Raw genomic sequence first — 57,551 nt, forward strand, 5'->3', positions numbered from 1 at the left:
AGTACCCAGCGCATGAGCACCCAGCGCATGCGTACCCAGTGCATGAGTACGGCCCCGGCTCTCCGCCCGATCCCGGGCACCCTCCGGCCCCTCACGACCGCGGGAACCTGTACTCGGCCAGCCGGGGCCGGTACGAAAGGTGCGTGAGCACGCCCGCGGCCATCAGCAGGGACAGCGCGAGGGCCATCGTCAGCGGGAGCCCGACCAGGGGATCGGCGGTCAGCCGCCGGGCGTCGTGCAGGCAGAGGGCGGCCGTGGTGACGCCCACCGCGGCCGTGATTCCGAGCGCGATCCCGAGCTGCGGACTGAGCCGGCGTCGGAAGTGGCGCACGGTGACATGGCGGGTGACGAGGACACACACGACCATGACGGCCACCGGGCCGACGAGCAGGGACCAGACGTAAGGGGGACGCAGCGACCGCGAGTCCCGCTGGCGGTCGAGCGCCGACTGCTGAAGGTTCCGGAGATCGGTGAGGGACTCCATGAGGCCGCCGGTGCCCGGGATGGGATCGCCCGTCGCGGGATCCCGCTCGCGCGCGCGGGTCAGTGTCTCGCGGGCGGTGTCCAGACCGGCCCGGCCGCTGTGCTCGTAGCCCTCGGCGGCCTCCTCGGCCAGCTGCACGCTGGTGGTCAACTGCCCCTGGACGAACTGGATCTGGCTGAGCCCCTGCTTCCCGGCCGCGTTGCCCTGGGTGGACGCGGTGACGAGGGTGTTCACCCGGGCGGTGGCGTTGGCGAAGTCGGTGCCCGTGCCGATCAGGTCGGCCTGCCCGGTGGCGGAGACCTCGCCGAGCGCCTTGTCCGCCGCCAGGGCGGTGGCGTGGGCCCGGTCGAGGTTCTGTATGGCCTCCTGGGTGCGTCGGGCGGCGGCTATCTGGTGGTCGGCCTGGGCGGAGACCAGCAGATACAGCAGCCCGGTGGCGAGCACCGAGGTGAGCGCGCCCGCCCTGAGCCACCGCAGCACCCGCACGGGGTGCGTCGCTCGCAGGCGCGCGACACGGGCTCGAAGCGTGCCCCGCACGCCCCACACGCCCCACACGGACCGCACAGACCGCCGGGAAGGGCGCGGCGATGACTGCTCCGACGTGTTGTTCCGCCCGGCCCCGGTGTCCACGGCCCTCGCCGAGCCGACCCCCGGAGGTGATCCGTCGAGCCCTGAAGGTGGTTCGTCCCCCACGAGCACCATCCGACCGCGTCCCTGCGTGTCACCCTGCGTACGACCGACCTACATATGACCTGCGTCCGCACCGGCGTGTCCCGCTGCGTAGTGCCTCAGGAGCTTAGCGTGTCGGGTGTGCCGCGGAAACGGGCGCGACCGGTTCGTCCGAGCCGTCGCAACCAGCGGCGTTCCGGAGGGGGCCGCAGCCGGTTCGCGAGGTCCACCAGGGCGACGTACTCCCGCTCGGTGGGGGCGTACGCGCCCAACTGCCGTACCGCTTCGGACAGTGCGAGCCGGTCGCGGGTGCGCAGGAACTCGGCGTACTGGATCTCCGCCCGCAGCCCGGCGGCCGCGGCGTCGTCCAGATCGAGCCCGGCCAGGGTCTCGCGGGCCTGCGTCAGGTCGTCCTCGGTGGGAGGGGCGGCGAGCGTCCGTGAGGTGGCCCGTGCCGGTGGTACGAGAACCGTGCCGAGCAGGCGTACGGCGGCGATCCGGGCCTCGCGCTCGTGGCCGAACTCCTGGGCCAGCCGCTCCATGGCGGCCACCGCGTCCTCGCGGCGGCCCGCCGGCAGGAGCACGCGGGCCAGGCCGAAGCCGGCCGCGCCGAGCGCGGGGGCGGTGGCGAAGACCGTGGCGTAGTGGGCCAGGGCGAGGCCGCGGTCACCGTCGCACTCGGCGCACAGGCCCAGGGCGAGCTGCGGGATCAACTCGCCCGGCACGGTCTGCCGCACCTCGCCGAAGTGGTGGGACGCGAGCCCGGCGTCCTCACGGGCCAGCGCGATCAGACCCGAGTACCACGCGTGCAGCCAGTGCCACGGCTCCAGGCCCGAGCGTTCCAGCGCCCGCGCGGCCAGCGCCACGTCCTTCCTGCGCAGCGCGAGCCGGCTCTCCGCCAGCGCGTTCCCGGCCGACTCGCCGATGTACGGATCGTCGGGATCGGCCAGGGGAGTGGGCAGGGCTACGGCGATCTCCCCGAGCCTCGGCGCGGAGAACGGCTCGGGCAGCGTCAGCAGCCCGTCCTCGTCCGGGACCGCCCGGACCCAGTCGCCGAGCGGCCTGGCCACCCCCAGTCCGCCGTGCAGCGGTTCGGGCATCGAGCCGAACAGGGCCGACGGGCGGGCCACCTGCCGACCGGTCGGCGATGCCGCCACGAGCTGCCGGACCACCCCGCTGAGCTGCTCTCCGAACTGCCGTGCCGAAACGAATCTCCGCTCCGGCTGGGTGACGTCCGTGGCGCGCTGGAGCAGCAGTTCGAGCGAGTGGACGCCGGGGGCCGTCCGGTTCTTCAGATGCGCGCTGCACACCTCCAGCAGCGTGCGCCCGAGCCCGAACAGGTCGAAACCGGCCGTGGGTTCGGCGTGCTCCCTGTCCTCCTGCGGCGGCGCGTACGGCTTCGTGTACGCGACGACCGGGCCGGTGTCCTTGCGCGACCGGACCGAGCCGAAGTCGATGAGCCGCACCCGGTCGAGCGGGCCGGTGGCGCCCTCCTCCCGGAACCGGATGATGTTCAGCGGCTTGACGTCGCAGTGCAGCAGTCCTCGGGCGTGCAGGTAGTCGAGTGCCTGGAGCACGCGGATGCCGTGCGCGAGGAGGGTCTCCAGCGGATCGTCGTCCCGCGCGGCGAGCGGGGCGCCCGGGACGTACTCCAGGACCAGGTGCGGTCCTTCCGGCTCGTAGCCCAGGATGCGGACGATGCTGTCGTGCCGCAGCCCCACCAGGGCGTTCCGCTCGTCCAGGGCGGTCTGCGCGACCGACTGGTTCAGGTGCTTGAGGACCACATGCGTGTCGAGATTGCGGTCACGGGCCAGATAGGCCGCCCCGTACGCCCCCGACCCGAGGACGTGTTCGAGCTCGTAGCGCCCGGCGACGGTCCGGCCCAGAGGCCGGCTGAAGTCGAACGGGGTGCCGCAGTGCGGGCACACTCCCTCGACCCGCCCCGGCTCACCCTCGTGCCCCCGCCCCACCGGCTTCCCGCACGCGGGGTTCGCACAGTGACGGTGCTGCTCGTCCAGCACCCCGGCGGCGGTGTGCAGTGGGAGCTCCGGGAGCTCGGGCACATGCCCCTCCGGTACCAGTTCGAGGCCGTACCAGGGGTTGGGGCGGACCTGTGCCACACCGGCGGTGACGTGGCGCGCTGCACGGTGACCGGCGGTGGCCGGAGCTGCGGTGGGTTTCCGACCCGCGCGGGCGTCCGACTCCCGTTCGCCGTGATGATGCAGCGCCATCCCTCCACAGTATGACAACTGACGTCCCAGGAGCTCGCGTTGCACACGTGCGTCGCGGCGGCGGAGGAACCGCCCGACGGGGACGGGGACTGGGGACGGTCGCAGGGACGGTGATTGCGTTCATAAAGAACATGCCATGTGCAGGCATCGTCACACGTGAGTAACACGAGCGTTCCGAAGCCTCCAACAACGCGATCTACCGTGGAGAACACGGGCCGTACCCGAGAAGGCCCGTGGTGCACAAGCCCGGCCGCCGTCGCCCGAAGGCTCACCCCCGCCTCGTACCGACGACAGGAGCCCCGTGTCGCGTCGTCTCGCTCTGTCCCTGCCGCCCTGGCTGGCGCATGCCCTGCGTGCGCAGCGGGGGCCGGTGCCGTGGAACGCGGTGGTGCGGGGGGTGTTGGCCGCCGGGCCGGTGCTGCTGGTGGCCGTGCTGGCGGGGCGGGAGTCCCTCGGAGTCGTCGCCGCCATCGGTGCCATGCTCGCCGGGATCAACGACCGGCCCGGGAGCCGACGGGTCTCGGTGAAGCGGATCGGGGCGCCGGCGTCGGCCGGGGCGGTCGGACTGCTGGTGGGGACGCAGGCCGGAGACCATGTCGGGCCCGTGCTGCTGACGTTGCTGTTCACGCTGGTCGGGTTGGCGGCCGGTGGGCTGAGTGCCGTGGGGCCGGTGTCCTCCGCGGCGGGGACCCAACTGCTCGTCGCGTCCGCGATCGGGGCCGGGATGCCGCTCCCGGAGGCCGGATGGGAACGGGCGGTCGCCTATCTCGTCGGGGCCGGATGGCTGCTCGGCCTGCGGCTCGTCCTGCCCACCCCCGGTTCGCTCGCCGGGGACTTCCGGTTCGACGGGGAGCGGGAGGCGGTGGCCAGGGTGTACGACGCCGTCGCCGAGTTGCTCGACGCCGTCGGGAGCGACGACGCCACCGCCCGGCGGGTCGCGCTCACCGCCGCGCTGGATCATGCGCAGGACGCCCTCGCCGGACCCCGGCTGCGGCGGTATGCCAGTTCCGCGGCCGAACGACGCCTGCACACCCAGTACGCCGCCGCACTCCCGATCGCCGAGGCCGCGACCGCGCTGGCCTGGACCGGGGACCCGGTGTCCCGGCGCTCCGCCGCGGGACCCCGGCGCCTCGCCGCCGCCGTACGCGACAACACGCACACCGGGCCGCTGCCCGCGCCCTCCCGCTCGGCGCCCGGGCTGCGCGCCCTGGACGACGCCCTGCTGCACGCCGCCGAGGCCTTCGACCGGGGCCGGGGGAGCGATCTGCACACCCGCAGGCACGGCATCGGGGATGTGCTGCGGTCCGTGTTCGGGGCCGGCGGGCGGGAGTACGGTCTGCGGGTCGCCCTGTGCTTCGGGGCCAGCGTCGCCGCCGCCCAGGCGTTGCACCACACCCAGTGGTACGGACAGCACGAGCACTGGTACTGGCTGCCCGCCACCACCGTCTTCCTGGTCAAGCCCGATCTCGGCCCGCTCGTCTCGCGCGTGCTGTGCCGGGCCGCCGGGACGGTGCTGGGGGCGCTGCTCTTCGCGGGGTTCGCCGCCGTGCTGCCCCGGCCCGAAGGGCTCATCGTGCTCGTCGCCGTCAGCGGCGCGCTCATACCGGTCGCCACGCGGCACTTCGCCGCGCAGACCGCCGTCGTCACCGTCCTGGTGCTCGCCCTGGTGATGGTCGGCGGCGAACCGCAGGCCTCCGCCGGACGGATCGCGGAGACGCTGCTGGCCTGCGCGATCGTCCTGATCGTCGGACATCTGCCGATGCCCGGACAGCGGGCCGGGGGAGTACGGGCCAGGCTCGCCGCGGCGGGCGAGGCGGCCCAGGCGTACCTGGCCCACGTCCTGCGCGAGTCCGACGCCCACGCGCTGCACGCCGGTGCCGGTACGGACGTCACCGCCCCCGACCCCGACAGCCGTACCGCCCGCTGGACCCTGCGCCGCGAGGCCTACCGCGCGCTCGCCGAAGCCCGTACCGCCATCGCCCTCGCCGCCGCCGAACTGCCCCCGCTCGCACGCCACTCGGAGGGTGCCGACGAGGTGGCCGCCACCCTCGAACGGCTCGTCGACACCGTCACCGCCTGCGCCGTCCACCTCGACGACACCGGCCGCCTCACGGCCCGGCACACCGAGCGCCTCGCCGAACTCCTCGACGAACTGGACAGGGAGCGCGAGCGCGGCCATCTGCGGATCCCCGAACTGCGCGTCGCCGGGTGAGCGCACCCTGAGGGCGCGGCGGCGACGGGATGCGCGGTTCGGCGCACACGACACGCCGGCCTCGTCGTACGTTGGCGTGATGAGCGACTCTCCCGCCGACCTCGTCATCACCGGATGCACCGCCCTCGTGCACGACGACCAAGAACGGATCGGGTTCGAGGAGAACGCCACGATCGTCGTACGGGACGGAGTCATCGAGTCCGTCACCACGACCCCGGCCACGGTGGAGGCCCGGCAGCGCATCGACGCCCGCGGACAGGTCGCCCTCCCCGGCCTCGTCAACTGCCACACGCACGCGCCCATGGTGGCGCTGCGCGGACTCGCCGAGGACCTGCCCACCGAGGAGTGGTTCAACGACGTCGTCTGGCCGGCCGAGTCCAACCTCACCGGGCGGGACGTGACGTTGGGGGCGCAGCTGGCCTGCGCGGAGATGATCCGCGGCGGTGTCACCTGCTTCGCCGACCACTACTTCTCGATGGACGCCGTCGCCGCCGTGGTCGAGGAGTGCGGGATCCGGGCGCACCTCGGCGAGGCGTACTTCTCCTCACAAGGGCCCCAGGGCCGGGAAGCGTCACTGGAGTTCGCGCTACGACACCGTGGTGGCGCCGGTGGCCGCATCACCACCGCCCTCGCCCCGCACGCCCCCTACACCGTGGACGACGCCGACCTCACCGCCACCGCCGACCTCGCCCGCGAACACGGTCTGCCCGTCCATCTGCACGCCTCCGAGAACCGCGACCAGGCCGAGACCAGCCTCGCCCGGCACGGTGTCACCCCGATCGAGGTCCTCGAACGGACCGGGATCCTCGACACCGACGTCCTCATCGCGCACGGCTCCGGCATCCTCGACCGCGACCTGCCCCTCCTCGCGCGGGCCGCCGGTCTCACCGCCGTGGCCACCGCTCCCCGCGGCTATCTGAAGTTCGCCTGGCCCACCACCACACCGGTCCGCGCCCTGCACGACATCGGCGTCCCCGTCGGGCTCGCCACGGACGGCGCCGCCTCCAACAACTCCCTCGACGTGTGGGAGTCGATGGCGCTCACCGCTCTGATCCAGAAGTCCACGACCGGCGACCCCCGCTGGCTGACCTCCCGCCAGGCCCTGCACCACGCCACCCTCCAGAGCGCCCGCGCGGTGGGCCTCGGCGACCGGATCGGCAGTATCGCGCCCGGGCGGCGCGCCGACCTCGTCCTCGTGGACCTCACCGGGCCGCACACCCAGCCCGTGCACGACCTCGCCGCGACCCTCGTGCACAGCGCCCGCTCCTCCGACGTGCGCACGACGATCGTCGAGGGCCGGATCCTCATGCGCGACCGCGAGCTGTTGACCATCGACGTACCCACAGTGGTGGCGGAACTGGGGGAGCGGCTGCCCGCCCTCGTCGACCGCAGTCATGGGAAGCGGATCCAGGAGTACGACACCTGAGAGGCCGGCGGCACGGCCCTGAGGAGCCCGGAAGAAATCCGTGCGGAAAAAAATCCCGCGGCGGCGATGAGTTCCGCCCCTCCCGTCGGTCACCACCCGGAACGGACCGTTGCACAGGAGGGGTCATGTCGCTTCCGGAGATCGTCTCGCGGGCCCAGTGGCGCGCGGCGCGCGAGGAGTTGCTGCTCAAGGAGAAGGCGGTCACGCGGGCGCGGGACGCCCTCAACGCCGAGCGGCGCGGACTGCCGATGGTCGAGATCGACACGGAGTACGTGTTCGAGGGCGGCGACGGCAAGGCCACGCTGCTCGACCTCTTCGAGGGCCGCGACCAACTCGTCGTATACCACTTCATGTTCGCGCCCGAGTGGGAGGCCGGCTGCCGCAGCTGCTCGGCCTTCCTGGACCAGATCGGGCACCTCGCCCATCTGAAGGCACGGGGGACGACGTTCGCCGCCGTGTCCCGGGCGCCGTACCCGAAGATCCTGCCGTTCAAGGCGCGGATGGGCTGGACGGTGCCCTGGTACTCGTCGTACGCGAGCGACTTCAACCGCGACTTCGAGGTGACCCTGGAGCACGAGGGAGAACGCGTCGAGCGGCCGGGGATCAGCTGTTTCCTGCGCGAGCACGACCGGGTCTTCCACACCTACTCGACCTACGAACGCGGCCTCGACGGACTCGGCTCCACCACCAGCCTGCTGGATCTCACCGCGCTGGGACGGCAGGAGGAGTGGGAGGAACCCAAGGGGCGCGCGTCCACTCTGGGGGCGCCCGCGGGCAGTGAGCGCATCCGATATCACGACGAGTACGAGGACTGACACATTCCGTAGCGAAAGTGACCACTGAGTAACCGAATTCTCACCCTTCGCGCTGAACGAGTGTCAACTACGTCTCAGTCCCGCAACTGAGCGAGGCGTTCGGCCCCTGGAAGGCGTTAACTCCTACAAGTACTCCTACGGATGAGTACAACGCTTTCTGGAGGTGCAGGGTGGTGAACGGGCGAACAGTGCTCGAACGCTTTCCCGCAGGTGGGCCGCGAGGCTCCTGGCCGGCGGAGGAGTTCGCGCACGCGCGGCGTCTTGAGGGACTGCCCGCCGAGGTGGTCATGGATCTCGCGACGGACACGTTCCTGGTGATCGTGCGCAGCGCGGAAGGAGCCGTCGACGCGGTGGCCTGACGGGTCACTCCGCCGATGGCCGGAGGGTCGCGCCTCGCGACCGGGCCGACGGATCAGCCCGCCTTCGGGGCGGGCACGTCGTCCGGCAGACCAGGGCCGCTCGGCACCTTGGTGAACTGCTCCGCCTGGAGCGAGTACAGCTCCGCGTACACCCCGCCGGAGGCCAGCAGCTCGTCCGGTGTGCCGGACTCCACCAGCCGGCCCTGCTCCAGTACGTGCACCAGGTCCGCGTGGCGCACCGACGCCAGCCGGTGCGTGATGAGGATGACCGTCTGGCCGGTGCCGGCCAGGGCGCGGATCTTCTCGAAGACCTCCAGCTCGGCCCGCGCGTCCAGCGCCGCGGTCGGCTCGTCCACGATCAGGATGCGCCCGCGCCGGTACGCGGCCCGGGCGATGCCGAGCCGCTGCCACTGACCGCCCGACAGCTCGTGGCCGCCGCTGAAGTTGCGCGCCAGCAGCGTGTCCAGGCCGCGCGGCAGATCCGCGAGCACCTCCTGGGCCCCGGCCTCCCCGACCGCGTGGTCCACCCGCTCGTCGGTCGCCGGCACCGAGGGGCGCCCCACCGCCACGTTCACACGGGCCGTGAACGGCCACCGCTTGAAGTCCTGGGCCACCATCGCGACCCGCTCCGCCAGCAGCCGCCGGTCCGCGCCCGCCGCGTCCACGCCGTCCCACAGGATCCGGCCCTCGCCGGGCGAGTACAGCCCGGCCAGCAGCTTCACCAGCGTCGTCTTGCCCGAGCCGTTCTCGCCGACCAGCGCGACGATCTTGCCGAGCGGGACGGAGAGCGTCACCCCGTCGAGGGCGGGGCGGGTCGCGTCACCCGGATAGGTGAAGCTGACGTTGTCGAACCGGATCTCGCGCGGATCGTCCGGCAGCGCGGTGCCGCCCACCGGGATGGCCCATGCGGCAGCCTCGGTGTGCAGCCGCTGGAGATCGCCGACGAACAGGGCCTCCTCGTGCAGCGCGTTGACCTCGACGACCAAGGTGTCGAGGCTCTGCGAACCGGTACGGATGGCGATCACGGCCGTACCCGCGACCGACAGCGCCATCGCGCCCCCCAGCAGCAGCCCGCCGAGCGTCGCGTAGGTCGCCGCCGTCGCCAGGCCCGTCCACCCGGCCGCGATCAGACCGGTGCCCGCGGCCAGCCGGGCCAGCCGGGTCTGCTCCGCCTCGGCCGTCTCGGCCATGGCGCGGAAGTGACGCAGCAGGAACGGCCCCACGCCGTGGACACGGACCTCCGGCGCCGCCTCGGGCTCGATCAGCAGGGCGCCCAGCAGCCGGCCCGCGCGCACATGCTGGACCCAGGCGTGGAACGACGCGTACCGGCGACGCGCCATCGTCAGCGCGCTCCACGCGCTCGGCAGGGTCATCGTCACCAGCAGCGGCAGCAGGGCCGGATGCAGCACGGTCAGCACACCGGCCGCCGCGATCAGGGAGATCATCGCGTTCACCACGCGCGTGGCGTACGAGATCATCCGCCGGGCGGAGACGGCGCCGTACTGCGCGGTGTCCAGCAGCTTGTGGAAGGTGTGGTCCTCGATCGCGGCCAGCTCCACCGTCGCCGCCCGCTCCAGGTACCGCTCGGTCGCCACCCGCTCCACCTTGGGTTCGAGGCGTCCGGTGGCGTACGTCGACGCGGCCCGCAGCAGCGCCCCGACCATCATCACGGCGGCCATCACGACCAGCGCGGGTACGGCGCCCCGCAGCCGCTCCTCCAGCGTGCCCCCGCCGATCAGCCGGCCCAGCACGCTGTTGACGGCGAGCAGACTCACCGCCTGGGACAGGCCCCGGCCCACCTCCGCGGCCAGCACGATCCGCGCCGCCGGCCGGTCCGCCTGCCACGCCAGCCGGAAACTCGCCGTCAGCAGCGACGGCAGGCGGGTCACCATCGCCCGGAAGTTCAGCTCCAGGAACGCGTCCTCATGCGAGTTCCACCCCACGTCGTACCGCAGCGGCCCCCCGAAGAGCAGCCGCTCCGACTCGGAGACCCCGGGCTGCTCCGCAGCCTTCCGCTTTCCCACCGCAGTCCTCCCCCGGTCCCTGGACGGAGGCCACTATCGCGGGGGCGGACTCCCTGGGGCAGGGCGCAGAAAGGGGAGGGGGAAGCGCGCGGGCGCACACCTGTGAACTCCGGGTCCAGCAGCGCCCCTTCTAAGGGGCGCGGGGAACGGCGCGACAAGCCACACGCGACCCGCACGCGACAAACAACCCGCAGTAACTCGGCACCCGAAGCGGAGCGCTTACGCGCTGACCGGCCGAGACCACGTCGGCGTCGTCCCCGTGAGCCGGCACACCGCCAGATACAGCGGTATCGGGGGCGTGTACGGCACCGTCCCCTCCGGCCGGTGCAGCAGATCGGGTACCACCGGGGCGTCCGGAACTATCGCCCCGGTGGCGTACTGGGCGGGCGCGGGCCACTCCAGGGCGTAGTCGGAGTCGGCCGGCACGAGCCACCACCAGTGCGCCTCATCGGCGTAGACGCATCCGGGTCGTGGCAGTCGTGACATCACCTGAGGGCCGAGCCGCGCCGGTACCGCCACCGCGTCGCAGCCCAGGGGCACCGTCATGCCGTCGGGCACCGGCAGCCGCAGGGGCCGGGGTGTCCCCGGTGTACGCAGTCCGCGTCGGAGGCGGACCAGCGTGTCCAGGGTGAACACCTGGCCGCCGGAGCCGGCCCTCACACCCACGCACCTCCCGTCCGGTGGTCGCGGGCCTCGGTGTCGGGCGCCGCTCGGTGGTGGGTCTCCGCCGCGTCCTCCTCGCCCGAGCCGCCGGACGGGCCGGGCTTCGGGCGGGCTCCCCAGCCCAGGTCGTTGCGGGGACCGGTGTCGGTGCGGGGCTCGTCGGCCTTGCGCGGCAGATCCGCCCAGACCAGCAGCCCCGGGCCGTGCTCATGGGCACCCCACGAATGACACAGGGCCTCGACGAGGAGCAATCCCCTCCCGTGCTCCTCCTCGGGCCGCTGCGGTGACGGGTGGGGCTCGCCCGGCGCGCACCCCTCGTCACGCACCGCTATGCGCACCAGGTCGTCACCGTCGTGCAGCTCGCAGACCACACGGCGGCTCGCGGTGTGCACGATGGCGTTGGTGACCAGCTCGGTCACCACGAGGGCGGCCGAGTCGCAGGTGTCCTCGCCGACCGACCAATGGGTCAGCCGGGCCCTTGTCAGGCGTCTGGCCTGCGCGGGAGAACCCGGATGGGCGGCCAGCTCGAACCGGAACCGGCGCTCGGTGGCGACCCTGTCGGGCCCCTTCGCCGGGGCGGCACCGAGACCGAGGGGGCGGCCTGCGGCGGCGTCTGTTCCTAAGGGCGCGGACGGAATCACGCTTGCCACTATCGCCCCGACGTGAACACTTGGCAAGTGTCACTCTGAAAAATGCAGAGTGCTGTGTGACGTGGTGAGGTGCCGTGGCACACTGCTCGCAACAGCACGTCGAGCGGCGCCAGTTGGGATCACCGAAGATCCGTACCCATCCGTACAGATCTTCGAATAGGTCTTCGAATGGCGCCGCAGCACTGTCAGCGTGCCGCGAGGCCGGTCCGATCCCCTGTGGCCGCCCGACCAGGGACTTTGTGGAGGTGGAGGGTGAGCGAACCGCGGTCCGCGCCGACAGTCGGCCAGGTCGTGCTCGGCCGGCGCCTCCTGGATCTGCGGGAGCGCGCCGGGCTCCGACGCGAGGAGGCCGCCCGCATCCTGCGCGTCGCACCCGGCACGGTCCGGCGCATGGAGATGGCCGAGGTCGCCCTCAAGATCCCGTACCTCCAGCTGCTGCTGAAGGCCTACGGCATCACCGACCAGGAGGCCGAGGCCTTCGTCCAGCTCGCCGAGGAGGCCAACCGGCCCGGCTGGTGGCAGCGGTTCCACGACGTCCTGCCCGGCTGGTTCTCGATGCACGTCAGCCTGGAGGGCGCCGCCGCCCTGATCCGCCAGTACGAGCCGCACTTCGTGCCCGGACTGCTCCAGACCGAGGACTACGCGCGTGGCGTCCTGCGCTCCGGCGCCATCGGCCAGACCAGCCCCGAGGACATCGAGCGCCATGTCGCCCTGCGCATGGAACGCCAGGGTCTGCTCACCCGTCCGGACGCGCCCCGGCTGTGGGTCGTCATGGACGAGACCGTGCTGCGCCGCCCCGTCGGCGGTCCGGAGGTGATGCGTGCCCAGATCGACAAGCTGCTCGACGCCACGAAGCTGCCCAACGTCACGCTCCAGGTCGCCCCGTTCGCGAACGGGCCGCACCCGGGCACCTACGGGCCCTTCGTGCTCTTCCGATTTGCCGTGTCCGAACTGCCGGACATGGTCTACAGCGAGTACCTGACCGGCGCCGTCTACCTGGACGCGCGCGTGGAGGTGGCGACCCACCTCGAGGTCATGGACCGCATGGCGGCGCAGGCCGCTACTGCACATCGCACGAAGGAGATCCTGAAGGATCTCCGCAAGGAGCTGTGAATGGATCGCATCAAGCCGCGCAACGTCTACAACGGCATGCCCGCGCGGGACTTGGGCAGCGAAGGCTGGCACAAACCGTGGAGCGGCGGCAACGGCGGCAACTGCGTGGAGGCGATGAAGCTTGCCGACGGCCGGATCGCCGTCCGGCAGTCCACCGACCCGGACGGTCCGGCGCTCATCTACACCACGGACGAGATGACCGCGTTCATCGAGGGCGCCAAGGCGGGGGAGGCCGACTTCCTGCTTTCCTGATCTCTGGGCTCGATCGAGCCCAATTGCTGGGTTGTCGCTAATGATTGAGGCTGTCGCCATGACGGAGTGCGCCACCGTGTCGCCGCCGCACTCCGTCGGCGGGCATCACAGCCAGGACCACATCCGCCGCGGGGCGTCCACCAGTCGGCTCACCGCGACCACGGGGAGCGGCGGCTGAGCGGCCTGGTCGGAGCTGAGGTGCAGACCGTAGTAGATCTGCTCGATCGAGGGCGGTCCGACCGCGAGGTTGCGCCGGACGGCCGACGACGAGGTCTGCTCCCCGGTCTGCACGAGATAGGCCGCGGCCATCGTGCCCGTGCGGCCCACGCCGGCACCGCAGTGCACGAACACCGGTCCGGACGAGCGGGCGACCACGTCGAGGAAGCGCCGCACCTGCTCCGGCTTCGGTGTCTGCCCGTCCCGGATGGGCATGCGTACGACATCCAGTCCGGCCCGCTTCGGTCCGGCGAGCTGGGCCGCGCTCAGGTCCTCGGCGCGCAGGTCCACCACCGTGGTGATGCCCATGCTCGCCAGGGCTCGGTAACCGGCGGGGGAGGGGGCGGCGCCCCGCCACAGTCGTCCCTCGGAGTCGACCGGCTGGAAGTGGTGCACACCCTGCACCGTGCGGGTCCCGGCCGGGGCCGGGGTCTCCTCGCGTGCCCAGTACGACACGGCCAGGATGCCGAGGGCGCCGGTGGCCCAGAGGGTGAGGTAGCCGAGGGCCACGAGGAGGACGATCCGCAGCATGCGCCGCGACAGGGGGCGCGGGCGAAGGGCGGCGGGGGGCAGGGAAGCGGTGAGGACAGCCATGGGCGACCCGGGGGATAGGGGACGGAAAGCTTTCGCAGGCTAACCCGGGTGGCGTATGGCTGTCTTGTCCGTGTACGTGCGGCTATGTGATCACCGAGGTGATCGTTCCGCGGGCTCCGGTGCGGCCGCGGACGGGTCAGTCGTCGTCCGCGTCACCGATGCCGACCACCGTGAGGTGGGCGCGTTCCAGAGTGGCGTCCTCCAGGCAGCCGCGCAGCCGCATGAGGTCGTGGTCCGTGAGCGCGGGGCGTACCACCCCGGCGAACAGACCGTCGCCCAGGTCGCCGAGTGCCGCGTGCCGCAAGGGCACTGACGTGGAGTCGCGGCAGCGCTCCCAGACCTGCTGCGCGGCCAGGGACCGCCGCTCGGCCGTGGTGTCCGAGCCCCGCAGGTCGACCTGGACGATCACCGAGGTCGCCCGGCTCTCGTCGCGTTCCTCGTCGCGGGTCTGGGTGAGCTCGGCGAGCCCCACGACCAGCGCGGCGAGCAGGGCGGCCCCGACGACTGTGACCACTGTCACGCGGGTGGCGCGTCCCCGGTCGCGCCGGGCGCCCGGCCCCGGCAGGTCCTCCAGGTCTTCCAGATCGTCCAGGTCCTCCAGATGCTCCCGGTGCTCCAGGTCGTCGGACCTGCCCGGGTCCGGGGCCGCCAGGACGGCCAGCCGCCCGGCGAGCCGCCGCTCGGCCGGCCTGGCCGTGGCCGACGCGACCTTCTGCACCACCCAGGCGAGCCCGGTCAGCACCACACCGGTGACCATCAGGACCGGCACGAAGACGTACGTACGGTCCGCCGGGTCCGCCAGCCAGCGGAACCGGGTCTCCTCGCGGGCCGCGGCCGGCTGCCGCAGCCGGGTCAGCACGTCCTCCTGCCGTGCCTCCGCCTCCCGCTGCCGCCGGTCGGTGTCACGCAGCCGTTCCTCGATCCGGGTCAGCCGCCCGAGCGTCACCAGGCCGAGCAGCAGCACCTCGACGACCAGCAGCAGCACTCCGCAGATCAGGGCCCGCTGCCACTGCCAGCGGTACAGGTAGATGACGAGGTAGGTGCCGGCCCCGGCCGCGGCCAGCCCTCCGAAGACGTACGCGACCTTCCTCATGGCGCGCTCCCCAATGGCGCGCTCCCCAGCGGTGTGTCGCCAGTGGCCGGCCGTGAGTCACCGGTCGTCGGCCGTACGTCGCTGGTCGCCGGTTGGATGGCGCCGGTTGTCGGCCGGGTGTCGCTGGTTGTCGGTCGTGTGGCGTCGGCGGTCGGCCGTACGTCGCCCGTCGGCCGTACGTCGCCCGTCGTTCCGTCGACGGTGAGTCGGGTGCCGGGTGGGAAGCGGTTCAGGGCGTCGGTGGCGCCGACGACCGCGGGGAGTCCGAACTCCCTCGCCAGCACGGCGAGGTGGGACAGCGGGCTGCCCGTCTGGGCGACCAGTGCGGTGAGGCCGGGCAGCAGCGGGGCGAGCGCGGGGTCCAGTGTGCGTACGACGAGCACGGCATCGGCCGGCCGGGGCCCGGCGCCGTCCCAGACGGTCCCGACCGCGCGTCCTCCGGAGACCCCTCGGACGCCGTCGCCGCGGCCGTGGTCCCGCTCGGCGACGACGGCGCCGTCCGCCGCCAGCCGGAACGCGTCCGGCAGCGGCGGAGAGACGGCTCGCGGCACCCGCGCCTCCAGGTCGGCGGGCGGTGCCCCGCCCTCCAGCATCTCGCTGAGCTCCGCCCACCGGAGCAGCCCGACCCGCTCCACGGCGATCCCGGCCCGCCGTGCCGCCTCCCGCACGAGCCGTACCTGGAGCTCCTGCACCCAGCGGATGCGGAGGCGGAGGGCTTCTCGGGGCGGGAGGGAGGCGGGGCTCGCCGTGGGCGGTCCTCCTCCGGCCAGGTCACTGGTCGGGTCTCCTGCGTGCGGGTGCGGGTCTTGCCGGGGTGTCCCGTCCTCGCGGGTCACGGGCCGAGGCTGGGTCACGGGCCGAGGCAGGGCTCCCGGCCGTTCCCGCAGACTCGGTGCCGTCAGAGCCAGGACGACCGGGTTCTCGGCGATCGCGTGGTCGTCGGGAAGGCCCCGGGCGCGGGCCCGGGCGAGGGCGGACAGGGCCAGGCCCGCGGCCGTACGGCCCTTCGGAGGGTCGCGCAGGAGCGCACCGGCGAGGGCCTCCTGCGCGTGCAGGGAGGTCAGGACGCGACGGGTCCAGCGGAGTTCCGTCCGGAGAGTGGGGGAGGGGAGTCCGGCCGGGGCGGGGACATCGGCCAGGTGCCGGTCGACGTCCGCGACGAGGTCCGTCGCCAGGCCGGGCAGCGCCGGGGTGAGCCGGCCCACCCGCCAGGCCGCGCCCAGCCGCCGCGCACCGGGCGCCGGATTGAGCAGCGTCGGCCACCGGTGTCTCGGCCCGACCACGCCGAGCAGCCGCAGGTCGGCGACGGCGCGTCCGCCGACCGTCGTCACCACGGGCACCGACCTCAGCAGCCGGCGCGGCACGCTGCCCACGATGTCGAGCGCGGCAGCCAGCCCCCGGGCCATGGGCGCCACCCACAGGTCCTCCTCCAGCGGAGTCAGCTGCTCCGGCAGGGTCTCCGCGACCGGTCCGGGCCCCAGGAGCCGTGCCCCGCGCTCCGGGCGCGCGGCCATCGCCGTGATCGGACGGCTCTGGAACAGCCACAGCCGCCCGTCCTCGTCGAACCCGAACTCGATGTCCTGCGGCCCGCCGAACACCCGCCGGGCCTGCCGCGCGAGCCGCGCCAGCCGGACCAGTTCGGAACGCGTGAGCGGCGATCCGGCCCCGGCGGGCTCCGTCCGCAGCAGCCGCCCGTGCCCGCCCAGCCAGTACGAGGTCCCGGCCTGCGCGCCGCTGACCAGGCTGTCCGGCCCGCCGCGCACCGCGCTCACCAGCATCCGGTCGGTGCGCCCCTCGACCGGGTCGGCACCGAACATCACGCCGCCGACACGGGCCGTGAGCATCGGCTGCACGAGGACCGCCATCGGCACGGCGGACCCGTCCGGCCCGTACGCCGAGTCGAGCACGGTCCGTACGGCCGTACGGAACTCCCGCCAGCCGCGGACATCGAGCACGGAGTCGAAACGGCCCGCCAGCGAGGACTGCTCGGTGTCCTCCCGCGGCGACGAGGACCGTACGACGAGGGGGAGGACGCCGCCGTCGGAGAGCTCCTGCCAGGCCCGCCGCAGGGCGATCGCGTCGGTGTTCCCGCCGGGCGGGATCACGAAACCGGGGAGCACCGGCAGCCCGGCGCCGGCCGCGCGGGCGAGGTTGGCGGCCTTGGATCCGGTGAGTCCGGGGAGAACGGCGTCGGGATGTCCCAGCGGGACGGCGGCCGGAGCGTGCGCCCGCGCTCGGCCGGGGGCGACCTCGCCCCGGGCTCCTTCCCCCTCGCGTGCGCCTTCTCCGTGGCGTTCGTCGAGCGTCGTCATCGAGCACCCTCCAGGACCGGCCGCCAACAGGGGGGACGCGCGGGGGTGGCCCTGCGCCTGACGGCGGAACGAAGGATGGGACGGGCCGCTGCCGGTCCGGCGGACCGGGTCCGACGACAGCTCGCCTCCTGCTCCGATGATCCCACCGCAGTTCGGATCCTTGTAGCCCGTAAGCCACTTTTCGGACATATAAAGGAAAAATCAGTGCGGTGGTACGAGGGCGGATCGTGGTGCTCGTCCTGGCGAAGCATCCCGTGGTTCCTCCCCAGGCAGGAGAGCCGCGGCGGGCGGCTCGTCCGTGCGGAGGAGCGCGTGGAGGAGCGGGCGGGGGTGGGCACGGGCGGGCGCGGCGGGGGCAGGGGTGGGTGGGTCAGATGTCGGTCGGCGGCAGGATTCCGCAGAGGGCCTCGATCGCCGCGCCGTAGGAGTGCTCCGAAGGGGTCGCGTACCCCACGACCAGGCCGTCGTGCGCCGGCATGTCGGTCGCCGGGTGCCGGAACTCGGCGAGGCCGTCCAGGGCGATGCCCTGCCAGGTGGCGGCCTTGACCGTGGACCGCTCGGTGCCCGGCGGCAGCCCGAGCACCGCGTGCAGACCGGCCGCGACCCCGGTGATCGTCACGTGCGGCGCGTGCGTGGCGAGCGCCGCGACGAGCCGGTCCCGGCGGGCGCGGTACCGCTGCCGCATCCGGCGCACATGACGGTCGTAGGACCCGCGGGACAGGAAGTCGGCCAGGGCGAGCTGGTCCGGGACGCTCGCCCAGGCCTCGCGCTCGCCCTTGGCCGCGAGCACGCCGTCGACGTACCGCTCCGGAAGGACCATCCAGCCCAGCCGCAGCGCGGGGGACAGGCTCTTGCTGACCGAGCCGAGGTGGATCACGCGCTCGGGGTCCAGTCCCTGGAGGGCGCCGACCGGCTTGCGGTCGTAGCGGAACTCCCCGTCGTAGTCGTCCTCCAGGATCACCGCCCCACGCGCGCGTGCCCAGCCGACCACGGCCGCCCGGCGCGCCGGATCCAGCGGCCCGCCGGTCGGGAACTGGTGCGCGGGCGTGAGCAGGACGGCCCGCTCTCGGCCCAACAGGTCCGTCCGCGCGCCGCGTTCGTCCAACGGGAGCGGTACGGTCCGCACCCCGGCGGTGTCGAGGAGCTCCCGGTGGAAGCCCAGCCCGTACGCCTCCACGGCCAGCGGACCGCGCAGCACCCCGCCCCCGCCCTGGCCGAAGAGCAGCCGCAGCGCGTGGGCGAAACCGGAGCAGACGACGATCCGGCCCGGCTCGGTGCGCACGCCCCGCGCGCGGGCCAGGTACTCCGTGAGCGCCTCCCTCAGCTCCACCCGCCCGGCCGGATCGCCGGGCCCGAACACCTCGTTCGGCGCCTGCTGCAGCGCCCGCCGGTAGGACGCCAGCCACTCCGCCCGCGGGAACGCCGACACGTCCGGGCTGCCCTGCCGCAGGTCGTGCCGCGTCCCCCGCGCGCGTGCGGACACCTTACGGCGCGCCTCTACGGCGGGACGCAGCGGCCTCGCCCGCTCCGCGACCCGGGTGCCCGAGCCCTGACGGGCGGTGAGCCAGCCCTCCGCGACGAGTTCCGCGTAGGCGTCGGCCACCGTGTTCCGGGCGACCCCGAGGTCGGCGGCGAGCGAACGGTACGGCGGCAGCCGGGTCCCGGGCGCCAGCCGTCCGTCGCGCACCGCCTCGCGCAGCGCCCGGATCAGCGCGGCCCGCCGGCCACCGGGACCGGACAGCTCCAGATGCAGATCGGCACCGATCCGTTCCGCGGAATTGACCCACGATTCCTCCATGGAAATGCACCCTACTGTGGGTCTTTTCAGGTCGTAGCTTGGTGCACATGACGACGAACACGACAGACGTGACCAGCACTCTTTCCGCCCAGGTCGTGGCCCGGAGGAACCGCCTGGACCTCGCGAAGTCCGCCCCGAAGGTCTTCCGCGCGATCATTGGCTTCGACGCCGCCGCCCGCCAGGGCCTCGACCCGGCCCTCGTCGAGCTGATCCAGATCCGCGCCTCGCACCTCAACCACTGCGCGTACTGCCTGCACATGCACACCAACGACGCCCGCAAGGCCGGCGAGAGCGAGGACCGGCTGCACCTGGTCCCCGTCTGGCGCGAGGCCCGCCACTTCTTCACCGAGCGGGAACAGGCCGCCCTCGCCCTCACGGAAGCCGTGACCCTGGTCGCCGACAACGGCGTCCCCGACGAGGCCTACGCGGGCGCCGCCGCCCACTTCGACGAGGAGGAACTCGCCCACGTCCTCGCCGTGATCCTCACGATCAACACGTGGAACCGGGTGGCCCTGGCCACGGCGAAGGTGGCGGGGACGGACGAGCGCCGCTGAGCGTGCCGCTCCGGTCACCGCCCGCGGACCGGCTACACGGTCATCGGCCGGTCGTACGGACCGATCGGCGCCGGCAGCCGTGAGCTGCCCGTCAGGTGACGGTCGACGGCCGCCGCCACCGCCCGCCCCTCCGCGATCGCCCACACGATGAGCGACTGCCCCCGGGCCGCGTCCCCCGCGGCGAACACCCCGGGGGCGTTCGTGGCGAAGTCGGTGTCCCGGGTGATCGTGCCGCGGGGATCCAGCTCCAGGCCCAGCTGCTCGACGAGCCCGTCCCCCTGGTCAGGCCCGGAGAAGCCGAGCGCGAGCAGGACCAGGTCGGCGGGGAGTGCCCGCCCGCGGTCCGCCACCGGGCGCCGCAGCGCGTCCACCTCGACCAGATGCAGGTGCCGCACATGCCCGTCGGCGTCACCGGTGAGCCGGAGCGTGGACGCCGCGAACAGCCGCGCGTCGGCGTCCGCCGCCGGCGCGGTCGCCAGCTCGCCGGCCTCCTCGTGCGCGGCCGACAGCCGGTAGATCTTCGGATACGTCGGCCAGGGGTCGGTGTCCTCGTCGCGCTCGGTACCGGGCTGGGCGTAGATGTCCAACTGCGTGACGGACGCGGCCCCTTCCCGCACCGCCGTCCCCAGACAGTCGGCCCCCGTGTCCCCGCCCCCGACGATGACGACGTGCTTCCCGGCGGCGGACAGCGGAGAGACCTCCAGGTCGCCCTCGCCCACCCGGTTGGCCAGCGGCAGATACTCCATCGCCTGGTGCACCCCGGCCAACTCCCGCCCCGGAACGTCCAGTTCACGCCAACGCGTGGCCCCCGTGGCGATCACCACGGCGTCGTACCGCGCCCGCAGTTCGGCGGCACCGATGTCCCGCCCGACCGCCGTGGACGTACGGAACTTCGTGCCCTCCGCCCGCATCTGCTCGATACGCCGTTCGAGGTGGTGCTTCTCCATCTTGAACGCGGGGATGCCGTACCGCATCAGCCCGCCGATCCGGTCGTCCTTCTCGTACACGGCGACCGTGTGGCCCGCCCGGGTCAACTGCTGTGCCGCGGCGAGGCCGGTGGGCCCGGAACCGATCACCGCGACCGTTCGCCCGGACAGCCGCTCCGGAGGCCGCGGCGGCGCGAACCCGAGCTCCCACGCCCGGTCGGCGACCGCCACCTCGACGTTCTTGATGGTCACCGCGGGCTGGTTGATGGCCAGCACGCACCCCGATTCGCAGGGCGCCGGACACAACCGGCCGGTGAACTCGGGGAAGTTGTTCGTGGCGTGCAGTCGGTCGGCGGCCGTGCGCCAGTCCTCCCGGGACACCAGGTCGTTCCACTCGGGGATCAGGTTCCCGAGCGGACAGGCCTCGTGGCAGAACGGGATACCGCAGTCCATGCACCGGTCGGCCTGCTTGCTGATGATGGGCAGCAGCGCTCCCGGGACGTACACCTCGTCCCAGTCCCGCACCCGTTCCCCGACCGGCCTGCGCGGCCAGTCCTGGCGAGGCGTGGTCATGAATCCCTTGGGATCGGCCATGGGCGTCTTCCTTGCTCGCGCGTGCGACGCTTACGCGTCCGACGTGGCCGTGCGTCATCGAGCGGCACTCCTTCGGCCACGATACGTCCCCGTGGGTGGGGACGCAGAGCGTCGGACAGCGCTGTGCGACGGGCTTCTCCGGATCTTCCCGGGGCCGTGTCGGAGGGTCGCTCGGGCGAGACGCGGGGCTCCTCAGCGGGGCCCCTCAGGACGGCTCCCTCAGCACGGCTCCCTCAGAAGAGCTCACTCAGGTGAGTGCCAGCACGTACGCCAGCGCGGCGGCGGCCGAGGCGACCGTGCGGACGTGGTTCCACAGCGTCCACTCGCGCACGTACGTCGGCCAGTACGCGGCCGCCTCCGGAGTACCCGGCTCCAGCCGGTCCAGCGCCTCGTTGCGCGGCACGTTCGCCACCATCGTCAGCCCGAACACGCCGAACAGATACAGCCCGCTGCCTATCAGCAGCTCGGCGGTCCCCTCGTCCGGCCACAGCACGAACGTCACCACCGCTATCACCGCGGACAGCACCGCCGACCCGGCGAACACCAGCATGAACGGCGGCCGCAACGCGGTCACGTTGATCGCGTGCATCGCGGCGACCCCCTGTGCGGGCGGCAACGCGGCCAGCCCTCGCATCACGAAGGTCGAGAACCCGCAGAAGACCCCGGCCACCAGACCGGTCCCGAGCACGCCCAGCACCGTCAGTACGAAGTACGGACCATCGATCATGACGACCTCGATTCCCCCATCGGCCGAGCCCATGCCCGGCACCACCGTCACCACCAGTGAAGCCCGCCACGGCGACCGATCCCATGCCCGATCCGCGCGAGGCCATACGCGAGCGTCCAGCCCGGCCGGCCCGCCCGGTCCTCCGCCGGCCTGTCTTCTGCTGCCCGGTCCTCCGCCGGCCCTTCCCCGTCGTCCACTCCCTGGTCCTCCCCGCCCACTCCGGTGCTCACCCGACTTCCGCCTCGGAGACACGCGTCCCTGTCGCGACCTCCGTCTCCGCCTCCGCGAGATCCGCCTCAGCCCCCGCCGATCTCCACCCCGCCAGCACCCCTTCCACGCCCGCCGCGATCCGCCGCCGCGCCTCGTGCCTGGCCACTCCGCTCATCAGCAGGTGGTCGTACGGGGTGTCCACGTGCCGTACGGAGGCCACGACCGCCGCGATCACCGCGCCCTCGGAGAACGCCCGCCCCGCCGCACTCCGCCCCACCCGTCCGCTGCCCCGCACCGAGGCATGCGCGGCGATCGCCCGTGCCCGCTCCGTCGGACACCCGGGGAACAGCCGCCCTATCTCCGCCGCGAACGCCTCCGCGAACCGCACGTCCTCGGCAGCCCGCCGCCGCGCGTCCCGCGTCCGGCGCCGCCGTCTCGCCTCCGCGTCCGCCAGACACCGCGCCTCGGCCCGGGCGAGCCCCGCCTCCTCGACGAGAACGCCCTGTCGCTCGTACCGCCCCCTGCGCCGGTTGAACCGCACGACGACCGCCGACAACGAACTCTCCTCCCGCGAACGGCGCGTGAGCGCGGTGTCGCCGCGCGGCAGGAACACCAGGTGCCCCAGATCGGCGCAGTCGAGGCACCGCGGCGCCCCGTCCTCGACGACGAGCAGCGACAAGGGCCCACCGCGGCACTCCGCACAGTGCCGTCTCCGCAGGGGTTGGATCACGAGAAGTCCGGTACGGAACGCGGAGGTCATGGGGGAGGCCATAGGGGTGTCATTCCCTTTCGCGGGCCCGGGACCACGCCTCGGACCGCGCATCGGGCCACGCCTTGGGCGGTCGAGAGGGCTGCCTCGACACCGCCCGCCGGGCCTGCGGGCGCCGCGCGTTCCGCCCCCGGCCTGACGCATCATGGGCCCTGTGCGACTCGAAGCGATCACCTGGGACCGGCTCGGCGACCTCCTGGCCGAGCGACTGCTCGACCTGAAACCGGCTGACGGCAGCTCGTGGCCACGCATCGCCTTCGACGGCGCCTCCGCCGCCCGCCCCGGCGACCTCGCCGCCCGCGTCTCGGAATCCCTGCGGATACGCGGCCGTTCCTCCCTGGTCGTCGGCACGGAGGGCTTCCTGCGCCCCGCCTCGCTCCGCCTGGAGTACGGCCACCAGGACGTGGACGCCTACTACGACGGCTGGTTCGACACCGGCGCCCTGTGGCGCGAGGTCTTCGGCCCCCTCGAACCCGACGGTGACGGCCGTGTCCTGCCCGACCTGTGGGACCCGGCCACCGACCGCGCCACCCGCAGCCCCTACGTCCAACTCCCGCCCGGCGGCGTGCTGTTGCTGCACGGTCCCCTCCTGTTGCGCCACTGGTTCCCCTTCGACCTGAGCGTCCACGTCCTCCTCTCGCCCGGTGCCCTGCGCCGCCGCACCCCGGAGGCCGAGCGCTGGACCCTGCCCGCCTTCGAGCGCTACACGGACGAGACCGACCCGGCGGCCACGGCCGACGTCCTGGTGCGCGCCGACGACCCGCGCCACCCGGCCTGGAACGGCTCGGGCGACTGAACCGGCTGAACCGGCCGGGCCTGCCCTCGCTGGTGTCCGGCGGTTTCGATCAAACCGCTTTTATATGCGCACGCATGTAACTACGCTGACGTCATGACGACTTCATCGAGCGACCCCCTCCCCTTCAGCGACTCGGTCCGCACCCTTCTCGACGGCAAGAACTTCGCCAGCGTCGCCACCCTCGGTCCCGACGGCGCCCCGCAGAACTCGGTGGTCTGGATCCAGCGCGAGGGCGACACCGTGCTCTTCTCCTCCACCGACGGCCGTCAGAAGGTGCGCAACCTCCGCCGCGACCCCCGCATCAGCCTGTCGGTCTTCGATCTCGCCGACCCCTACACCTCGGTCGAGATCCGCGGCACCGCCGAGGTCCTCCCGGACGAGGGCAAGCGGCTCCCGCACACGCTCTCGCACAAGTACCTCGGCATCGACCCGCCGGGCGAGAAGGACGACGAGGTCCGCGTCGTACCCCGGAAGATCGTGGGCTTCTCCGCCTGAGACGGCGGGTGCGGTCCTCGTGCGGTCGGGTGCGGTCCGGGACGCGCTCCGGGTGCGGGTGTCCGGTGGCGACGCCAGAATGTAGGGCGCCGGGACTAGCGGTGCCCTCCGCGCCGCGCCGGCCGTCCGGCACCAGGAGGTACTCCATGACCACCGCCGGAGACATCATGCACCGTGGCGCCCGCTGGATCCCCGCCCACGAGACCCTGGACCGCGCCGCCCAGCTCATGCGCGAACTGAACGTCGGAGCACTGCCCATCAGCGACGAGAACGAACGGCTCTGCGGCATCCTCACCGACCGCGACATCGTCGTCGGCTGCGTGGCCATGGGCCACGACCCGGCCAGGGTCACCGCGGGCGAGATGGCCCACGGCACCCCGCGCTGGATCGAGGCGAGCGCGGACGTCGGCGAGGTGCTCCACGAGATGCAGGAGCACCAGATCCGCCGGCTCCCCGTCATCGAGAACAAGCGCCTGGTCGGCATGATCAGCGAGGCCGACCTCGCCCGGCACCTGACGGAGGACCAGATCGCGACCTGGGCCGAGAGCGTCTACGCCCGGACCCCCGCCAGTCCCTGACCCGTCAGAGCCAGCCGGTGCGCCTGAACGCCCGGTACAGCGTCAGGCAGGCGACGGATATCACGCCGATGACCATGCCGTAGCCGTACTTCCAGTGCAGCTCCGGCATGTGGTCGAAGTTCATCCCGTAGACGCCGCACACCATCGTCGGCACGGCGATGATCGCCGCCCATGCCGTGATCTTCCGCATGTCCTCGTTCTGCGCGACCGTCACCTGCGCCAGGTGGGCCTGGAGGATCGAGTTGAGCAGTTCGTCGAAGGCGGCGATCTGCTCCTTGGCCCGCAGCAGGTGGTCGGAGACGTCCCGGAAGTAGGCCTGTATCTCCGGGTCGACCACGCGGACCGGCCGTGTGGAGAGCTCTTCGAGCGGGCGGCCGAGCGGGACCACCGCCCGCTTCAGTTCGAGCAGTTCACGCTTGAGCTGGTAGATGCGGCCGGCGTCGACCCGGGCGCCGTCCGCGAACACGGCCATCTCGACCAGGTCGATGTCCGCCTGCACCGAGTCGGTCACGTTCAGGTAGTCGTCCACCACATGGTCCGCGATCGCGTGCAGTACCGCCGCCGGGCCCTTGGCGAGCTGCTCCGGGGCGGACTCCAGCTCCTCGCGCAGCGGCCCCAGGGAGCCGTGCCGGCCGTGGCGCACCGTGATCACGAAGTCCCGGCCGACGAACACCATGATCTCGCCGGTGTTGACCACCTCGCTGGTCGCCGTGAGCTCCTCGTGCTCGACGTAGCAGACCGTCTTGAACACCGCGAACAGCGTCTCGCCGTAGCGCTCCACCTTCGGGCGCTGATGGGCCTCGACCGCGTCCTCGACCGCCAGCGGGTGCAGGTCGAAGAGGTCGGCGATGCCCGCGAACTCCCGCTCCGTCGGCTCGTGCAGACCGAGCCAGACGAAACCCTCGCGGTTCTTGCGCATCCGCTCCACGGTGTCGACGAGATCGCCGCCCGCCGGGGTGCGCACACCCTCCCGGTACGTCACGCAGTTGACCACCGAGGAACCCAACGGAGACCGTGCCGGATGGCTCAGGTCGACGCGCGGACGGCGCCTGGCCAGTCGTGCCACTCTGCGGAGGCCGCCTACCGTGCCGAGGCTCGTGACCTTCCGCAGATTCCCTGCCATGGACATCTGGTCTCCTTGCGTGGATCTCCCCCGTATCGCGTTTCCGCGCCGTGGCGAGCCAGTTTGCCAGCTCGGTGTGTGGAGTGGGTAAGCCTGTGGGAACAGGACGTTCCGCTTTGTTCCCGGCTGTGGACGACGGTTTCGTCGCAGGTGCCGCGTCGCCTCCAGGCGACAAGCCGGGCAACTGGAATGATCGCGGCATGAAGCGAACCGACGGATACCTCCTCGACAACCGGCAGACCGAGGCGGGGGAACGTTTCGACGCCTTCGCCGCACTCTTCGACCCCACGACCTTCCGGCATCTCGAGGGCTTCGGCATCGGACCGGGCTGGCGCTGCTGGGAGGTGGGCGCGGGCGGCACCTCCGTCGTCTCCTGGCTGGCCAAGAAGGTCGGCCCGACCGGACGGGTCGTGGCGACCGACATCGACACCTCACGCGTCGCCGCCGCGGCCCGGCCGCCGGTCCAGGTGCGCGTCCACGACGTCGGGGCCGACGAGCCGCCGGGGGAGGGCTTCGACCTGGTGCACGCCCGGCTGGTCCTGGTCCATGTGCCCGACCGGGACCGGGCGTTGAGGTCGATGGTCCAGGCCCTGCGCCCTGGTGGGCGGCTCCTCGTCGAGGACGCCGACCCCGCCCTCCAGCCCCTGCTCTGCCCCGACGAGCACGGCCCCGAGCAGCAACTCGCGAACCGGCTGCGGCAGGGATTCCGCCAGTTGCTCGCCGACCGCGGTGCCGACCTCGCCTACGGACGCAGGCTGCCCCGCCTGCTCCGCGAGGCCGGCCTGCGCCAGGTCGAGGCAGACGCGTACTTCCCGGTCACCTCGCCCGCCTGCGCCGCCCTGGAGGCCGCCACCGTCCGCCAGATCCGCGACCAACTCGTCTCCGCGGGGCACGCCACGGACCAGGACATCGACCGCCACCTCGCGAACATCGCCTCCGGCGGCATGGACCTGGCCACCGCCCCGATGATCTCGGCGTGGGGGCGCAAGGCGTAGAACACGGGAGTGCGGGAGCGGTGAAAATCGGGGCGCGCGCCGGTGACCGCGCCCGCGCCAGTGCCCGTGCCGGTGACCGCGCCCGTCAGCCCCGCGCAGGCGGGCGACCTCCCACCCGCTCCACCGCCGAAGCGCCCGCCCGGCATCCCTCCGTCGCCGCCTCCTCGGGCCCGGCGCCCGTGAGCAGGGCGGCGAGGAAGGCGCCCGTGAAGGCGTCGCCGGCCCCGGTGGTGTCCCTGGGCGTCGCCGGTACCGCCGGCACGCGAGCGACCACGGTGCCGGAACGGGCCACCAGCGCACCCGCCACGCCCTGCTTGGCGACCACCAGCGGGACGTGGTGGCTCAGCTTGGCCGCCGCGTCCGCCGCGTCGGGCAGACCGGTGAGCAGACACGCCTCGTCGCGGCTGGGCAGCAGCAGGTCCACGCCCTCGACGAGCGCCAGGAAACGGTCCACCCCCAGCTCCACGAGGAAACCGGCCGACGCCGGATCCAGGCTCACCGGCACTCTGTGCGCCCGTGCCGCCGCCAGGGCCACCGACACCAGCTCACGGCTCGGCTCGGAGAACAGCAGATACCCCGACAGGTGCAGCCGGGCGACCCCGTCGAGCAGCGCGTCCGACCAGTCGTCCGGCGAGAGCCGTGCCGAGGCACCACCGTCGGTGAGGAACGTCCGCTCGGCCGCCGCGTCCGCGTCGACCAGGCAGATCACCGTCCCGGTCGGCGCTTCCTCGTCGACGGTGAGCCGGGGCCGTACACCATGGGCGAGCAGTTCCCGCTCGTGCCAGACGGCCGCGTCCGTGCCCACCCGGCCGAGCAGCCGTACCTCCACCCGGTCGTCCCGCGCGGCCCAGCACGCCACGTTGGCGCCCGCGCCGCCCGGCACCGTCCGGATCGTGGAGGCCGTGTCCGTGCCCGCGGCGAGCGGCCCCCGGTGCCGGGCCACGACGTCCGTGACGACGTCCCCGACGACCAGCAGCGCCCCCTCGGGACGGCCGTGTCCCGGCCGACCGTCCGCCACACCGGCCGTCTCGCGCCGGGACCGCTCCACTGTCACGCCCGGGCCCAGGCCGCCGCGATCCGCCCCGCCAGCCGTACGTTGCCCCGCACCGCCGCCAGATTGGCGCTCAGCGAGGCCCCGTCGGTGTGCCGCACCAGGTAGCTCAGCAGGAACGGCGTGACTCCCTGGCCCGTGACGCCCGCCTCCTCGCACGCGTCCAGCGCGTCGGCGAGCACGCGCGCGTGCAGCTCCGGATCCAACTGCTCGGCCTCGGGCACGGGATTGGCGACGATCAGCGACGACCCCGGACCGTCGAGCGCGTCCTGCGCCCTCATCACATCGGCCACCTGTTGCGGGGAGTCCAGCGTCCACTCCACGGGATGTCCCGAGTCGGAGAGATAGAAGCCGGGGAACCGGTCGGTGCCGTACCCGGCGACCGCCACGCCCAGCGTCTCCAGCCGTTGCAGGGTCGCGGGCACGTCCAGGATGGACTTCACGCCCGCGCACACCACGGTGATCCGCGTGCGCGCCAGCAGCCCGAGGTCGGCCGACTCGTCCTGCGTCACCGTCCACTCCCGATGCACCCCGCCGAGACCGCCGGTCGCGAACACCCGCACGCCCGCCAGGGCCGCCAGCTGCGCGGTCGCGGACACCGTGGTCGCCCCGCTCGCCCCGGTCGCCAGCGCGAGCGGCAGGTCCCGGTGGCCCAGCTTGCGGATGCCGTCCTCGTTGGCGACCCGCTCCAACTGCTCCTTGTCCAGGCCGACATGGGGACGCCCGTCCAGCACGGCGATCGTCGCGGGGACGGCCCCTTCCTGCCGTACGACGTCCTCCAGCTCCAGTGCCACCTGGAGATTGCGCGGGCGCGGCAGCCCGTGCGCGATGATCGTGGACTCCAGAGCCACCACGGGTCGACGCGCGTCGATCGCGTCGCGCACTTCCTCGGACAACACCAGCACCACGTGCCTGCCTCCTGTCGGTCGGTCTTCCCTCATCTCTGGCGGGCGGCACCCCTCGTCAAACACTTGCGCGCTGTGGGGGACACCACCAGCCTGGGCCACATGACGGACAACACGACACGTCTCGACCATGTCGTCCTCTGGGTGCGCGACCCACTGGCGTCGGCCGACTTCTACGAGAAGGCGGTCGGCATGGAACCCGTGAGGATCACCGACTTCGCCGCGGGAGTGGTGCCCTTCCCCTCCGTACGGCTCAACGACGAGACCATCCTCGACCTCATGCCGCTCACCATGGTGGAGCGCATGAAGATGGTCCCTGGCGCCGCCGAGAGCGCGGGCCACCCGGTCAACCACGTCTGCCTGGCCCTGCCCGGCGACGCCTTCGAGGCGCTGCGCGCCCGCCTGGAGGAGCGCTCGGTCCCCGTCTCGGAGATCTCCCACGACTCCTTCGGCGCCCGGGGCATGGCCCGGCGCAGCTTCTACTTCCGCGACCCCGACGGCAACGTCTTCGAGGCGCGGCACTACGACTGAGCGGGCGAGGGGGCCGCGTCGGCGCGGCCCCCTCACGAGAACGACGTCAGACCGGCCGTACCCCCTTCAGCGCCCCGTGCGGATCGAGCACGTACTTGCGGCTCGCGCCCTGGTCGAACTCGGCGTAGCCGCGCGGCGCGTCGTCCAGCCCGATGACGGTCGCGTTGACCGCCTTGGCGATCTGCACCCGGCCGTGCAGGATCGCCATCATCAGGTTGCGGTTGTACTTCATCACCGGGCACTGCCCGGTCGTGAAGCGGTGGCTCTTGGCCCAGCCGAGACCGAGCCGCACCTTCAGCGTGCCGCTCCTGGCGTCCTCGTCGACCCCGCCCGGGTCGTCCGTGACGTACAGGCCGGGGATGCCCAGGGCACCACCCGCGCGCGTGAGGCCCATCAGCGAGTTCAGGACGGTGGCGGGCGCCTCCGGGGCGTCCCTGCCGTGCGCCCGGGCCTCGAAGCCGACCGCGTCGACCGCGGCGTCCACCTCGGGCTCACCGAGGATCTGCGCGATCTGCTCCTCCACGCCGCCCTGCGACACATCGACGGTCTCGCAGCCGAAGCTCCGTGCCTGGGCGAGGCGTTCGGCGTTCAGGTCGCCGACGATGACCACGGCGGCGCCCAGCAGTTGCGCCGAGGCGGCCGCCGCGAGACCGACCGGGCCCGCACCGGCGACGTACACCGTCGACCCGACGCCCGCCCCCGAGCTGACCACCCCGTGGAAACCGGTCGGGAAGATGTCCGACAGCATGGTCAGATCGAGCAGCTTCTCGCGGGCCTCGTCCCGGTCCGGGAACCTCAGCAGGTTGAAGTCGGCGTACGGGACCATGGCGTACTCGGCCTGACCGCCGACCCAGCCGCCCATGTCGACATAGCCGTAGGCGGCCCCGGGGCGGGACGGATTGACGTTCAGACAGATGCCGGTCTTGCGCTCCTTGCAGTTGCGGCACCGTCCGCAGGCGATGTTGAACGGTACGGAGACGATGTCGCCGACCTCGACGAACTCGACGTCCGGACCCCGTTCGACGACCTCTCCGGTGATCTCGTGGCCGAGGACCAGCCCCTCCGGCGCGGTGGTCCGCCCGCGCACCATGTGCTGGTCGCTTCCGCAGATGTTGCTGGCGAGCACCTTGAGGATCACTCCGTGCCGGCACTTCCTGCCGACGTTCTCGGGAGCGACACCCGGCCCGTCCTGGAGTTCGAGCGTGGGGCGATCGATGGTCCTGACCTCCACCGCGCCCGGCTTGAGATACGCGACTCCTCTGTTCTCACTCATGCGTGATCGCCGTCCCTTCGGATCCGGGTCTGCCGGATGCCCTTCGGATGCGAGCGGCTGTGCGCATGGCGGAGTCTGCTACCGGCCCGCCCTTCCGACCAGCCGTCGCGCGCGGGCCGTGTCCACGGCCGTCGGCGGGACCCGGTGGTTCGGCCGGGTGGCGGGAATCCCGGGATCGGACCGTCAGCGGGAGTGGCGGTCTCGGACCAGCAGCGGGACTCGCGGGCTCGCACGGTCAGAGGGACTCGTGGAATCGGGCCGGAGGGCCGGAAATCACGGCCCGCAGGCTCAGAACAGTGGCTCGGGCAGCACGCCCTCCAGGGCCAGCAGCTTTCGCTTGGTCTCCAGCCCGCCGCCGAAGCCGCCGATGCCGCCGTCGCGCTCGACGACCCGGTGGCAGGGCACCACGACCGGCAGCGGGTTGGCGCCCATCGCCGTGCCCACGGCCTGGGCCGCGCCCGGCTGGCCGACCCGCCCGGCCAGATCGCCGTATCCCACGACCGAGCCGTACGGCACGCCGGACGCCAGCTCGCGCAGCACCTGGCGGTTGAAGCCGGAGATCAGCGACCAGTCCAGGGACAGCTCGAAGTCGTGCCGCTCACCGGCGAAGTACGCCTCCACCTGCCGTATCGCCTCGGCCAGCAGCGGGGAGTCGGGGGCCTCCACGGGTTCGCCGCCCAGGCGGGAGGCGAGCCGGTCGAGCGCCTTGTCGCGGACCGGGTCCGTGGCGTGGAACACGACATTGACCAGGCCCTCGCGGGTCGCGGCCAGCAGCAGCGGACCGATGCCGGTGGCGACGACGGTCCACACGACCTGCTGCTCGTACTGCCCTTCGCTGTTCATGCGCCCCACCGTACGACCCACCACTGACAACGCCCGGGGAGCCGGTGGAAGCGGGCCGCCACCGCTCTCCCCGGGCGGGCGGGGCTCACGACGACGACAGCGCGTCCCGCACCACGTCGGGCGCGTTGGTGATGATGCCGTCCACGCCGTACCCGGCGACCAGCCGGGCGGTGGACGCGGTGTTGACGGTCCAGGCGAAGACCTCCAGCGGCCTGCCGTGCGGTCCGGTGAAGGCCTGCACGGCGGCGACGTACCCGGTGGAGATCGTGCTGTACGAGGGGTTGATCTGGTCGGCGAAGGTGGCGTACTCGGCCAGCGCGGACACGGGCGGCCTGCCCAGGAAACCGGTCCTGACCCCGGGCTTGAGCTCGTGCACCCTCCGTACGCCGGCCGCGCTGAAGCTCTGCACGATCAGCCGGTCCACCACGTGGTCCTGATCGAGCCAGCCCTCGTTGCTGAGGACCTTCAGGGTCTGTCCCTCGATGCCCGGATACAGATCCGGGTTCTTGATCTCCAGGAGCAGCTTCTGGTGGTGGAGCTCGACACGGCGCACATACTGATCGAGCGTCGGCACGCGCGCGCCCGCGTACGTGGCGCCGAACCAGCTCCCCGCGTCGAGGCGCGCGATCTCGGCGGTCGTGAAGTCCTTCACCTTCCAGGGCGCCCGCCCGGGAAAGACCTGCTCGACGTCGGTGGTGCGCCGGAGACTGTCGTCGTGCAGGACGACGAGTTCGCCGTCCTTGGTGCGCTGGACGTCGTTCTCGACCCAGTCGATGCCCAGCTCGGCGGCCTTGTCCACGGCGGCGAGCGTGTTCTCCGGGGCGTACGCGGAGGCGCCGCGGTGGGCGATGACCGTGGGGCGGTCGGTGGCCGCGTCGGTCCGGGCGTCGAAGGAGGGAGGCAGGAAGGCGGTGGTCCCCAGGAGCGCGGTGGTCGTGGCGGCAACTGCGCGCGCGTGCATGCGTACTCCTCGCGTCGAGCATCACGGTCAGGTCAACTGTGACAGCAGAGGGTGACTACGAGAGGGGTGCAGAATGACCACAAGTTGAATGGACTCGCCCCAAGTCCGCTCACTGGTGCCGCACAACTGGGGCAACGGCGTGTTTCTTTGCCGGAAAATCGTTCGACCATTCCGGTGGGGGTCATACTCTCTGCCTCAGCCCTGACCGCTCGGGCGGTCCTGGGAAGGGGTGCACATCAGGAAATTCCGGGGCGTAAGAAGGCGGAAGGGCAGCCGCGCATGCAAGGCACGGTCGACGGATTCAGCTACGGACTCGTCACACCGCTGGTGGCCTACCTCATGGCGTGCCTCGGCGGTGCCCTGGGTCTGCGCTGCACGACCCGGTCCATGCTCGTGAGCCACTCCTGGCGCCCCGGCTGGCTCGCTCTCGGCTCGGCCGCCATCGGCTCCGGCATCTGGACCATGCACTTCGTCGCGATGATGGGCTTCAAGGTCCAGCAGGCGCCGATCCACTACGACAGACCGATCACCTTCGCGAGCCTGGGCGTCGCCATCGTCATGGTCGGCATCGGGATCTTCATCGTCGGCTACAAGGGGGCCAGGGGAACGGCCCTGATGACCGGGGGTGCCATCACCGGCCTGGGCATCGCCTCCATGCACTATCTGGGCATGGCCGGAATGCGGTTCAACGGCAAGCTGGAGTACAACACCGTCACCGTCGGCTTCTCCGTCGTCATAGCCGTCGCCGCCGCCACCGCCGCGCTGTGGGCCGCCGGGCAGGTCCGGGGATTCCTGTGGAGCGTGGGCGCGAGCCTCATCATGGGGCTCGCCGTCACCGGGATGCACTACACGGGCATGGCCGCCCTCAGCGTCCACCTCCACGGCACCGCGGCCCCCACCACGGGTGACTCCGCCGCGTCCCTGCTGGCGCCCATGATGATCGGCCCGCTGGCCTTCCTGCTCCTGGCGGGTGTCGTGGTGATGTTCGACCCGCTGATGGTCATGGGGAAGCCGGTCTGGACGCCCGCGGAGAACAAGCCGGGCGTCCCCGCGCGCGAACTCCTCACCCACCCCCCGGGCCGCCGCCCCGTACTGCGCAGCCGCCGCCACTCCACCCACCAGCGTTCCCGCACCCCTCAGAACCGCTGAGCCGGGACCCGCCCCTCACCCGGCTCCCACAGCCCCTCCGGGACCCCGCGGAACCGCCGATCCCACCGCGTTGTCAGTGGTGGGTCGTACCGTGGATTCCATGCGGCCAGTTTCCAAGATCGAACGCACGGTGGCGCCCTTCGAGGTCGTCAGCTCCTACCAGCCCAGCGGTGACCAGCCGGCGGCCATCGCCGAGCTGGCCAAGCGCGTCGAGGCAGGTGAGAAGGACGTCGTCCTGCTCGGCGCGACCGGCACCGGCAAGTCCGCCACCACGGCGTGGATGATCGAGAAGCTCCAGCGCCCCACCCTGGTGATGGCGCCGAACAAGACCCTGGCCGCCCAGCTGGCGAACGAGTTCCGCGAACTCCTGCCGAACAACGCGGTCGAGTACTTCGTCTCGTACTACGACTACTACCAGCCCGAGGCGTACGTCCCGCAGTCGGACACCTACATCGAGAAGGACTCCTCCATCAACGAGGAGGTCGAGCGCCTGCGCCACTCCGCGACCAACTCGCTGCTCACCCGCCGTGACGTCGTCGTGGTCGCCTCCGTCTCCTGCATCTACGGCCTCGGTACTCCCCAGGAGTACGTGGACCGCATGGTTCCCCTCAAGGTCGGCGACGAGATCGACCGCGACCAGCTGCTGCGCCGCTTCGTGGACATCCAGTACACGCGCAACGACCTGGCCTTCACCCGCGGCACCTTCCGGGTCCGCGGCGACACCATCGAGATCTTCCCGGTCTACGAGGAACTGGCCGTCCGCATCGAGATGTTCGGCGACGAGATCGAGGCCCTGTCCACCCTCCACCCGCTCACCGGCGAGATCATCAGCGACGACGAGCACCTGTACGTCTTCCCGGCCTCCCACTACGTCGCCGGCCCCGAGCGCATGGAGCGGGCCGTCAACGACATCGAGAAGGAACTGACGGAGCGCCTGGCCGAGCTGGAGAAACAGGGCAAGCTCCTGGAGGCCCAGCGCCTGAGGATGCGCACCACGTACGACCTCGAGATGCTCCGCCAGATCGGCTCCTGCTCCGGCGTCGAGAACTACTCGATGCACTTCGACGGCCGCCTGCCCGGCTCGCCGCCGAACACCCTGCTGGACTACTTCCCGGACGACTTCCTGCTCGTCATCGACGAGTCGCACGTGACCGTGCCGCAGATCGGCGCCATGTACGAGGGCGACGCCTCCCGCAAGCGCACCCTCGTCGACCACGGCTTCCGCCTCCCCTCCGCGCTGGACAACCGCCCCCTGAAGTGGGAGGAGTTCACCGAGCGCATCGGTCAGACCGTCTATCTGTCGGCGACCCCCGGCAAGTACGAGCTCTCCCGCGGGGACGGCGTGGTCGAGCAGATCATCCGCCCGACCGGCCTGGTCGACCCCGAGGTCGTCGTCAAGCCCACCGAGGGCCAGATCGACGACCTGGTGCACGAGATCCGCACGCGCACCGAGAAGGACGAACGCGTCCTGGTCACCACCCTCACCAAGAAGATGGCCGAGGACCTCACCGACTACTTCCTGGAACTCGGCATTCAGGTCCGCTACCTGCACAGCGACGTCGACACGCTGCGTCGCGTCGAGCTGCTGCGCGAACTGCGCTCCGGCGAGTTCGACGTCCTGGTCGGCATCAACCTCCTGCGCGAGGGCCTCGACCTGCCCGAGGTGTCCCTGGTGGCGATCCTCGACGCCGACAAGGAGGGGTTCCTGCGTTCGGGCACCTCCCTGATCCAGACCATCGGCCGCGCGGCGCGCAATGTCTCCGGCCAGGTCCACATGTACGCCGACAAGATCACCCCGGCGATGGAGAAGGCCATCGAGGAGACCAACCGCCGCCGGGAGAAGCAGATCGCCTACAACACGGAGCGGGGCCTCGACCCCCAGCCGCTCCGCAAGAAGATCAACGACATCGTGGCGCAGATCGCCCGGGAGGACGTCGACACGGAGCAGCTGCTGGGCTCCGGCTACCGCAAGTCCAAGGACGGCAAGGGAGCCAAGGCCCCGGTGCCCGCCCTCGGTGGCAAGGCGGCCAAGGGCGGCAAGGCGGCGAAGGGCAAGGAGAGCGTCCCCACGGACCGTCCCGCCGCCGAACTCGCCGGACAGATCGAGGAGATGACGGAACGCATGCGCGCGGCGGCCGCCGACCTCCAGTTCGAGATCGCGGCCCGACTGCGCGACGAGGTCTCCGAGATGAAGAAGGAACTGCGTCAGATGAAGGAGGCGGGCCTGGCCTGACCCGCCCCTGCCCGACGGCCCGGCCCACGGCACCGGGCCGCCGGGCACGCGCTGTGTTGCAAACCCGACACAAAGTACGGGCGGGGGTGCGTCACTGTCAGTGGTCCTGCGTAGGGTTCTGGACAACCGCGGGTGCCGCGGCAACAGGGGACAGCGAGAGGGGATCGCCGCGTGAGCGTCAACATGACCAAGGGTCAGGCCATCAGTCTCCAGAAGGGGGACGGAGGCAGTCTGACCGCGGTGCGTATGGGTCTCGGCTGGCAGGCCGCCCCCCGGCGCGGCCTTTTCGGCTCACGCACCCGGGAGATCGACCTCGACGCCTCGGCCGTCCTGTTCGCGGACAAGCAGCCGGTAGACGTGGTCTTCTTCCGTCACCTGGTGAGCGACGACGGCTCGGTGCGCCACACCGGTGACAACCTCGTCGGCGGTGTCGGCCAGGGCGGCGACGACGAGGCGATCCTCGTCGACCTCGCGCGCGTACCGGTCCACATCGACCAGATCGTCTTCACCGTGAACTCCTTCACGGGCCAGACCTTCCAGGAGGTGCAGGACGCCTTCTGCCGTCTGGTCGACGAGACCAACGGCCAGGAGCTCGCCCGCTACACGCTGGCGGGCGGCGGCGCCTACACGGCCCAGATCATGGCCAAGGTGCACCGCACCGGCCCGGGCTGGACGATGACCGCCCTCGGCTCCCAGGCCAACGGCCGCACCTTCCAGGACCTGATGCCGGCGATCCTTCCGCACCTGTAGGGCGGCCCGCGCAGCACACGACACATCGACACGGGGGACGAAGGCGATGACGGCCGAGCTGGTGCGGGGGCAGAACCACCCGCTCTCCCAAGCCCGTCTGGAGATCCGGGTCTCGGCCGGCACGCCCGTCGTGGCGGGGGCCACGATCGGCGACGAGCGCGGCAGGGTGCAGGGGGTCGAGTGGGTCGTCCATCCGGGCGCGCCCACCCTTCCCGGGCTCGAGGTCTCCCGGCAGGCGGCCGCCGACCACCGCCTCGCCGTCGATCTCGACGCCATGCCCGAGACCGTGCACCGGATCAGCGTGCTGCTCGCCCTGCCCGCCCCGGGCACCGGGGGCCCCGTGCGCTTCGGTGCCCTCGCCGCCCCGTTCGTCGCGGTCACCGGCCTCGACGGCACCGAGGTCGCCAGTTACACGATCACCGGCCTGGACGCCGAGTCGGCCGTGGTCGCGCTGGAGCTGTACCGCCGGCAGGGCGCCTGGAAGGTGCGTGCCGTCGGCCAGGGGTACGCGGGCGGTCTCGCCGAACTCCTCACCGACCAGGGCCTGCCCCAAGCCCACCAGCTCGCGAGCGGCATCAACGAAGCGGTGGCCCGGGGCCTGGCCCGCTCGATCTCCGCGCCCCCGCCCCGCACTCCCGACACCGACCGCTCCCGGCAGACGGCCACCCCGGCGCCCGGCCCCGACCAGGGCGGCCCGACGCCCCAGAGCTCTCCACCCTCGTGGCCGACGTCCCCCTACGGCCCCGGAACCCCGGACACCCCGCCCCAGCCGACCTCGCCCTACGGCCCCCAGGACGCCCCGGCGACCGGTGCACCGCAGCAGTCCGCTTCCCCTTACGGGACCCAGAACGGCCCGGCCTCACAGCAGCCCGCCTCCCCCTACGACGCACAAGGCCCCCAGGGCGCCGCGGCACCGCAGCCCGGACAGCCCGGACACCCCCACGGCCCCGTGGCCCCATCCGCCGCCCCCCGGCCCGCCGGGACCGGCACGGGCGGCCCGGTCGACTACACCCACCCGCGACGGCGGCAAGCGGCCCCACCCCCGCCCCCGCCGGCCGCGCCTCCCGGCCCGCCCGGGCAGCCCCCGCGACCAGTCGCGGGTGACGCCACCGGCTGGTCCATGGACGAGCGGCTCTACAACCAGGTGTGGGGCATGTTCGAGGACCTGGCCCGCACCACGGCTGCGTACCGCAGCGCCGTCGACTTCGCCGACTCGCGCATGGAGAAGGAACTCGACCAGGTGCTGTCCGACCCGCGCAGCCGGATCGGAGGACAGGGCGACGCGGCGCGCGAGGCGGCCCGCACCAAGCGCGCACAGCTCGTCGACCAGGCCAGGGCGGCCCTCGACCGGGACCTCGTCCAGCTCACCGCCGAGGCCGAGGTCGTCGAGCCCGCGCTCCCGCCGGCCTACGCCCGCTGGGACGCCCCCGTGTGGCACGGCTACCGGGTGCCGACGGAGATGCCCATGGCCCTGCGCCTCGGCGATCTCCAGCTGCCCGAGGCCGCCTCGCTGCGCATACCGATGCTGGTCCGGCTGCCGCTGGAGCGCGGCCTGTGGATCGACAGCGGGCACGTCGGCGCGGCCGACGGCTCCTTCTCCGACGCCCACGACCTGCGGAGCCCGGCGATGGAGACCGCGGTGGCACACGCGGCCCGGCTGCTGGCGGTGCATCCACCGGGCGAGTTCACCGTGCATGTCGTCGACCCCGCCGGCTCGGGGGCACAGACGCTGGTCCCACTGGTGCAGACCGGTGCCCTCGCGGGCCCTCCCGCACTCGGAGCGGCGGGTGTGACGGACGTTCTGCGTCGGCTCACGGAGCGCGTCGACCTCGTACAGATGGCGGTGCGGGCGGGAGCGACCGACTCGCTCCCGCCCGGTCTCGACACCGCCCAGCAGCTGCTGATCGTCAACGACTTCCCGCACGGCTTCGACGACCGTGCCGTCACCCAGCTGCGCTACCTCGCGGACGAGGGCCCCGGCGTCGGCGTCCACCTGATGATGGTCGCGGACCGCGAGGAGGCCTCCGCCTACGGTCCGTTGCTGGACCCGCTGTGGCGGTCCCTGATGCGGCTCACTCCGGTGCCCGACGACCACCTCGCCGACCCCTGGGTCGGGCACGCCTGGACGTACGAGCCGCCTCTCGTGCCGCCCGGCAGCCAGGTGCTCCACCAGGTGCTCGCCCAGGTCGTGGCGGCCCGTCGGTCCTGGAACAGGTGACCTGTCCCGCTCATTCGTCAAGCATGCGTAAAGTCACTCTGACCTGCTTATTTGGCTTTTACTTTACCAATTGCTTTACCTTTCCTTGGTGATTGGGGTACCGTTGTTCGTACGGAGGGGAGTACTCCCTGTCGATGCGGCGTACCCGTCAATACGGATCAGACCTGATGATCCCGGGGCGTCGGCCCACCCTGGGTGGAAGAGACCTCCGGCAGCGCAACGACGCTGGTTACTTGCCGTTACGTACTGCCGGAGGCAGCAGTGGACGTTTCCCCCACCCTGTGGGTCCTCACGATCGTGGGCCTCGCCGCCCTGATCGCGGTCGACTTCTTCATCGGCCGCAAGCCGCATGACGTGTCCATCAAGGAAGCGGGCATCTGGACAGTCGTCTGGATCGCCCTGGCCGGCCTCTTCGGGCTCGGCCTGCTCATCTTCGGCGGAGGTCAGGCGGGTGGCGAGTTCTTCGCCGGCTTCATCACCGAGAAGTCCCTGAGCGTGGACAACCTCTTCGTCTTCGTCCTGATCATGGCGAAGTTCGCGGTGCCGTCCCAGTATCAGCAGCGCGTGCTGCTGATCGGTGTCCTCATAGCCCTGGTGTTGCGGGCGATCTTCATCGCCGCCGGTGCCGCCATCCTCGCCAGCTTCGCCTGGGTCTTCTACCTCTTCGGCGCCTTCCTGATCTGGACCGCCTGGAAGCTCATCCAGGAGGCTCGCGCCGACCAGGAGGACGAGGAGTTCGAGGAGAACAAGCTCCTCAAGGCCGCCGAGCGCCGCTTCGGTGTGGCCGACCGCTACCACGGCACCAAGCTCTGGATCGAGGAGAACGGCAAGCGGATCATGACCCCGATGCTGGTCGTGATGCTCGCGATCGGCACCACGGACGTCCTGTTCGCGCTGGACTCCATCCCCGCGATCTTCGGTCTGACCCAGGACCCGTACATCGTGTTCACGGCCAACGCGTTCGCCCTGATGGGTCTGCGACAGCTGTACTTCCTCATCGGCGGACTGCTGAAGAGGCTCGTCCACCTCAGTTACGGCCTGTCGGTCATCCTCGGCTTCATCGGCGTCAAGCTCGTCCTGCACGCGCTGCACGAGTCCGGCGTCCATGTCCCGGAGATCAGCATCCCGGTCTCCCTCGGCGTGATCTGCTCGGTCCTGATCGTCACCACGATCACCAGCCTGCGGGCCTCCAAGAAGCAGGCGGCGGCCGAGGCGGCGCAGACCAAGAGCGAAGGCGCTCCGAAGGACAGCATCGAGGCCTGACCACGTCGGACGTAGCAAGAACCATCCCCGGGAGCGGTGCGCGGCGAATTGCCGACCACCGCTCCCGGTGCTTCGTTGGGAACCGAGCGCTCCCACCCCGGGGGACGCCGGGCCGGGTGGAGGCACCGTGGACACACCGATGAGGTTCGTGCAGATCATCGACTTCGAGACCGAGCGCTTCGACGAGATGCGAGCGCTCTCCGAGGACGCGGAGAAGCGGTTCGCCGACCGCGAGGGCGGCCCCACCCGCCGCATCGTCCTGAAGGACCGCAACAGGCCCGGCCACTATCTCGTCGTCATCGAGTTCGACTCGTACGAGGAGGCGATGGCGAACAGCGACGATCCCGAGACCGGCAGGTTCGCGGAACAGATGGCCGCCCTCTGCTCCCGGCCGCCGACCTTCACCGACTGCGACGCGCTGGACACGACCGACTTCCGATGACCCTGACGGGCCCCGCACGACCGGTGTCAGGACCGGAGTGCGGGGCCCGACCCCGTCTGCGACGATCGCAGCATGATCGCTCGGGTCGGGTCGTTCGCGACGCGGTGGACCTCCGCCGCGCCCCTGCTCGCGGTCGTGATGCTGGTCCTCACCTGGGGCCGGGACCTGCCCGCGGCGGTGGTCGCGCTGGTCACCGTGGTCCTCGCGGGTGCCGTCCTGGCCGCCGTGCACCATGCCGAGGTGATCGCCCACCGGGTCGGCGAACCGTTCGGCTCCCTCGTCCTGGCCGTGGCCGTCACCGTCATCGAGGTCGCCCTGATCGTCACCCTCATGGCGGACGGCGGCGACAAGGGCGCCACCCTGGCCCGGGACACCGTCTTCGCGGCGGTGATGATCACCTGCAACGGCATCGTCGGGATCAGCCTCCTGGTCGCCTCCCTGCGCCACGGGACGGCGGTCTTCAACCCCGAGGGCACCGGCGCGGCCCTCGCGACCGTCGCCACCCTGGCCACGCTCAGCCTGGTGCTGCCGACGTTCACCACGAGCAGGCCGGGGCCCGAGTTCTCCGGCGTCCAGCTGACCTTCGCCGCCATCTCCTCGCTGGTCCTGTACGGCCTGTTCGTGGCGACCCAGACCGTACGGCACCGCGACTACTTCCTCCCGATCACCCGCCAGGGCGAGGTGATCACCGCCGACGACCACGCCGACGCGCCGACCGCCCGCACCGCCCTGATCAGCCTCGGACTGCTGGGCCTCGCCCTGATCGGCGTGGTCGGCCTGGCCAAGGGGGTGTCGCCGACCATCGAGTCCGGTGTGGAGGCCGCCGGACTGCCGCACGCCGTCGTCGGCGTGATCATCGCCCTGCTGGTGCTGCTGCCCGAGACCATCGCGGCCCTGCGCTCCGCCCGCCGCGACCGGGTGCAGACCAGCCTCAACCTCGCGCTCGGCTCGGCGATGGCCAGTATCGGCCTGACCATCCCCGCGGTCGCCCTGGCGTCGATCTGGCTCTCCGGGCCGCTCGTCCTCGGCCTCGGCGCCACGCACATGGTGCTGCTGGCGCTGACCGTGGTGGTGAGCTCCCTGACGGTGGTGCCCGGCCGGGCCACGCCGCTCCAGGGAGGCGTACACCTGGTGCTGTTCGCGGCCTATCTGGAGCTGGCGATCAATCCATGACCGGCTCCGCCACCGCTTTCGCCGGCACCGGCCGGGTCTCCGGCAACAGCGCGAAGCACCCGAGGCTGAGCAGCGCGATCCCCGTCAGATACGCGCCCACACCCCACGGCACCCGCCCGCTGTGCTCGACGAGCGCGGTCGCCACGATGGGGGTGAGCGCGCCGCCCAGCACCCCACCGAGGTTGTAACCGACCGCGGCGCCCGTACAGCGGACCCGTGGCTCGTACAGCTCCGGCAGATAGGCGGCGATCACGGCGAACATGGTGATGAAGGCCAGCATCGCGCCCAGGAAGCCCACGAACATCAGCAGCGGCTCTCCCGTCGACAGCAGCGCCACCATCGGGAACATCCACACGGCGGCGGTCGCGCACCCGGCCAGACACAGCGGCCGCCGCCCGTAGCGGTCGCCCAGCAGCGCCGCCACCGGCGTCAGCGATCCCTTCACCAGCACCGCGGCCATGATGCAGGTCAGCATGACGGTACGGCTCACCCCGAGCCGCTCCGTCGCATAGGAGAGGGACCAGGTCGTCACCGCGTAGAAGATCGCGTACCCGACGGAGAGCGCCCCGGCGGTCAGCAGGACGAGCCGCCAGTGGTCGCGGACCACCTCCGCGAGCGGCACACGCGCGTGGTCGTCGATGGCGAGGAAGCTGGGGCTCTCGGCGAGCGAGGACCGCAACCACAGCCCCACCAGGGCCAGCACACCGGCGGCCCAGAACGGCACCCGCCAGCCCCAGGAGGCGAACTGCGCCTCGGACAGCGTCGCGGCGAGCGCCAGCGTCACCCCGTTGGCGAGCAGGAAGCCCACGGCGGGCCCCACCTGCGGGAAGCTCGACCACAGGCCGCGCCGGTCGGCGGGCGCGTGCTCCGCGGTCAGCAGCACCGCCCCGCCCCACTCCCCGCCGAGCCCCAACCCCTGGAGGAAACGCAGCACCAGCAGCAGCACGGGGGCCGCCACCCCGATCGAGTCGTACGTCGGGACACAGCCGACCGCGACCGTGGCGGCACCCGTCAGCAGCAGCGAGGCCACCAGGACCGGCCGGCGCCCGTGCCGGTCCCCGATGTGCCCGAACAGCACCGAGCCCAACGGCCGCGCCACGAAGCCGACCCCGAACGTGCCGAAGGCGGCCAGCGTCCCGGCCAGCGGCGAGAACGTCGGGAAGAACAGCGGCCCGAGGACCAGCGCCGCGGCGGTCCCGTAGACGAAGAAGTCGTAGAACTCGATGGCCGTCCCGGCGAGCGAGGCCGCCGCGAGCCGCGGCATGGAGGGCGTCCTTACGGTGCGTACGTCGTGCATGCCGCGTCAACTACCCACGGTGATCGCGGGTTACGGGGGCGCGCGGGGGTGGAGCGCGGGTCAGTAGGTGACGGTGATGCGCCGGGCGGGCCCGTCGACGCGCACGATCCCGCCGTAGGGGATGACCAGTTGTGGATCGGTGTGTCCGAAGTCCACGTCGAAGACGATCGTGGTGTTCGGGGCATACACACGCATGGCGCTCAGGACGGCCTCGCGTTGGTCGGCGGCGTAACGGACGGCTGCCTCGGGGCTGTTGGGGTGCTCGAAGGACCAGGTCTTCGGGCGGCCCATCAGAAGGGCGGAGAAGCGCTGGAGCAGGCCGCGTTCGCCCATGTTCCGCATGGTGCGGAAGACCTCCGTGGCGCTGGGCAGGTCCTCCGAGGTCTCCAGGAGCAGCACGCCGCCGTCGTACTCCGTGAGGTCGTGCGCGATCTCGCGGTCGGCCATCAGCAGCCATCCGAGGATCTCCAGGCAGCCGCCCCAACTGCGGCCCTCGACCACGCGGTCGGCGTTCAGCCAGGTCCAGCCGGTGCCGGGGCGGGTCTCGGGTTCCGCGTCGAAGGTCGCGGGGTCCGCCCAGTCGCGGTCGACGTCCCGCCACCGCTCGGCGGGTGCCAGCTCGTACGGGCCCGGGGTGAACAGCGCCGCCCTCAGGGAGTCGGCGGTCTGCGGGTGCATGGCGACCGGCCGGCCCAGCTCGACCATCACGCTCGCGCCGTGGTAGGCGACGATTCCGGTGGCGCGCAGGAAGGCGAGCAGGTTCGTGTTGTCGCTCATCCCGAAGAAGGGCTTCGGGTTCGCCCTGAGCACCTCACGGTCGAGGAACGGCAGCACGGTGATCTGGTCGTCGCCTCCGACGGACGCCATGACCGCCTTGATGCCGGGGTCGGCGAAGGCGGCGTGGAGGTCGTCGGCGCGTTCCTGGGGCGTCGACCCCATCGTGCGGGTCGCCGGATACTCGACCGGTTCCAGCCCGAACTCCTTGCGCAGCCGCTCCAGGCCCAGTTCGAAGGGGCGCGGGAAGAGCCCGGGGAGCCCGGCGCCGGGCGAGACGACGGCTATGCGGTCGCCGGGCGAGGGCTTCGAAGGGTAGACGGGGAGTGTCATTCCGCGAGGGTAGGGGCCCTCCCGGCGTCCGCGCACCGTGATAAACCGGGTCCGAGCGGCGGTCCCCCGACGGATCGCCCCACCCCGACGGACCGGAGGAACCGTGCCCCGCACCCTGGCCAACGCCCCGATCATGATCCTCAACGGCCCCAACCTGAACCTGCTCGGTCAGCGGCAGCCGGAGATCTACGGCAAGGACACGCTGGCCGACGTCGAGGCCCTGTGCGCCAAGGCGGCGTCCGCGCACGGCGGCACGGTGGACTTCCGCCAGTCCAACCACGAGGGCGAGCTGGTCGACTGGATCCACGAGGCGCGGCTGAACCACTGCGGGATCGTCATCAACCCCGGCGCCTACTCGCACACCTCGGTGGCGATCCTGGATGCGCTCAACACCTGTGACGGCCTACCGGTGTTGGAGGTCCACATCTCCAACATCCACCAGCGCGAGACGTTCCGGCACCACTCCTACGTCTCGCTGCGTGCCGACGGGGTCATCGCCGGGTGCGGAGTGCAGGGGTACGTGTTCGGCGTGGAGCGGGTCGTGGCGCTGGTGGGCGCGGCCCAGGCCGACGTGTAAGGACCGACGGCCTGGAGAGGTGCCCCTTACAGGCGCCCCGCCTCCACGATCCGCCGCAGGAAACGCCGCGTGCGCTCCTGCCGCGGATCGCCGAAGAGCTCTTCGGCGGTGCCGCGCTCCAGCACCACCCCCGAGTCCAGAAAGCACACCTGGTCGGCGACGTCGCGCGCGAACCCCATCTCGTGCGTGGCCAGCACCATGGTCATGCCCTCGTCCTTGAGATCGCGGACGACGGTGAGGACCTCGCCCACCAGCTCCGGGTCGAGCGCGGCGGTGATCTCGTCGAGCAGCAGCAGCCGGGGACGTACGGCCAGGGCACGCACGATCGCCACCCGCTGTTGCTGGCCGCCGCTGAGCCGGTCCGGGTACTCGCCCGCCTTCCCGGCCAGCCCGAGCCGCTCCAGAAGCTCTCTCGCCCGCTCCTCGGCCTCGGTGCGGGAGACCCCGTGGACCCGGCGCGGGGCGAGGGTGATGTTCTCCAGCACCGTCATGTGCGGGAAGAGGTTGTACGCCTGGAAGACCACGCCGATACGACGCCGTACCGCGTCCTGGTCGGCGCGCGGGTCGGTGATCTCCTCGTCGTCCAGCCAGATCGCGCCGTCGTCGATGTCCTCCAGGAGGTTCGCGCAGCGCAGCAGGGTGGACTTGCCGGAGCCGGAGGCACCGATCAGCGCGGTCACCGTGTGCGGGGCGACCTCCAGGTCGACGTCCCGCAGCACGACCGTCTCGCCGAAGGTCTTGCGGACGGACTCCATGCGCAGCACGGGCGTGTCGCTCACAGCGCTCCTCCCTGGGCCCGCCGGCGGTCCATGCGGGCCGTCACCCAGTCCGTGAACCGGGTCATCGGAATGGTCAGCGCCACGAACACCAGGCCCGCGACGATGTACGGCGTGTAGTTGAGACTGCGGCCCACGATGATGTCCGCGGCCCGCACGGCGTCGACGGCACCGCCGATCGACACCAGCCCGGTGTCCTTCTGGAGCGACACCAGGTCGTTCAGCAGCGGCGGCACCTGGCGGCGCACCGCCTGCGGCAGCACCACGAACCGCAGGGCCTGCCGGTTCGTCAGCCCGAGCGAGCGGGCCGCGGCGCGCTGCGAGGGGTGGACGGACTCGATCCCGGCCCGGAACACCTCGGCGACGTACGCCGAGTACGTCAGCGTCAGCGCCGTCCCGCCCAGTACCACCGGGTCGACGGTGACGCCCTGGAGGCGCAGCGCCGGCACACCAAGGACGACGATCATCAGGTTGATGATCAGCGGCAGGCCGCGGAAGAAGTCCGTGTAGGCGGCGGCCAGCACCCGCAGCGGGAAGAACACCGGACCGCGCAGGGTCCGGGCGATCGCGATGAGCATCCCGAGGACGAGGACGGCGGCCCCGCAGATCAGCAGCAGCCGGACGTTGAGCCACAGCCCTTCGAGGACCTTGGGGAGCGCCTCGCGCGCGTACTCCCCGTCGAAGAACGTCTCCTTGGTGCGCGGCCAGCCCGGCGCGTTGACGACGATCAGGTAGAGCACGGCACCCGTGACCAGCGTCGAGACCGCGGCGATCGCCGTCGCGCGGCGGGAACGGGCGCGCTTGTAGGCCTCCCGGTCGATCCGCCGCCGCGAGGGGACGTATCCGTCCTCCCCGCCGCCGTCCCCGCCCGTCAGGGCGCCGTCGTCGTCCGCGCCGTCCTGGCCGGACCGCTCCTTCGCGACCCTCACTTGAGCACCGGGGCGTCGACGGCGTCGGACAGCCACTGCTGCTCCAGCTTCGCCAGGACGCCGTTCTCGCGCAGCGTGTCCACGGCCTTCGTGACGCACGAGGTGAGCGCGCTGCCCTTGTCGAGGACGAGCCCGAACTGCTCCGGCGTACCGCCCTGGTTCTCGAACTGGCCCACGATCGTCGCGTCCGTCACCTCGGCCGCGGTGATGTAGAACGCGGTCGGCAGGTCCACGACGACGGCGTCCACCTGGCCGTTCTTCAGCGCCGACTTGGCCTGGTCGTTCTTGGCGTAGACGGCGGCGTCCCGCGTCGGCTTCACCACGTCCTCGATGTAGTCGAGGCTCGTCGTACCGACCTGGGCGCCCAGCTTGAGGCCCTTCAGATCGGCGATGCTCGTCGCCTTCGCGGCCTTGGTGCCCTTGAGCGCGATGACGGCCTGGCGCACGTCGTAGTAGCCGGAGGAGAAGTCCACGGCCTTCTTGCGCTCGTCGCTGATCGACACCTGGTTGATGTCGAAGTCGAACGTCTTCTCACCGGGTGCGAACGCCTTGTTGAAGGGCACGCTCTGCCAGACGACGGCACTCTTGTCGTATCCGAGCTCCTGCGCGACGGCGTACGCGACCGCCGACTCGAAGCCCTTGCCGTTCGCCGGCTTGTCGTCCTTGAACCACGGCTCGTAGGCGGGCTCGTCGGTGGCGATGGTCAGCTTGCCGGAGGTCCTGGTCGCCAACGTGCCCTTGGCGCAGGCGGCGGCCGATCCCGAGGGCGCGTCGGACGCCTTCTCCTCGGGCTGCGGGGCACAGCCGACGGCGGTGGCGAGCAGGGCTATGGTCGTGGCGGCGACGGCGCGGCGCAGCGCGCGCGGGGCAGGATGCATGGCGGGAGATTGACAGCCGGTCGTCCTGTTTGTCGAGGTCACAACAGGATTTGTCCGCATAGTGGGAACGCGTGTTGCGCCACCGTGAACAAGGCCCGTGAGCGGGGCTTCTGGGACAACGGGGCTTCTGGGACATCGCCGGGGCCGCCGGTCGAGGGCGGGGATCGAAAGACCGGCGGCCCGTACCGCGCAGGAGCCGTCTTCCTGTGCGGGGCTGCTCCCAGTTGACTGCGCAACCATGTGCGCCGGGAGCGTGCGTGTGACACCGGCGTGTGCGAACGGTTCACACGGGGCGCGTGCGCTCACCACCCGCGCGCGTGCCACTCCGGCAGGTGCGGTCGCTCGGCGCCCAGGGACGTGTCGTTGCCGTGGCCCGGGTAGACCCACGTCTCGTCCGGGAGCGCGTCGAAGATCTTCGTCTCGACGTCGTGGATCAGGCTGGCGAACGCCTTCGGATCCTTGCGGGTGTTGCCGACGCCGCCCGGGAACAGGCAGTCCCCGGTGAAGACATGGGGGTGGCCGTGCGGGTCGTCGTAGACGAGGGCGATCGAGCCCGGCGTGTGGCCGACCAGGTGGCGCGCGGTGAGCTCCACGCGCCCCACGCGGATGGTGTCGCCGTCGTCCATCAGGACGTCGGTCGGCACCGGGATTCCGTCGGCGTCGTCCCGTCCGGCGTACGTCCGCGCGCCCGTGGCCGCGACCACCGCGGCGAGTGCCTGCCAGTGGTCGCCGTGCTGGTGCGTGGTGACGACGGAGGCGATGCCGTCGTGACCGATCATGCCGATCAGGGTGTCCGCGTCGTTGGCCGCGTCGATCAGCAACTGCTCGTCCGTGGCCCGGCAGCGCAGCAGATAGGCGTTGTTGTCCATCGGGCCGACCGCGATCTTGGTGATCATCAGGTCCTTGAGCTCGTGGACGTCTGCCGGGCCGCCCACCGTGACCTGTCCGCTGTACGTCATGGCGGCCAGCCTATAGCCGGGGAGCGGCCCGACAACCGGGCGCGTCCTACAGCGGCGGAAGGGCCGGCAGCGGGCCGCCGGCCACGGTCAGTGCGGCGCCGTCGCGGCGGCCGCACAGCCAGCCGAGCAGGTCGGACGCCGGGCCCGTCACGGTGACCTCGGGCGCGCTCGGCTCGCGGCGGCCCGTGCTCCACGCGCGCGTGCCGTCCGTCAGATGCGCCGGCGGCACGTCGGGGTGCCCGGTGAACCGCTCCACGAGGAACGCGATCTCCCGCTCCGTGAACTCGGCCGGCAGGTCCTCCAGCTCGTACCCGATCCCCAGGTCCACGTGGTGCAGCTCCACCTCGACCCAGCGCCGGAACGGCACCCGGGCCGCCGCGTCGGTGACGCCGTTGCGCAGCTCCACCGTGCGCGACCAGTCGGCGGGCACGGCGCCCGTCTCCTGGAAGCGCGCGGCGCTGTCGCGCAGGTCGGCGAGCTGGATGTCGAGGGGGCGCGGGGCGTCCCGCTCGATGTCGGCGTCCCGGGTCTCGGCCGAGGCGTACATGGGGCGGCCTTCGAGGACGTTCACGAGGGCGTCCGCGTTGCGGGCGAGGTGGGCCAGGACGTGGCCGCGGGTCCAGCCGGGCAACCGTGACGGCTCGGCCACCGACGCGTTGTCCAGCTTGGCGACTGCGGTGAGCAGCCGCTCGGTCGCGTCACGTACAGACGCCAGGTCATGCGCGTGATCAATCATGGTGCTGACATTAGCCCCGCCACTCCTTTGGGTGAAGGTGGTGAAGCAGTGCCGTAAATCGAATGTGCGTGCTATAGGGTCGGCGGTGGCGTCGGGCATGCTGGATGGCCGGGAATTGTTATGCCTCCGGGAATCCGACCGGCGTTGTCAGTGGCTCCCCCTAGTCTGAGAAAGCACGGGGGCCTCGCCCCTGTCACTTCTCTCAAGAAAGGTGCGGACCGGCGTGGCCGACCGTCTCATCGTCCGTGGCGCGCGCGAGCACAACCTGAAGAACGTCTCGCTCGACCTGCCCCGCGACTCGCTCATCGTCTTCACGGGCCTGTCCGGTTCGGGCAAGTCCTCCCTGGCCTTCGACACCATCTTCGCCGAGGGCCAGCGGCGCTACGTGGAGTCGCTCTCCTCGTACGCCCGCCAGTTCCTCGGCCAGATGGACAAGCCGGACGTCGACTTCATCGAGGGCCTGTCGCCCGCGGTCTCCATCGACCAGAAGTCGACCTCGCGCAACCCGCGCTCGACGGTCGGCACCATCACCGAGGTCTACGACTACCTCCGGCTCCTCTTCGCCCGCATCGGCAAGCCGCACTGCCCCGAGTGCGGCCGCCCGATCTCGCGCCAGTCGCCGCAGGCCATTGTCGACAGGGTCCTGGAGCTGCCGGAGGGGAGCCGCTTCCAGGTGCTGTCGCCGCTGGTGCGCGAGCGCAAGGGGGAGTTCGTCGACCTCTTCGCCGATCTCCAGACCAAGGGGTACAGCCGTGCGCGCGTGGACGGCGAGACCGTCCAGCTCTCCAACCCGCCCACGCTGAAGAAGCAGGAGAAGCACACCATCGAGGTGGTCGTCGACCGTCTCACGGTGAAGGACTCCGCCAAGCGCCGGCTCACCGACTCCGTGGAGACCGCCCTCGGCCTCTCCGGCGGCATGGTCGTGCTCGACTTCGTCGACCTCCCCGAGGACGACCCCGAGCGCGAGCGCATGTTCTCCGAGCACCTGTACTGCACCTACGACGACCTGTCCTTCGAGGAGCTGGAGCCCCGCTCCTTCTCCTTCAACTCGCCCTTCGGCGCCTGCCCCGACTGCAGCGGCATCGGCACGCGCATGGAGGTCGACCCGGAACTGATCGTCCCGGACGAGGACAAGTCCCTCGATGAGGGTGCCATCCACCCCTGGTCGCACGGCCACACCAAGGACTACTTCGCCCGCCTCATCAACGCCCTCGCGGACGCGTTGGGATTCCGGACGGACATCCCCTTCGCGGGGCTGCCGCAGCGCGCCAGGAAGGCTCTGCTCCACGGCCACAAGACGCAGATCGAGGTCCGCTACCGCAACCGGTACGGCCGCGAGCGCGTGTACACCACGCCCTTCGAAGGTGCCGTCCCCTTCGTCAAGCGCCGGCACAGCGAGGCCGAGAGCGACGCCAGCCGTGAGCGCTTCGAGGGCTACATGCGCGAGGTGCCCTGCCCCACCTGTGAAGGCACCCGGCTGAAGCCGATCGTCCTCGCGGTCACGGTCATGGGGAAGTCGATCGCCGAGGTCTCCGCGATGTCCATCAGCGACTGCGCGGACTTCCTGGGCGAGATGAAGCTGACCGCCCGCGACAAGAAGATCGCCGAGCGTGTACTGAAGGAGGTCAACGAACGGCTGAAGTTCCTCGTCGACGTCGGCCTGGACTACCTCTCGCTCAACCGCGCGGCGGGCACACTCTCCGGCGGCGAGGCCCAGCGCATCCGCCTGGCCACCCAGATCGGTTCCGGCCTCGTGGGCGTGCTCTACGTCCTGGACGAGCCGTCCATCGGCCTGCACCAGCGCGACAACCACCGGCTCATCGAGACGCTGGTCCGGCTGCGCGACATGGGCAACACGCTCATCGTCGTCGAGCACGACGAGGACACCATCAAAGTCGCCGACTGGGTGGTCGACATCGGACCCGGTGCGGGCGAGCACGGCGGCAAGGTCGTGCACAGCGGTCACCTGAAGGAGCTGCTCGCCAACCCCGAGTCGCAGACCGGGCAGTACCTCTCGGGCAAGAAGTCGATCCCGGTGCCCGACATCCGCCGCCCGCACGACCCGTCCCGGCAGCTCACGGTGCACGGCGCCCGCGAGAACAACCTCCAGGACATCGACGTCTCCTTCCCGCTGGGTGTCTTCACCGCGGTCACGGGCGTGTCCGGCTCCGGCAAGTCGACGCTGGTCAACGACATCCTGTACACCCACCTGGCCCGCGAGCTCAACGGCGCCCGGAGCGTTCCGGGGCGGCACACGCGCGTGGACGGCGACGACCTGGTCGACAAGGTCGTCCATGTCGACCAGTCGCCCATCGGCCGCACCCCGCGGTCCAACCCGGCCACGTACACCGGTGTCTTCGACCACGTCCGCAAGCTGTTCGCCGAGACCACCGAGGCGAAGGTCCGCGGCTACATGCCGGGCCGCTTCTCCTTCAACGTCAAGGGCGGCCGCTGCGAGAACTGCGCGGGCGACGGCACCATCAAGATCGAGATGAACTTCCTCCCGGACGTGTACGTCCCGTGCGAGGTCTGCCACGGCGCCCGCTACAACCGGGAGACCCTGGAGGTCCACTACAAGGGCAAGTCCATCGCCGACGTCCTGAACATGCCGATCGAGGAGGCGACGGACTTCTTCGAGGCCGTCCCCGCCATCGCCCGGCACCTCAACACGCTGAAGGACGTCGGTCTCGGCTACGTCCGTCTCGGCCAGTCCGCGACCACCCTGTCCGGCGGCGAGGCCCAGCGCGTGAAGCTCGCCAGCGAACTCCAGAAGCGGTCGACCGGACGCACGGTCTACGTCCTGGACGAGCCGACCACCGGTCTGCACTTCGAGGACATCAGCAAGCTGCTCAGGGTCCTGTCGGGCCTGGTCGACAAGGGCAACACGGTCATCGTCATCGAGCACAACCTCGACGTGATCAAGACCGCCGACTGGGTCGTCGACATGGGTCCCGAGGGTGGCGCGGGCGGCGGCCTCGTCGTCGCGGAGGGCACGCCGGAGGAGGTCGCCGGGGTTCCGGCCAGCCACACCGGCAAGTTCCTGCGGGAGGTCCTCGGCGCCGACCGGATCAGCGACGCCTCCTCGGTGAAGGCCCCGCGCAAGGCTGCGGCCAAGAAGACGGTCGCGGCCAAGTCGCCGGCGAGGAAGACGGCGACGGCCAAGACCGCCGCCGCCAAGAAGGCCACGCCCGCGAAGAAGGCGACCCGGGCCCGCAAGGCCTGAGGCCGGCCACGCGACAGCGACCGCAACGGGCGGTGCCCTCAGGGCACCGCCCGTTCTCCGGCTCCGCGTCCTCTACTCCACGGCCTCTACAGTCCACCCAGTTCAGAGGCGTACGGCGGTTCCGCGCCCGCCCGCGAGCAGGTGATCGCCGCCGCGCGCGCCGCGAACCGCAGCAGCTGACTCCAGCCGTCGGCGCCCAGCCCGGCGAGCGCCTCCGGCGACAGGGCGTCCCGGGCGGACAGGCCGTGCAGCAGGGCCGCGTTCACGGTGTCGCCCGCGCCGATCGTGTCCACGACGTCTACCTTCTCGCCCGGCACCACGTGCACGGCACCGTCCCGGGTGAACGCGGTCAGTCCGTCACCGCCCTGCGTGATCACGACGGCCGAGGGGCCCGCGGCCAGCCACTCGCGCGGAGTGCCGCCCAGCCACAGCGCGTCCTCCTCGGAGAGCTTGAGCAGCGACACCGACGGCAGCCAGCTCTTGAACCGCGCCCGGTAGGCGTCCGCGTCGGGGATCAGGCCGGCCCGGATGTTCGGATCCAGCGCGGTGAACACCCCCTGCGCGGCCGCCGTCCGCATCAGCTCCTCGTAGGCGCTCGCCCCCGGCTCCAGGACGAGCGAGCAGGTGCCGAAGGACACCGCCCGGGTGCCGTCGGGCAGCCCCGAGGGCGCCGCGAACAGCCGGTCGGCGGTGCCGTCGACGTAGAAGGAGTAGGCGGCCGACCCGTCGGCGTCGATCGTGGCGACCGCGAGCGTGGTCGGCTCGGTGCCGCGCTGTACGGCCGACACGTCCACACCGGACGCGCGCAGCCTGTCGAGCAGGGCCTCGCCGAAGGCGTCGTAGGAGGTGCGGGAGCAGAAGGCCGTGGGGGAGCCGAGGCGGCCGAGGGCGACGGCCGTGTTGTAGGGGCCGCCGCCGAGCGCCGGCTTCAGGTCCGCGAGGGCACCGGTGCCCTGCGGTACCAGGTCGATCAGTGCCTCACCGGCGACGACGATCACGAGAGGGTTCCTTTCCTCGAATTCCCCTGCTGTTTCACGGAGGGGCCGGCCGTGCAGCCGCACGAGCCGCGGTGGACGAAGGCGCAGGCCAGCCGTATGGTCCGGACGGGCCGGTCCGGAGCGGCGAGACGCTCCAGGAGCACCCGGACCGCCTGGGCCCCGATGTCCTTGCTGGGCTGGGCGATCGCGGTGAGCCGGGGGGTGAACAGGTCCGCCCAGGCGAAGTCGTCGAAGCAGCACAGCGCGATGTCGTCCGGAACGGACAGGCCGTGCTCGCGCAGCGCGCGCAGGGCGCCGAGGGTCATCGCGTTGTTGGCGGTGACCAGTGCGGTCGGCGGCACCACCAGGGACAGCAGGGCCGAGGTGGCGCGTCGGCCGCCCTCCGACTCGGAGTCGCCGTGCACCACCAGCCGTTCGTCGTACGGGAGACCGGCGGCGGCGAGACCGTGCCGGTAGCCGGTGATCCGCTCCCTGGTGGTGCTCAGCCCCGGTCGGCCCGCGACCAGGCCGATGCGCCGGTGGCCGAGACCGGTGAGGTGACCGACCAGCTCGGCCGTCGGTTCGGCGCTGTCGGCGCACACCTGGTCGAAACGCGGCCCGTCGTCCTCAGGAGAGTCGACCACCCGGTCCAGGAACACGGCCGGGACGTCGTGGCGCCGCAGGTAGGAGACGAGCGCGCGCGGATCCGCGGAGGGCGCGACGATCATGCCGTCCACCCGGCGCTCGTGCAGGAGCTGGACGACCTTGCGCTCGTGCTCGGGATCGTCGTGCGGATCGGCGATGAGCAGGCTGTAGCCCTGTTCCAGGGCGGCCGCCTCGACACCCTGGAGGATCTCCGTGAAGTACGGGTTGCTGATCGCCGACACCGCGAGCCCGATCGACCGGGTGCGGGAGGTCACCAGGGAACGGGCGAGGGTGTTGGGGGTGTAGCCGAGTTCGTCGATGGCGTCCAGCACGGCCTGGCGGGTGTGGGGGAGCACCGGCCGGGTGTCGTTCAGTACGTGCGAGACGGTCGCCACGGACACACCGGCGCTGCGTGCCACGTCGGCCATGGTCGGCATGGCACTCCCTTCCCGGTACGGCACCGGGAAGTTATCGCATCCGGGGAGGGACGTAAACGCTTGCGCAAGCGTTTACGCACCGTCACTCCCACACCCACTCCCACTCGCACCCCTCTCCCGCTGCCACTCCTGCTCGTACTGCTACTCCTACTCCCAGTCCCAGGCGATCCCCACGATCCCCGACCGCACCCGCGGCTCGACCAGGTGCACGGAGTGGTGCCGCCCCGTGAGGGCCAGCTCCTGGCGTCCGCTGCGGGGCGCCGCCGCCGAGTGCTGGGCGAACCGGTGGCAGCGCGCGGGCAGCGCGTTCTCGTCGAACCGCACCTGGAGCACGTACTGCCCGCCGGCCGGCCCGAACCCCCGGACGTACTCGCGGGACACACCCGCCGTGCCGTCCTCGACGCCGTAGCGGAAGAGGAAGGTGTCGCCGGCCCGCAGCCGGGTGTCGAAGAGGAGCTCCGCCACCAGGATCCCGGTGTCGTGGTGCGAACGCACGCGGCCGGTACGGCAGTTGTCCAGCGCGTGCACGGCCATGCGCTCCGGCGCGCACCCCGGGTCGCCGTGGTGGACGGCGACGAAGCGGTCGACGCCGTCGCGGTGGGCCCGCACGATGTGGTGCGACTCGCGCCCCGCCAGCTCGCGGCGCGCCCCGATGCGGACGCGTTCGTGGTGGCCCAGGGTGTGCAGCCCGCCGTCGGGCGGACAGTCCAGCTCGGCCAGCAGCTGCTCCAGGACGTCCGAGGCGGCCACCAGGGAGCGGTAGGTGCGGGCGGCGGGGCGCTGTGCGCCCGTGCTCTCGTCGGCCCGCGCGAGCAGCCGGATCAGCGACTCCTCCGGCAGCTGAAGGATCTCCTCCAGGGCCCGCACGGCCCGCAGGGACTCCGGACGCTGCGGGCGCCGGGCGCCCTGCTGCCAGTAACTCAGGCTCGTGACGCCGACCTTGACCCCGTGGCGTGACAGATGGTGCTGGACGCGCTGGAGCGGCAGACCGCGGGCGGCGATCGCGGCCCGCAGGGCGACGTGGAAGGGGCCGCCGCGCAGGGCCGAGTCCAGTTCCGCGGTGACGTCGTCGGCGACGTCCGCGTGCTGTGGGGCGTGCGGCATGCAGGGGCCTTTCTGTGAATGTGAAGGTGCACAACGGTTGGTCAGGCCGTTCGCGGACATGCGGGGCCGTGCCGACGCCGGGGGTCTTCACATCCGTACGCCGTCGTTCAGGGCCCCGAGTTCCCCCGCATTGAAGCGTGTTGACCTAGTCCCGACAACACCTGATGCCCAACCGGGGCACACTCCTGGCCGACTTCGGGCCCGTCGCCTCAGGACGCGCTCCCCGTCCCGTTCTCGCCCAGCACCTCTCTGATCGCGCGTGCGGACAGCGCCGACTTGTGAAGGAAACCGCGGGCCGGGCTGGCGGCGACGAGTTCCTGGAAGTCCTCCAGGGAATGCGTGGAGATCAGGACGATGACCGAGGAGACACGGCGGGCCAGTTCGGCCGCGACGTCCAGGCCGCTCTCGCCGTCGAGGTCGAGGTCCACCAGGACGACGTCCGGGACCAGCTCCGTGGCCCGTGAGAGGGCTTCCGCGCCCGACGAGGCGACGCCGACGACAGGGATCCCGTCGCGTTCCAGCAGCGTGCGCGCGGCCTCCAGGAACCGGGCGCTGTCATCCACGATGAGACAGCGCAGGGACATGCTGCCAGCGTGCCGACCGACCGGTGATTGCGCTTTCCGGCTAGCCGGAAAAGATCGGGGCCCGGCGATACCGGTCACCTGGTACGTGCCCAAGTGCTGTGCCGAATCCACCGTTTCGTACGGACCCGGCGCCGCGGGGCGTCACGGGGGGTAGCGTGGTGTCCGCCCTGGGGAGGCCGCGAACGTCCGGTCGAGTGGGGGTGCGCGATGAAGGCGTCGCAGAGGGACCACGGACTCCGCCGGATCCCCCGGATCCTGGCCTCGGGGACGGTGGCAGCGGCCCTGCTGCTGGCCGGATGCGGTGGCGGGAGCGAGGGCGACGACAGGCGGCGGGCGCGGGGGGACACGACCTGCGACGGCAGGATCGAGGGCACCGCGTACATCACGGTGTGGTTCCACGCGGGACCGAGCGGCGAGTACAACACGCTGCGGCGCCAGGTCGAGGACTTCAACAGGACGCAGCGGCAGGTACGGGTAGAGCTCGTCACCCTGCCCGAGCAGCGGCCGTACAACGAACTGGTGCTCTCCGCCGCGGCCAGCGGCGATCTGCCGGACCTGCTCGACTTCGACGGGCCGCGGCTGTACAGCTACGCCTGGTCCGGCGAGCTCAGGCCGATGGACTCCTGCGTCCCCGAGCGCCTCCGCGACGATCTGCTGCCCTCGATCCTCCGGCAGGGCACCTACGAGGAGCGGCTGTACGGCCTCGGCACCTTCGACTCGGGCATGGGTCTGTACGTACGGCCGTCGGTCCTGAAGGAGGCCGGGGTCCGCGTCCCCCGGGGGATCGAGGACGCCTGGACGGCCGAGGAGCTGACCGGCGTCCTGCGCACCCTTCGCGAGCGGGGGCACCCGACACCGCTCGACCTCGGGCTCGTCCACGTGCGGCCCGGCGAGGAGTGGCCCGCGTACGGCTTCGCGCCCGCGGTGTGGTCGGCGGGCGGTGATCTCATCGAACCGAGAACGTTCCGCACGGCCGACGGGTTCCTCAACGGTCCCGAGTCGGTCAGGGCGCTCACCGTCCTCCAGAACTGGGTCCGGGAAGGGCTGGTCGAACCCGGGAAGGGCGACGAGCGGGCCTTCCTCGAAGGCCGCAGCGTCATGTCCTGGACCGGCCACTGGTGGTACCCGGACTACAGCAGGGCCTTCCCCGACGACGTGGCGATCGTGCCCCTGCCCGACTTCGGTGAGGGCACGGTGACCGGCATGGGCTCCTGGCAGTGGGGCGTTCCGGCGGGCGACGCCGACGGGGACGCCGTCTGGCGCTTCCTCGACCATCTGCTGAAGCCGGAGCAGGTGCACCGGATGACCACGGCCAACGGCGCCGTACCGGCCACGAACAGCGCGGTGAAGCTGTCGGCGAGGTACCGGGCCGGTGGCGCCGAGCACCTGTTCATCGAGCAACTGCGAAGCGGCGTGGCACGCCCCCGGCCGCAGACACCCGCCTACCCCGCCGTCACCGAGGCCTTCGCCGGGGCCTTCCGGAAGATCATGATCGACGGGGCGCCGGTGCGGGCCACCCTCGACGCGGCGGCCGAGGCCATCGACAAGGACCTCGCCGCCCACGACGGCTATCCGCGGAGCGGGCCGTGACCCGCGCCGTCCCGGTGGTCCAGGGTGCCAGGGGCCCGCCCGCCCGGACACCCAAGGCTTCGGCCCGACGAGGGCTCCGAAGCCTTCAGCCGCGTTTCCGCCGCGCTGTCCGCCGCGCCCTCCGGCGCTTTCCGTCCTCCCCGCCGAGCCCGACCAGGTGGTGCGCATGACCGACGTCGACGGCACGATCCCCGCCCACGCGGACAACCCGGACACCGGGCGGTGAGGAGCCGGCCATGTGCCCCTCACCGCCGAGACGAGG

52 protein-coding genes (1 of these 52 cut by a window edge) are annotated in these 57,551 nt (G+C 71.8%); 23 read left to right on the forward strand and 29 right to left on the reverse strand.

Translation table 11 applies throughout. The features are described from left to right. Positions 1–91 precede the first annotated feature (91 nt). Complete coding sequence (locus K4B79_RS05855; RefSeq protein WP_232025168.1) at positions 92–970, reverse strand: hypothetical protein; 879 nt, start codon at positions 968–970, stop codon at positions 92–94. A gap of 302 nt (positions 971–1,272) precedes the next feature. Then, complete coding sequence (locus tag K4B79_RS05860) at positions 1,273–3,384, reverse strand: tetratricopeptide repeat protein (protein ID WP_232025169.1); 2,112 nt, start codon at positions 3,382–3,384, stop codon at positions 1,273–1,275. Between the two features lie 301 nt (positions 3,385–3,685). On the opposite strand from K4B79_RS05860, the gene K4B79_RS05865 reads away from it, so the two are divergent. From K4B79_RS05865 to K4B79_RS05880, 4 genes are all read left to right on the forward strand, one after another. Continuing rightward, the gene (locus K4B79_RS05865; protein WP_232025170.1) at positions 3,686–5,596 is read left to right on the forward strand and encodes an FUSC family protein; all 1,911 of its coding nucleotides are present in this window, start codon (positions 3,686–3,688) and stop codon (positions 5,594–5,596) included. Positions 5,597–5,675: 79 nt separating this feature from the next. Beyond that, positions 5,676–7,022 (forward strand): amidohydrolase, encoded by a 1,347-nt coding sequence (locus tag K4B79_RS05870; protein WP_232025171.1) that lies wholly within the window; start codon positions 5,676–5,678, stop codon positions 7,020–7,022. A gap of 125 nt (positions 7,023–7,147) precedes the next feature. Further along, entirely contained in the window at positions 7,148–7,837 is a 690-nt protein-coding gene (locus K4B79_RS05875; RefSeq protein ID WP_232025172.1) for a DUF899 domain-containing protein, read from the forward strand. 170 nt (positions 7,838–8,007) lie between these two features. After that, entirely contained in the window at positions 8,008–8,196 is a 189-nt protein-coding gene (locus K4B79_RS05880) for a hypothetical protein (protein WP_445276256.1), read from the forward strand. 53 nt (positions 8,197–8,249) lie between these two features. Here the strand turns inward: K4B79_RS05880 and K4B79_RS05885 are convergent, their stop codons facing one another. From K4B79_RS05885 to K4B79_RS05895, 3 genes are all read right to left on the reverse strand, one after another. Beyond that, the gene (locus K4B79_RS05885) at positions 8,250–10,220 is read right to left on the reverse strand and encodes an ABC transporter ATP-binding protein (RefSeq protein ID WP_232025174.1); all 1,971 of its coding nucleotides are present in this window, start codon (positions 10,218–10,220) and stop codon (positions 8,250–8,252) included. Between the two features lie 219 nt (positions 10,221–10,439). After that, on the reverse strand, positions 10,440–10,886 hold the full coding sequence (locus K4B79_RS05890) for a hypothetical protein (protein ID WP_232025175.1): 447 nt from the start codon (positions 10,884–10,886) through the stop codon (positions 10,440–10,442). Further along, complete coding sequence (locus tag K4B79_RS05895; RefSeq protein WP_232025176.1) at positions 10,877–11,533, reverse strand: ATP-binding protein; 657 nt, start codon at positions 11,531–11,533, stop codon at positions 10,877–10,879. Before K4B79_RS05895 ends, K4B79_RS05890 begins: the two co-directional genes overlap by 10 nt. A 252-nt stretch (positions 11,534–11,785) precedes the next feature. On the opposite strand from K4B79_RS05895, the gene K4B79_RS05900 reads away from it, so the two are divergent. Then, on the forward strand, positions 11,786–12,646 hold the full coding sequence (locus K4B79_RS05900) for a helix-turn-helix domain-containing protein (protein ID WP_232025177.1): 861 nt from the start codon (positions 11,786–11,788) through the stop codon (positions 12,644–12,646). Next, positions 12,647–12,898, forward strand: a complete 252-nt coding sequence (locus tag K4B79_RS05905) for a DUF397 domain-containing protein (RefSeq protein WP_067430663.1) — start codon at positions 12,647–12,649, stop codon at positions 12,896–12,898. A 105-nt stretch (positions 12,899–13,003) separates the two neighbouring features. On the opposite strand, the gene K4B79_RS05910 is transcribed toward K4B79_RS05905, so the two are convergent. The 4 genes from K4B79_RS05910 to pdxR form a co-directional block, all read right to left on the reverse strand. Beyond that, positions 13,004–13,708 (reverse strand): fused DSP-PTPase phosphatase/NAD kinase-like protein, encoded by a 705-nt coding sequence (locus tag K4B79_RS05910; protein WP_232025178.1) that lies wholly within the window; start codon positions 13,706–13,708, stop codon positions 13,004–13,006. Between the two features lie 136 nt (positions 13,709–13,844). Continuing rightward, complete coding sequence (locus tag K4B79_RS05915) at positions 13,845–14,801, reverse strand: hypothetical protein (protein WP_232025179.1); 957 nt, start codon at positions 14,799–14,801, stop codon at positions 13,845–13,847. Further along, positions 14,798–17,113 (reverse strand): PEP/pyruvate-binding domain-containing protein, encoded by a 2,316-nt coding sequence (locus tag K4B79_RS05920; protein ID WP_232025180.1) that lies wholly within the window; start codon positions 17,111–17,113, stop codon positions 14,798–14,800. Before K4B79_RS05920 ends, K4B79_RS05915 begins: the two co-directional genes overlap by 4 nt. Positions 17,114–17,483: 370 nt before the next feature. Then, positions 17,484–18,911: a MocR-like pyridoxine biosynthesis transcription factor PdxR gene (pdxR, locus tag K4B79_RS05925; protein ID WP_232025181.1), complete on the reverse strand. Its 1,428-nt coding sequence runs from the start codon at positions 18,909–18,911 to the stop codon at positions 17,484–17,486. Positions 18,912–18,958: 47 nt separating this feature from the next. Between pdxR and K4B79_RS05930 the strand changes: the two genes are divergently transcribed. Further along, positions 18,959–19,465 carry a carboxymuconolactone decarboxylase family protein gene (locus K4B79_RS05930; protein WP_232025182.1) on the forward strand — a complete coding sequence of 169 codons (507 nt, stop codon included), beginning with the start codon at positions 18,959–18,961 and terminating at the stop codon, positions 19,463–19,465. 32 nt (positions 19,466–19,497) lie between these two features. Here K4B79_RS05930 and K4B79_RS05935 read toward each other — a convergent pair whose 3' ends face one another. The 3 genes from K4B79_RS05935 to K4B79_RS05945 form a co-directional block, all read right to left on the reverse strand. Next, complete coding sequence (locus K4B79_RS05935; RefSeq protein WP_232025183.1) at positions 19,498–20,985, reverse strand: glutamate synthase subunit beta; 1,488 nt, start codon at positions 20,983–20,985, stop codon at positions 19,498–19,500. 247 nt (positions 20,986–21,232) lie between these two features. Further along, positions 21,233–21,712 carry an anthrone oxygenase family protein gene (locus K4B79_RS05940; protein ID WP_232025184.1) on the reverse strand — a complete coding sequence of 160 codons (480 nt, stop codon included), beginning with the start codon at positions 21,710–21,712 and terminating at the stop codon, positions 21,233–21,235. Between the two features lie 226 nt (positions 21,713–21,938). Continuing rightward, positions 21,939–22,682, reverse strand: a complete 744-nt coding sequence (locus tag K4B79_RS05945) for a DUF2293 domain-containing protein (RefSeq protein WP_232025185.1) — start codon at positions 22,680–22,682, stop codon at positions 21,939–21,941. 154 nt (positions 22,683–22,836) lie between these two features. On the opposite strand from K4B79_RS05945, the gene K4B79_RS05950 reads away from it, so the two are divergent. The 3 genes from K4B79_RS05950 to K4B79_RS05960 all read left to right on the forward strand — a co-directional run bounded on the left by K4B79_RS05950 (position 22,837) and on the right by K4B79_RS05960 (position 24,560). Next, a complete protein-coding gene (locus K4B79_RS05950) occupies positions 22,837–23,487 on the forward strand; it encodes a uridine kinase (protein ID WP_232025186.1) in 651 nt (216 codons plus the stop codon). A gap of 93 nt (positions 23,488–23,580) precedes the next feature. Beyond that, the gene (locus K4B79_RS05955; RefSeq protein ID WP_232025187.1) at positions 23,581–23,982 is read left to right on the forward strand and encodes a PPOX class F420-dependent oxidoreductase; all 402 of its coding nucleotides are present in this window, start codon (positions 23,581–23,583) and stop codon (positions 23,980–23,982) included. A gap of 146 nt (positions 23,983–24,128) precedes the next feature. Further along, on the forward strand, positions 24,129–24,560 hold the full coding sequence (locus K4B79_RS05960; RefSeq protein ID WP_232025188.1) for a CBS domain-containing protein: 432 nt from the start codon (positions 24,129–24,131) through the stop codon (positions 24,558–24,560). Positions 24,561–24,564: 4 nt separating this feature from the next. On the opposite strand, the gene K4B79_RS05965 is transcribed toward K4B79_RS05960, so the two are convergent. Further along, positions 24,565–25,689 (reverse strand): magnesium and cobalt transport protein CorA, encoded by a 1,125-nt coding sequence (locus tag K4B79_RS05965; RefSeq protein ID WP_232025189.1) that lies wholly within the window; start codon positions 25,687–25,689, stop codon positions 24,565–24,567. Positions 25,690–25,883: 194 nt separating this feature from the next. On the opposite strand from K4B79_RS05965, the gene K4B79_RS05970 reads away from it, so the two are divergent. Continuing rightward, on the forward strand, positions 25,884–26,678 hold the full coding sequence (locus K4B79_RS05970; protein ID WP_232025190.1) for a methyltransferase: 795 nt from the start codon (positions 25,884–25,886) through the stop codon (positions 26,676–26,678). A gap of 85 nt (positions 26,679–26,763) precedes the next feature. Here the strand turns inward: K4B79_RS05970 and K4B79_RS05975 are convergent, their stop codons facing one another. Together K4B79_RS05975 and K4B79_RS05980 are read right to left on the reverse strand one after the other, a co-directional pair. Next, positions 26,764–27,696, reverse strand: a complete 933-nt coding sequence (locus K4B79_RS05975) for a carbohydrate kinase family protein (protein ID WP_232025437.1) — start codon at positions 27,694–27,696, stop codon at positions 26,764–26,766. 32 nt (positions 27,697–27,728) lie between these two features. Next, positions 27,729–28,637, reverse strand: coding sequence for a pseudouridine-5'-phosphate glycosidase (locus tag K4B79_RS05980; RefSeq protein ID WP_232025191.1), 909 nt, complete (start codon positions 28,635–28,637; stop codon positions 27,729–27,731). A gap of 99 nt (positions 28,638–28,736) precedes the next feature. On the opposite strand from K4B79_RS05980, the gene K4B79_RS05985 reads away from it, so the two are divergent. After that, the gene (locus tag K4B79_RS05985; protein ID WP_232025192.1) at positions 28,737–29,165 is read left to right on the forward strand and encodes a VOC family protein; all 429 of its coding nucleotides are present in this window, start codon (positions 28,737–28,739) and stop codon (positions 29,163–29,165) included. Between the two features lie 46 nt (positions 29,166–29,211). On the opposite strand, the gene fdhA is transcribed toward K4B79_RS05985, so the two are convergent. From fdhA to K4B79_RS06000, 3 genes are all read right to left on the reverse strand, one after another. Next, entirely contained in the window at positions 29,212–30,438 is a 1,227-nt protein-coding gene (gene fdhA / locus K4B79_RS05990) for a formaldehyde dehydrogenase, glutathione-independent (RefSeq protein WP_232025193.1), read from the reverse strand. Between the two features lie 288 nt (positions 30,439–30,726). After that, positions 30,727–31,281: a methylated-DNA--[protein]-cysteine S-methyltransferase gene (locus K4B79_RS05995; RefSeq protein WP_232025194.1), complete on the reverse strand. Its 555-nt coding sequence runs from the start codon at positions 31,279–31,281 to the stop codon at positions 30,727–30,729. A gap of 85 nt (positions 31,282–31,366) precedes the next feature. After that, positions 31,367–32,242 (reverse strand): glycerophosphodiester phosphodiesterase, encoded by an 876-nt coding sequence (locus K4B79_RS06000; protein ID WP_232025195.1) that lies wholly within the window; start codon positions 32,240–32,242, stop codon positions 31,367–31,369. Between the two features lie 279 nt (positions 32,243–32,521). Between K4B79_RS06000 and K4B79_RS06005 the strand changes: the two genes are divergently transcribed. The 7 genes from K4B79_RS06005 to K4B79_RS06035 all read left to right on the forward strand — a co-directional run bounded on the left by K4B79_RS06005 (position 32,522) and on the right by K4B79_RS06035 (position 41,470). After that, complete coding sequence (locus tag K4B79_RS06005) at positions 32,522–33,391, forward strand: MHYT domain-containing protein (RefSeq protein WP_232025196.1); 870 nt, start codon at positions 32,522–32,524, stop codon at positions 33,389–33,391. Between the two features lie 100 nt (positions 33,392–33,491). Continuing rightward, positions 33,492–35,624, forward strand: a complete 2,133-nt coding sequence (uvrB, locus tag K4B79_RS06010; protein ID WP_232025197.1) for an excinuclease ABC subunit UvrB — start codon at positions 33,492–33,494, stop codon at positions 35,622–35,624. 171 nt (positions 35,625–35,795) lie between these two features. Further along, on the forward strand, positions 35,796–36,374 hold the full coding sequence (locus tag K4B79_RS06015) for a TerD family protein (RefSeq protein ID WP_232025198.1): 579 nt from the start codon (positions 35,796–35,798) through the stop codon (positions 36,372–36,374). 46 nt (positions 36,375–36,420) lie between these two features. Next, positions 36,421–38,592, forward strand: coding sequence for a TerD family protein (locus K4B79_RS06020; RefSeq protein ID WP_232025199.1), 2,172 nt, complete (start codon positions 36,421–36,423; stop codon positions 38,590–38,592). A gap of 261 nt (positions 38,593–38,853) precedes the next feature. Next, entirely contained in the window at positions 38,854–39,855 is a 1,002-nt protein-coding gene (locus K4B79_RS06025; protein WP_232025200.1) for a TerC family protein, read from the forward strand. 127 nt (positions 39,856–39,982) lie between these two features. Next, positions 39,983–40,297, forward strand: a complete 315-nt coding sequence (locus K4B79_RS06030) for a hypothetical protein (protein WP_232025201.1) — start codon at positions 39,983–39,985, stop codon at positions 40,295–40,297. A 72-nt stretch (positions 40,298–40,369) separates the two neighbouring features. Further along, a complete protein-coding gene (locus tag K4B79_RS06035) occupies positions 40,370–41,470 on the forward strand; it encodes a calcium:proton antiporter (protein WP_232025202.1) in 1,101 nt (366 codons plus the stop codon). Here the strand turns inward: K4B79_RS06035 and K4B79_RS06040 are convergent. Together K4B79_RS06040 and K4B79_RS06045 are read right to left on the reverse strand one after the other, a co-directional pair. Beyond that, complete coding sequence (locus K4B79_RS06040) at positions 41,460–42,734, reverse strand: MFS transporter (protein ID WP_232025203.1); 1,275 nt, start codon at positions 42,732–42,734, stop codon at positions 41,460–41,462. The two genes, K4B79_RS06035 and K4B79_RS06040, sit on opposite strands and share 11 nt — an antisense overlap. Before the next feature lie 93 nt (positions 42,735–42,827). Continuing rightward, on the reverse strand, positions 42,828–43,874 hold the full coding sequence (locus tag K4B79_RS06045; protein ID WP_232025204.1) for a S66 family peptidase: 1,047 nt from the start codon (positions 43,872–43,874) through the stop codon (positions 42,828–42,830). Positions 43,875–43,977: 103 nt separating this feature from the next. Between K4B79_RS06045 and aroQ the strand changes: the two genes are divergently transcribed. Next, positions 43,978–44,451 carry a type II 3-dehydroquinate dehydratase gene (aroQ, locus tag K4B79_RS06050; protein ID WP_232025205.1) on the forward strand — a complete coding sequence of 158 codons (474 nt, stop codon included), beginning with the start codon at positions 43,978–43,980 and terminating at the stop codon, positions 44,449–44,451. Positions 44,452–44,477: 26 nt separating this feature from the next. Here the strand turns inward: aroQ and K4B79_RS06055 are convergent, their stop codons facing one another. The 5 genes from K4B79_RS06055 to K4B79_RS06075 form a co-directional block, all read right to left on the reverse strand. Continuing rightward, a complete protein-coding gene (locus K4B79_RS06055) occupies positions 44,478–45,206 on the reverse strand; it encodes an amino acid ABC transporter ATP-binding protein (protein WP_269463214.1) in 729 nt (242 codons plus the stop codon). Between the two features lie 20 nt (positions 45,207–45,226). After that, a complete protein-coding gene (locus K4B79_RS06060) occupies positions 45,227–46,156 on the reverse strand; it encodes an amino acid ABC transporter permease (protein WP_374208426.1) in 930 nt (309 codons plus the stop codon). Beyond that, positions 46,153–47,034, reverse strand: coding sequence for an ABC transporter substrate-binding protein (locus K4B79_RS06065; protein WP_232025206.1), 882 nt, complete (start codon positions 47,032–47,034; stop codon positions 46,153–46,155). The genes K4B79_RS06060 and K4B79_RS06065 overlap by 4 nt, the downstream gene beginning before the upstream one ends. A 302-nt stretch (positions 47,035–47,336) precedes the next feature. Then, a complete protein-coding gene (locus K4B79_RS06070; protein ID WP_232025207.1) occupies positions 47,337–47,993 on the reverse strand; it encodes an MBL fold metallo-hydrolase in 657 nt (218 codons plus the stop codon). Between the two features lie 46 nt (positions 47,994–48,039). Then, positions 48,040–48,729 (reverse strand): maleylpyruvate isomerase family mycothiol-dependent enzyme, encoded by a 690-nt coding sequence (locus tag K4B79_RS06075; RefSeq protein ID WP_232025208.1) that lies wholly within the window; start codon positions 48,727–48,729, stop codon positions 48,040–48,042. 223 nt (positions 48,730–48,952) lie between these two features. On the opposite strand from K4B79_RS06075, the gene uvrA reads away from it, so the two are divergent. After that, on the forward strand, positions 48,953–51,952 hold the full coding sequence (gene uvrA / locus K4B79_RS06080) for an excinuclease ABC subunit UvrA (RefSeq protein ID WP_232025209.1): 3,000 nt from the start codon (positions 48,953–48,955) through the stop codon (positions 51,950–51,952). 86 nt (positions 51,953–52,038) lie between these two features. Here the strand turns inward: uvrA and K4B79_RS06085 are convergent, their stop codons facing one another. The 4 genes from K4B79_RS06085 to K4B79_RS06100 form a co-directional block, all read right to left on the reverse strand. Then, positions 52,039–52,950 carry a carbohydrate kinase family protein gene (locus tag K4B79_RS06085; protein WP_232025210.1) on the reverse strand — a complete coding sequence of 304 codons (912 nt, stop codon included), beginning with the start codon at positions 52,948–52,950 and terminating at the stop codon, positions 52,039–52,041. Continuing rightward, positions 52,947–54,011 (reverse strand): LacI family DNA-binding transcriptional regulator, encoded by a 1,065-nt coding sequence (locus K4B79_RS06090; RefSeq protein WP_232025211.1) that lies wholly within the window; start codon positions 54,009–54,011, stop codon positions 52,947–52,949. The genes K4B79_RS06085 and K4B79_RS06090 overlap by 4 nt, the downstream gene beginning before the upstream one ends. A gap of 147 nt (positions 54,012–54,158) precedes the next feature. Next, a complete protein-coding gene (locus tag K4B79_RS06095; RefSeq protein WP_232025212.1) occupies positions 54,159–55,115 on the reverse strand; it encodes a hypothetical protein in 957 nt (318 codons plus the stop codon). A 209-nt stretch (positions 55,116–55,324) separates the two neighbouring features. Then, entirely contained in the window at positions 55,325–55,699 is a 375-nt protein-coding gene (locus K4B79_RS06100) for a response regulator (RefSeq protein ID WP_232025213.1), read from the reverse strand. 207 nt (positions 55,700–55,906) lie between these two features. On the opposite strand from K4B79_RS06100, the gene K4B79_RS06105 reads away from it, so the two are divergent. Then, the gene (locus K4B79_RS06105) at positions 55,907–57,289 is read left to right on the forward strand and encodes an ABC transporter substrate-binding protein (protein WP_232025214.1); all 1,383 of its coding nucleotides are present in this window, start codon (positions 55,907–55,909) and stop codon (positions 57,287–57,289) included. A gap of 236 nt (positions 57,290–57,525) precedes the next feature. Then, a protein-coding gene (locus K4B79_RS06110) for a nitrate- and nitrite sensing domain-containing protein (RefSeq protein ID WP_374208427.1) crosses the window boundary here: on the forward strand, positions 57,526–57,551 show its 5' portion. Its footprint extends 2,743 nt past the window's final position; the window shows 26 of its 2,769 coding nt (coding positions 1–26); the start codon lies at positions 57,526–57,528; its stop codon lies beyond the right edge, outside the window.

The sequence above is a fragment of the Streptomyces lincolnensis genome, from assembly GCF_021173675.1.
Taxonomy (GTDB): Bacteria; Actinomycetota; Actinomycetes; order Streptomycetales; family Streptomycetaceae; genus Streptomyces; species Streptomyces lincolnensis_B.

Coding starts and splice junctions, on each gene's coding strand:
- K4B79_RS05910 (WP_232025178.1), bottom strand. CDS start 13,708: ATGGCTGTCCTCACCGCTTCCCTGCCCCCCGCCGCCCTTCGCCCGCGC.
- K4B79_RS05950 (WP_232025186.1), top strand. CDS start 22,837: ATGGGCCCTGTGCGACTCGAAGCGATCACCTGGGACCGGCTCGGCGAC.
- K4B79_RS06070 (WP_232025207.1), bottom strand. CDS start 47,993: ATGACGTACAGCGGACAGGTCACGGTGGGCGGCCCGGCAGACGTCCAC.
- K4B79_RS05945 (WP_232025185.1), bottom strand. CDS start 22,682: ATGACCTCCGCGTTCCGTACCGGACTTCTCGTGATCCAACCCCTGCGG.
- K4B79_RS06105 (WP_232025214.1), top strand. CDS start 55,907: ATGAAGGCGTCGCAGAGGGACCACGGACTCCGCCGGATCCCCCGGATC.
- uvrB (WP_232025197.1), top strand. CDS start 33,492: ATGCGGCCAGTTTCCAAGATCGAACGCACGGTGGCGCCCTTCGAGGTC.
- K4B79_RS05985 (WP_232025192.1), top strand. CDS start 28,737: ATGACGGACAACACGACACGTCTCGACCATGTCGTCCTCTGGGTGCGC.
- K4B79_RS05875 (WP_232025172.1), top strand. CDS start 7,148: ATGTCGCTTCCGGAGATCGTCTCGCGGGCCCAGTGGCGCGCGGCGCGC.
- K4B79_RS06090 (WP_232025211.1), bottom strand. CDS start 54,011: ATGCCGACCATGGCCGACGTGGCACGCAGCGCCGGTGTGTCCGTGGCG.
- K4B79_RS05970 (WP_232025190.1), top strand. CDS start 25,884: ATGAAGCGAACCGACGGATACCTCCTCGACAACCGGCAGACCGAGGCG.
- K4B79_RS05955 (WP_232025187.1), top strand. CDS start 23,581: ATGACGACTTCATCGAGCGACCCCCTCCCCTTCAGCGACTCGGTCCGC.
- K4B79_RS05920 (WP_232025180.1), bottom strand. CDS start 17,113: ATGACGACGCTCGACGAACGCCACGGAGAAGGCGCACGCGAGGGGGAA.
- K4B79_RS06035 (WP_232025202.1), top strand. CDS start 40,370: ATGATCGCTCGGGTCGGGTCGTTCGCGACGCGGTGGACCTCCGCCGCG.
- K4B79_RS06100 (WP_232025213.1), bottom strand. CDS start 55,699: ATGTCCCTGCGCTGTCTCATCGTGGATGACAGCGCCCGGTTCCTGGAG.
- K4B79_RS05930 (WP_232025182.1), top strand. CDS start 18,959: ATGACGACGAACACGACAGACGTGACCAGCACTCTTTCCGCCCAGGTC.
- K4B79_RS05915 (WP_232025179.1), bottom strand. CDS start 14,801: ATGAGGAAGGTCGCGTACGTCTTCGGAGGGCTGGCCGCGGCCGGGGCC.
- pdxR (WP_232025181.1), bottom strand. CDS start 18,911: ATGGAGGAATCGTGGGTCAATTCCGCGGAACGGATCGGTGCCGATCTG.
- K4B79_RS06055 (WP_269463214.1), bottom strand. CDS start 45,206: ATGGAGTCCGTCCGCAAGACCTTCGGCGAGACGGTCGTGCTGCGGGAC.
- K4B79_RS05940 (WP_232025184.1), bottom strand. CDS start 21,712: ATGATCGATGGTCCGTACTTCGTACTGACGGTGCTGGGCGTGCTCGGG.
- K4B79_RS06065 (WP_232025206.1), bottom strand. CDS start 47,034: ATGCATCCTGCCCCGCGCGCGCTGCGCCGCGCCGTCGCCGCCACGACC.
- K4B79_RS06045 (WP_232025204.1), bottom strand. CDS start 43,874: ATGACACTCCCCGTCTACCCTTCGAAGCCCTCGCCCGGCGACCGCATA.
- K4B79_RS05960 (WP_232025188.1), top strand. CDS start 24,129: ATGACCACCGCCGGAGACATCATGCACCGTGGCGCCCGCTGGATCCCC.
- K4B79_RS06075 (WP_232025208.1), bottom strand. CDS start 48,729: ATGATTGATCACGCGCATGACCTGGCGTCTGTACGTGACGCGACCGAG.
- K4B79_RS06095 (WP_232025212.1), bottom strand. CDS start 55,115: ATGCCGCACGCCCCACAGCACGCGGACGTCGCCGACGACGTCACCGCG.
- K4B79_RS06040 (WP_232025203.1), bottom strand. CDS start 42,734: ATGCCGCGGCTCGCGGCGGCCTCGCTCGCCGGGACGGCCATCGAGTTC.
- K4B79_RS06000 (WP_232025195.1), bottom strand. CDS start 32,242: ATGCACGCGCGCGCAGTTGCCGCCACGACCACCGCGCTCCTGGGGACC.
- K4B79_RS05860 (WP_232025169.1), bottom strand. CDS start 3,384: ATGGCGCTGCATCATCACGGCGAACGGGAGTCGGACGCCCGCGCGGGT.
- K4B79_RS05995 (WP_232025194.1), bottom strand. CDS start 31,281: ATGAACAGCGAAGGGCAGTACGAGCAGCAGGTCGTGTGGACCGTCGTC.
- K4B79_RS06020 (WP_232025199.1), top strand. CDS start 36,421: ATGACGGCCGAGCTGGTGCGGGGGCAGAACCACCCGCTCTCCCAAGCC.
- K4B79_RS06005 (WP_232025196.1), top strand. CDS start 32,522: ATGCAAGGCACGGTCGACGGATTCAGCTACGGACTCGTCACACCGCTG.
- K4B79_RS05965 (WP_232025189.1), bottom strand. CDS start 25,689: ATGTCCATGGCAGGGAATCTGCGGAAGGTCACGAGCCTCGGCACGGTA.
- fdhA (WP_232025193.1), bottom strand. CDS start 30,438: ATGAGTGAGAACAGAGGAGTCGCGTATCTCAAGCCGGGCGCGGTGGAG.
- K4B79_RS05905 (WP_067430663.1), top strand. CDS start 12,647: ATGGATCGCATCAAGCCGCGCAACGTCTACAACGGCATGCCCGCGCGG.
- K4B79_RS05935 (WP_232025183.1), bottom strand. CDS start 20,985: ATGGCCGATCCCAAGGGATTCATGACCACGCCTCGCCAGGACTGGCCG.
- K4B79_RS05870 (WP_232025171.1), top strand. CDS start 5,676: ATGAGCGACTCTCCCGCCGACCTCGTCATCACCGGATGCACCGCCCTC.